The organism is Klebsiella sp. CD33 (assembly GCF_051992865.1).
Classification (GTDB): Bacteria; Pseudomonadota; Gammaproteobacteria; order Enterobacterales; family Enterobacteriaceae; genus Klebsiella; species Klebsiella pneumoniae.
In genome coordinates this window covers 2,502,407-2,557,365 of record NZ_CP197023.1, presented here as the reverse complement: position 1 = coordinate 2,557,365, position 54,959 = coordinate 2,502,407, and the positions used below count along the sequence as shown (strand labels likewise).

General features: G+C 56.3%; 58 protein-coding genes and 1 pseudogene (2 of these 59 running past the window's edge). 24 read left to right on the top strand and 35 right to left on the bottom strand.

The window, feature by feature from the left end; translation table 11 throughout:
* Positions 1 to 130, top strand: the 3' end of a protein-coding gene (locus ACR809_RS12730) for an aldo/keto reductase (protein WP_004176170.1). The gene continues 908 nt to the left of window position 1, outside the view; the window shows 130 of its 1,038 coding nt (coding positions 909–1,038); the start codon falls outside the window, past its left edge; its stop codon occupies positions 128 to 130.
* A 51-nt stretch (positions 131 to 181) separates the two neighbouring features.
* On the opposite strand, the gene ACR809_RS12725 is transcribed toward ACR809_RS12730, so the two are convergent.
* The 3 genes from ACR809_RS12725 to ACR809_RS12715 all read right to left on the bottom strand — a co-directional run bounded on the left by ACR809_RS12725 (position 182) and on the right by ACR809_RS12715 (position 3,405).
* Entirely contained in the window at positions 182 to 1,126 is a 945-nt protein-coding gene (locus tag ACR809_RS12725) for an SMP-30/gluconolactonase/LRE family protein (protein ID WP_064155908.1), read from the bottom strand.
* A gap of 65 nt (positions 1,127 to 1,191) precedes the next feature.
* The gene (locus ACR809_RS12720) at positions 1,192 to 2,373 is read right to left on the bottom strand and encodes an aldo/keto reductase (protein WP_004891956.1); all 1,182 of its coding nucleotides are present in this window, start codon (positions 2,371 to 2,373) and stop codon (positions 1,192 to 1,194) included.
* A 45-nt stretch (positions 2,374 to 2,418) separates the two neighbouring features.
* Positions 2,419 to 3,405, bottom strand: a complete 987-nt coding sequence (locus ACR809_RS12715) for an aldo/keto reductase (protein WP_009307857.1) — start codon at positions 3,403 to 3,405, stop codon at positions 2,419 to 2,421.
* A 216-nt stretch (positions 3,406 to 3,621) separates the two neighbouring features.
* On the opposite strand from ACR809_RS12715, the gene ACR809_RS12710 reads away from it, so the two are divergent.
* Positions 3,622 to 4,530, top strand: coding sequence for a LysR family transcriptional regulator (locus ACR809_RS12710; protein ID WP_122051308.1), 909 nt, complete (start codon positions 3,622 to 3,624; stop codon positions 4,528 to 4,530).
* Positions 4,531 to 4,711: 181 nt separating this feature from the next.
* On the opposite strand, the gene ACR809_RS12705 is transcribed toward ACR809_RS12710, so the two are convergent.
* From ACR809_RS12705 to pgtC, 4 genes are all read right to left on the bottom strand, one after another.
* A complete protein-coding gene (locus ACR809_RS12705) occupies positions 4,712 to 5,230 on the bottom strand; it encodes a GrpB family protein (RefSeq protein WP_004199889.1) in 519 nt (172 codons plus the stop codon).
* Between the two features lie 127 nt (positions 5,231 to 5,357).
* Positions 5,358 to 6,608 (bottom strand): two-component system response regulator PgtA, encoded by a 1,251-nt coding sequence (gene pgtA, locus ACR809_RS12700; protein WP_122051653.1) that lies wholly within the window; start codon positions 6,606 to 6,608, stop codon positions 5,358 to 5,360.
* Complete coding sequence (pgtB, locus tag ACR809_RS12695; RefSeq protein WP_162992581.1) at positions 6,598 to 8,592, bottom strand: two-component system sensor histidine kinase PgtB; 1,995 nt, start codon at positions 8,590 to 8,592, stop codon at positions 6,598 to 6,600. Before pgtB ends, pgtA begins: the two co-directional genes overlap by 11 nt.
* Positions 8,593 to 8,603: 11 nt before the next feature.
* Positions 8,604 to 9,824, bottom strand: a complete 1,221-nt coding sequence (pgtC, locus tag ACR809_RS12690) for a phosphoglycerate transport regulator PgtC (RefSeq protein WP_122051306.1) — start codon at positions 9,822 to 9,824, stop codon at positions 8,604 to 8,606.
* A 405-nt stretch (positions 9,825 to 10,229) separates the two neighbouring features.
* On the opposite strand from pgtC, the gene pgtP reads away from it, so the two are divergent.
* Positions 10,230 to 11,621, top strand: coding sequence for a phosphoglycerate transporter PgtP (gene pgtP / locus ACR809_RS12685; protein WP_004184088.1), 1,392 nt, complete (start codon positions 10,230 to 10,232; stop codon positions 11,619 to 11,621).
* Positions 11,622 to 11,757: 136 nt separating this feature from the next.
* Here the strand turns inward: pgtP and lysM are convergent, their stop codons facing one another.
* From lysM to ACR809_RS12640, 9 genes are all read right to left on the bottom strand, one after another.
* Complete coding sequence (gene lysM, locus ACR809_RS12680) at positions 11,758 to 12,207, bottom strand: peptidoglycan-binding protein LysM (RefSeq protein WP_004184091.1); 450 nt, start codon at positions 12,205 to 12,207, stop codon at positions 11,758 to 11,760.
* Positions 12,208 to 12,455: 248 nt separating this feature from the next.
* A complete protein-coding gene (locus tag ACR809_RS12675; RefSeq protein ID WP_004190051.1) occupies positions 12,456 to 13,076 on the bottom strand; it encodes a LysE family translocator in 621 nt (206 codons plus the stop codon).
* Between the two features lie 205 nt (positions 13,077 to 13,281).
* Entirely contained in the window at positions 13,282 to 14,388 is a 1,107-nt protein-coding gene (locus ACR809_RS12670) for a PTS fructose transporter subunit IIC (RefSeq protein ID WP_117119741.1), read from the bottom strand.
* Positions 14,389 to 14,430: 42 nt separating this feature from the next.
* Entirely contained in the window at positions 14,431 to 14,742 is a 312-nt protein-coding gene (locus ACR809_RS12665; RefSeq protein WP_020316888.1) for a PTS fructose transporter subunit IIB, read from the bottom strand.
* A 56-nt stretch (positions 14,743 to 14,798) separates the two neighbouring features.
* Positions 14,799 to 15,269, bottom strand: a complete 471-nt coding sequence (locus ACR809_RS12660) for a PTS sugar transporter subunit IIA (RefSeq protein WP_122051305.1) — start codon at positions 15,267 to 15,269, stop codon at positions 14,799 to 14,801.
* 116 nt (positions 15,270 to 15,385) lie between these two features.
* On the bottom strand, positions 15,386 to 16,066 hold the full coding sequence (gene alsE, locus ACR809_RS12655; RefSeq protein WP_042937443.1) for a D-allulose 6-phosphate 3-epimerase: 681 nt from the start codon (positions 16,064 to 16,066) through the stop codon (positions 15,386 to 15,388).
* Between the two features lie 20 nt (positions 16,067 to 16,086).
* On the bottom strand, positions 16,087 to 17,349 hold the full coding sequence (locus ACR809_RS12650) for a PTS ascorbate transporter subunit IIC (protein ID WP_009307844.1): 1,263 nt from the start codon (positions 17,347 to 17,349) through the stop codon (positions 16,087 to 16,089).
* Positions 17,350 to 17,379: 30 nt separating this feature from the next.
* Positions 17,380 to 17,646, bottom strand: a complete 267-nt coding sequence (locus tag ACR809_RS12645; protein ID WP_065901196.1) for a PTS sugar transporter subunit IIB — start codon at positions 17,644 to 17,646, stop codon at positions 17,380 to 17,382.
* Between the two features lie 11 nt (positions 17,647 to 17,657).
* Entirely contained in the window at positions 17,658 to 18,095 is a 438-nt protein-coding gene (locus ACR809_RS12640) for a PTS sugar transporter subunit IIA (RefSeq protein ID WP_004143637.1), read from the bottom strand.
* 217 nt (positions 18,096 to 18,312) lie between these two features.
* Between ACR809_RS12640 and ACR809_RS12635 the strand changes: the two genes are divergently transcribed.
* Positions 18,313 to 19,365 (top strand): LacI family DNA-binding transcriptional regulator, encoded by a 1,053-nt coding sequence (locus ACR809_RS12635; RefSeq protein ID WP_004151868.1) that lies wholly within the window; start codon positions 18,313 to 18,315, stop codon positions 19,363 to 19,365.
* A gap of 110 nt (positions 19,366 to 19,475) precedes the next feature.
* Here the strand turns inward: ACR809_RS12635 and ACR809_RS12630 are convergent, their stop codons facing one another.
* Positions 19,476 to 19,694, bottom strand: a complete 219-nt coding sequence (locus tag ACR809_RS12630; RefSeq protein WP_074442078.1) for a hypothetical protein — start codon at positions 19,692 to 19,694, stop codon at positions 19,476 to 19,478.
* A 216-nt stretch (positions 19,695 to 19,910) separates the two neighbouring features.
* On the opposite strand from ACR809_RS12630, the gene oxlT reads away from it, so the two are divergent.
* Complete coding sequence (oxlT, locus tag ACR809_RS12625) at positions 19,911 to 21,209, top strand: oxalate/formate MFS antiporter (protein ID WP_004176133.1); 1,299 nt, start codon at positions 19,911 to 19,913, stop codon at positions 21,207 to 21,209.
* Positions 21,210 to 21,246: 37 nt separating this feature from the next.
* Here oxlT and ACR809_RS12620 read toward each other — a convergent pair whose 3' ends face one another.
* Positions 21,247 to 21,825 carry a GNAT family N-acetyltransferase gene (locus tag ACR809_RS12620; protein ID WP_014907574.1) on the bottom strand — a complete coding sequence of 193 codons (579 nt, stop codon included), beginning with the start codon at positions 21,823 to 21,825 and terminating at the stop codon, positions 21,247 to 21,249.
* 70 nt (positions 21,826 to 21,895) lie between these two features.
* Positions 21,896 to 22,084 carry a hypothetical protein gene (locus ACR809_RS12615; protein WP_032415986.1) on the bottom strand — a complete coding sequence of 63 codons (189 nt, stop codon included), beginning with the start codon at positions 22,082 to 22,084 and terminating at the stop codon, positions 21,896 to 21,898.
* A 338-nt stretch (positions 22,085 to 22,422) separates the two neighbouring features.
* Here ACR809_RS12615 and ACR809_RS12610 point away from each other — a divergent pair, with 338 nt between their 5' ends.
* A complete protein-coding gene (locus ACR809_RS12610; RefSeq protein WP_122051304.1) occupies positions 22,423 to 23,001 on the top strand; it encodes a TetR/AcrR family transcriptional regulator in 579 nt (192 codons plus the stop codon).
* Here ACR809_RS12610 and ACR809_RS12605 read toward each other — a convergent pair.
* The gene (locus ACR809_RS12605; protein WP_004148409.1) at positions 22,977 to 24,077 is read right to left on the bottom strand and encodes an iron-containing redox enzyme family protein; all 1,101 of its coding nucleotides are present in this window, start codon (positions 24,075 to 24,077) and stop codon (positions 22,977 to 22,979) included. The two genes, ACR809_RS12610 and ACR809_RS12605, sit on opposite strands and share 25 nt — an antisense overlap.
* Before the next feature lie 201 nt (positions 24,078 to 24,278).
* Here ACR809_RS12605 and ACR809_RS12600 point away from each other — a divergent pair, with 201 nt between their 5' ends.
* Complete coding sequence (locus tag ACR809_RS12600) at positions 24,279 to 25,193, top strand: DMT family transporter (RefSeq protein ID WP_122051303.1); 915 nt, start codon at positions 24,279 to 24,281, stop codon at positions 25,191 to 25,193.
* Positions 25,194 to 25,233: 40 nt separating this feature from the next.
* Here ACR809_RS12600 and ACR809_RS12595 read toward each other — a convergent pair whose 3' ends face one another.
* Positions 25,234 to 26,466, bottom strand: a complete 1,233-nt coding sequence (locus ACR809_RS12595; RefSeq protein ID WP_122051302.1) for an MFS transporter — start codon at positions 26,464 to 26,466, stop codon at positions 25,234 to 25,236.
* Between the two features lie 275 nt (positions 26,467 to 26,741).
* Here ACR809_RS12595 and ACR809_RS12590 point away from each other — a divergent pair, with 275 nt between their 5' ends.
* Complete coding sequence (locus tag ACR809_RS12590) at positions 26,742 to 28,349, top strand: FAD-NAD(P)-binding protein (RefSeq protein ID WP_117103884.1); 1,608 nt, start codon at positions 26,742 to 26,744, stop codon at positions 28,347 to 28,349.
* A 107-nt stretch (positions 28,350 to 28,456) separates the two neighbouring features.
* Positions 28,457 to 29,557: an NADH:flavin oxidoreductase/NADH oxidase gene (locus ACR809_RS12585; RefSeq protein ID WP_117103885.1), complete on the top strand. Its 1,101-nt coding sequence runs from the start codon at positions 28,457 to 28,459 to the stop codon at positions 29,555 to 29,557.
* A 232-nt stretch (positions 29,558 to 29,789) separates the two neighbouring features.
* Here the strand turns inward: ACR809_RS12585 and ACR809_RS12580 are convergent, their stop codons facing one another.
* Together ACR809_RS12580 and ACR809_RS12575 are read right to left on the bottom strand one after the other, a co-directional pair.
* Positions 29,790 to 30,323, bottom strand: a complete 534-nt coding sequence (locus ACR809_RS12580; protein ID WP_162992540.1) for an E3 ubiquitin--protein ligase — start codon at positions 30,321 to 30,323, stop codon at positions 29,790 to 29,792.
* Positions 30,324 to 30,387: 64 nt separating this feature from the next.
* Entirely contained in the window at positions 30,388 to 31,278 is an 891-nt protein-coding gene (locus ACR809_RS12575; protein ID WP_004218747.1) for a LysR family transcriptional regulator, read from the bottom strand.
* Positions 31,279 to 31,452: 174 nt separating this feature from the next.
* Between ACR809_RS12575 and ACR809_RS12570 the strand changes: the two genes are divergently transcribed.
* A complete protein-coding gene (locus ACR809_RS12570) occupies positions 31,453 to 32,430 on the top strand; it encodes an NAD(P)H-dependent flavin oxidoreductase (protein WP_117103886.1) in 978 nt (325 codons plus the stop codon).
* A 32-nt stretch (positions 32,431 to 32,462) separates the two neighbouring features.
* Here the strand turns inward: ACR809_RS12570 and hpxK are convergent, their stop codons facing one another.
* From hpxK to hpxU, 7 genes are all read right to left on the bottom strand, one after another.
* Entirely contained in the window at positions 32,463 to 33,722 is a 1,260-nt protein-coding gene (hpxK, locus tag ACR809_RS12565) for an allantoate amidohydrolase (protein ID WP_122051300.1), read from the bottom strand.
* Positions 33,719 to 34,960, bottom strand: a complete 1,242-nt coding sequence (locus ACR809_RS12560) for a pyridoxal-phosphate-dependent aminotransferase family protein (protein WP_019705120.1) — start codon at positions 34,958 to 34,960, stop codon at positions 33,719 to 33,721. The genes hpxK and ACR809_RS12560 overlap by 4 nt, the downstream gene beginning before the upstream one ends.
* Positions 34,961 to 34,975: 15 nt before the next feature.
* Entirely contained in the window at positions 34,976 to 35,713 is a 738-nt protein-coding gene (locus ACR809_RS12555; protein WP_004179947.1) for an amino acid ABC transporter ATP-binding protein, read from the bottom strand.
* The gene (locus ACR809_RS12550; RefSeq protein ID WP_004176118.1) at positions 35,694 to 36,350 is read right to left on the bottom strand and encodes an amino acid ABC transporter permease; all 657 of its coding nucleotides are present in this window, start codon (positions 36,348 to 36,350) and stop codon (positions 35,694 to 35,696) included. The genes ACR809_RS12555 and ACR809_RS12550 overlap by 20 nt, the downstream gene beginning before the upstream one ends.
* Positions 36,350 to 37,015 (bottom strand): amino acid ABC transporter permease, encoded by a 666-nt coding sequence (locus ACR809_RS12545; RefSeq protein WP_004891845.1) that lies wholly within the window; start codon positions 37,013 to 37,015, stop codon positions 36,350 to 36,352. Before ACR809_RS12545 ends, ACR809_RS12550 begins: the two co-directional genes overlap by 1 nt.
* Positions 37,016 to 37,024: 9 nt before the next feature.
* Positions 37,025 to 37,810 carry a transporter substrate-binding domain-containing protein gene (locus ACR809_RS12540; protein ID WP_004143665.1) on the bottom strand — a complete coding sequence of 262 codons (786 nt, stop codon included), beginning with the start codon at positions 37,808 to 37,810 and terminating at the stop codon, positions 37,025 to 37,027.
* A 214-nt stretch (positions 37,811 to 38,024) separates the two neighbouring features.
* Positions 38,025 to 38,864: a MurR/RpiR family transcriptional regulator HpxU gene (gene hpxU / locus ACR809_RS12535; protein WP_004176115.1), complete on the bottom strand. Its 840-nt coding sequence runs from the start codon at positions 38,862 to 38,864 to the stop codon at positions 38,025 to 38,027.
* 179 nt (positions 38,865 to 39,043) lie between these two features.
* Between hpxU and hpxW the strand changes: the two genes are divergently transcribed.
* The 5 genes from hpxW to ACR809_RS12510 all read left to right on the top strand — a co-directional run bounded on the left by hpxW (position 39,044) and on the right by ACR809_RS12510 (position 43,111).
* Positions 39,044 to 40,630, top strand: coding sequence for an oxamate amidohydrolase (gene hpxW, locus ACR809_RS12530; protein WP_122051299.1), 1,587 nt, complete (start codon positions 39,044 to 39,046; stop codon positions 40,628 to 40,630).
* Positions 40,631 to 40,640: 10 nt separating this feature from the next.
* The gene (hpxX, locus tag ACR809_RS12525) at positions 40,641 to 40,826 is read left to right on the top strand and encodes an oxalurate catabolism protein HpxX (RefSeq protein ID WP_004179955.1); all 186 of its coding nucleotides are present in this window, start codon (positions 40,641 to 40,643) and stop codon (positions 40,824 to 40,826) included.
* Entirely contained in the window at positions 40,823 to 42,220 is a 1,398-nt protein-coding gene (locus ACR809_RS12520; RefSeq protein WP_122051298.1) for an AtzE family amidohydrolase, read from the top strand. Before hpxX ends, ACR809_RS12520 begins: the two co-directional genes overlap by 4 nt.
* The gene (gene hpxZ, locus ACR809_RS12515) at positions 42,217 to 42,603 is read left to right on the top strand and encodes an oxalurate catabolism protein HpxZ (protein ID WP_002905421.1); all 387 of its coding nucleotides are present in this window, start codon (positions 42,217 to 42,219) and stop codon (positions 42,601 to 42,603) included. Before ACR809_RS12520 ends, hpxZ begins: the two co-directional genes overlap by 4 nt.
* An 85-nt stretch (positions 42,604 to 42,688) precedes the next feature.
* Positions 42,689 to 43,111, top strand: a complete 423-nt coding sequence (locus tag ACR809_RS12510) for a GNAT family N-acetyltransferase (RefSeq protein WP_004891829.1) — start codon at positions 42,689 to 42,691, stop codon at positions 43,109 to 43,111.
* Between the two features lie 37 nt (positions 43,112 to 43,148).
* Here the strand turns inward: ACR809_RS12510 and asd are convergent, their stop codons facing one another.
* A complete protein-coding gene (gene asd, locus ACR809_RS12505) occupies positions 43,149 to 44,267 on the bottom strand; it encodes an aspartate-semialdehyde dehydrogenase (protein ID WP_122051297.1) in 1,119 nt (372 codons plus the stop codon).
* Positions 44,268 to 44,468: 201 nt separating this feature from the next.
* Between asd and ACR809_RS12500 the strand changes: the two genes are divergently transcribed.
* The 5 genes from ACR809_RS12500 to fabF are packed head-to-tail and all read left to right on the top strand — an operon-like array spanning position 44,469 to position 49,025.
* Complete coding sequence (locus tag ACR809_RS12500) at positions 44,469 to 44,591, top strand: hypothetical protein (protein WP_032435291.1); 123 nt, start codon at positions 44,469 to 44,471, stop codon at positions 44,589 to 44,591.
* Entirely contained in the window at positions 44,588 to 45,145 is a 558-nt protein-coding gene (locus ACR809_RS12495; protein WP_004176109.1) for a winged helix-turn-helix transcriptional regulator, read from the top strand. Before ACR809_RS12500 ends, ACR809_RS12495 begins: the two co-directional genes overlap by 4 nt.
* Positions 45,129 to 46,172 carry an HlyD family secretion protein gene (locus ACR809_RS12490; protein ID WP_122051296.1) on the top strand — a complete coding sequence of 348 codons (1,044 nt, stop codon included), beginning with the start codon at positions 45,129 to 45,131 and terminating at the stop codon, positions 46,170 to 46,172. Before ACR809_RS12495 ends, ACR809_RS12490 begins: the two co-directional genes overlap by 17 nt.
* A complete protein-coding gene (locus ACR809_RS12485) occupies positions 46,169 to 47,731 on the top strand; it encodes a DHA2 family efflux MFS transporter permease subunit (RefSeq protein ID WP_122051295.1) in 1,563 nt (520 codons plus the stop codon). Before ACR809_RS12490 ends, ACR809_RS12485 begins: the two co-directional genes overlap by 4 nt.
* A 19-nt stretch (positions 47,732 to 47,750) precedes the next feature.
* Positions 47,751 to 49,025 (top strand): beta-ketoacyl-ACP synthase II, encoded by a 1,275-nt coding sequence (fabF, locus tag ACR809_RS12480; protein WP_122051294.1) that lies wholly within the window; start codon positions 47,751 to 47,753, stop codon positions 49,023 to 49,025.
* Between the two features lie 3 nt (positions 49,026 to 49,028).
* On the opposite strand, the pseudogene ACR809_RS12475 reads toward fabF, so the two are convergent.
* Positions 49,029 to 49,196 (bottom strand): annotated as a pseudogene (locus tag ACR809_RS12475) (DMT family transporter); the annotation flags it as partial.
* Between the two features lie 177 nt (positions 49,197 to 49,373).
* Between ACR809_RS12475 and ACR809_RS12470 the strand changes: the two are divergent.
* A complete protein-coding gene (locus ACR809_RS12470; protein WP_074184380.1) occupies positions 49,374 to 49,730 on the top strand; it encodes an ASCH domain-containing protein in 357 nt (118 codons plus the stop codon).
* A 202-nt stretch (positions 49,731 to 49,932) separates the two neighbouring features.
* Entirely contained in the window at positions 49,933 to 50,832 is a 900-nt protein-coding gene (locus ACR809_RS12465) for a hypothetical protein (protein ID WP_122051293.1), read from the top strand.
* 445 nt (positions 50,833 to 51,277) lie between these two features.
* Here the strand turns inward: ACR809_RS12465 and ACR809_RS12460 are convergent, their stop codons facing one another.
* Complete coding sequence (locus ACR809_RS12460; RefSeq protein WP_171991887.1) at positions 51,278 to 52,078, bottom strand: AraC family transcriptional regulator; 801 nt, start codon at positions 52,076 to 52,078, stop codon at positions 51,278 to 51,280.
* Positions 52,079 to 52,170: 92 nt separating this feature from the next.
* Between ACR809_RS12460 and ACR809_RS12455 the strand changes: the two genes are divergently transcribed.
* Positions 52,171 to 52,911, top strand: a complete 741-nt coding sequence (locus tag ACR809_RS12455; RefSeq protein WP_122051292.1) for a type 1 glutamine amidotransferase — start codon at positions 52,171 to 52,173, stop codon at positions 52,909 to 52,911.
* 316 nt (positions 52,912 to 53,227) lie between these two features.
* Complete coding sequence (locus ACR809_RS12450; RefSeq protein ID WP_122051291.1) at positions 53,228 to 53,923, top strand: alpha/beta fold hydrolase; 696 nt, start codon at positions 53,228 to 53,230, stop codon at positions 53,921 to 53,923.
* A 162-nt stretch (positions 53,924 to 54,085) separates the two neighbouring features.
* On the opposite strand, the gene ACR809_RS12445 is transcribed toward ACR809_RS12450, so the two are convergent.
* Positions 54,086 to 54,310, bottom strand: coding sequence for a hypothetical protein (locus tag ACR809_RS12445; RefSeq protein WP_029602117.1), 225 nt, complete (start codon positions 54,308 to 54,310; stop codon positions 54,086 to 54,088).
* A 202-nt stretch (positions 54,311 to 54,512) separates the two neighbouring features.
* On the bottom strand, positions 54,513 to 54,959 hold the 3' portion of the coding sequence (locus tag ACR809_RS12440) for an AraC family transcriptional regulator (RefSeq protein ID WP_004189983.1). Its footprint extends 321 nt past the window's final position; 447 of the gene's 768 nt are visible here — the last part of the coding sequence; its start codon lies off the right edge, out of view; the stop codon is at positions 54,513 to 54,515.

Sequence of the window (54,959 nt, the reverse complement as noted above, 5' to 3'; positions counted from 1 at the left end):
TTCACTTAGCGATGCCGAAATCACGGAACTGGAAGCTCGCTATCTGCCACACCCCGTTGACGGGATCATTCCCCCGCTTCCGGATACGCCGCCTTCCCTCACGCCACCTTCAGCGATCCAGAACTATTAACACCCTGCCCTGGCCCGGCGTTGCCGGGTCTCCCAGACCACTCATTCCCGGTCACTGATGTGAAAAGGGAAACGGTGCCGGCGCGAATGCGCCCGATCGAAAAATCATCGCTCCACCAGGTTCGGTCCCGCTGTTGGCGACAATAAACAACTCGCGATGCCCGGGGCGGATCGCCAGGCTTGTCGATTTAAGGTTACGGCCTTTGTCGCGGTCAGGCAGCACAATTTGCCCAATAGGCAGTCCGTTGCGGTTGAAGACCATGACGCGGCCCTGGCCTGAGATGGCCACATATACATTGCCTTCGCTGTCGACACGGGCCCCGTCTGGCGCCGGCCCGGTGAACTGATAGGTAACAACTGAACCAAACGGGGCGACCGTGGTGGCGTCTGACAGTCTTACGCGATGAAGCCTGTTTTTAGCGTGTTCTGTGGCCCATATCTGAGAGCCGGCGGGGTCAATCGCTATGCCGTTCCCGACCGCGAGTCCAGGCAGGATGGCATGAATTGACCCGACATTGGGACTAACGTAGAACACCCCACCCTGTGGATCGGCTGAATTTCCCCGGCTGTCAGTGAAATAAAATCCGCCCTGATTATCAAAGACCAGATCGTTGACAAGAAATCCAGTATCAGGGGCAACAATCATCTGCTCACGGGTGCCGTCGGGTTCGATAGCCCGGACAGAACCTCGCTGCATATCGCCCACCGAGGCGATAAAGATCCGTCCATCTTTGTGTACCGCCAGGCCGGAAGCACCGAATGAATTCTCCTTAAGGACAATGGAAAGCTGCCGCTCCGGGGTTAGCTTAAACACGCGCCCCGTCGCCACATCAACAAACAGTAGGTTATTGTTCCGATCGAACACGATCCCTTCGAGCACGAGCGACGCCTGTGAAACGTTGAAGTACGGCTGGGCCTCCACGGTCTGAAGAGAACGCTCCCAGGGCGGTATGGGGACGGCACTGCATGTAAGCGCGTTATGATTTAGTCCATTCATGTGGTTTATCCCCGGCAATAATACAGAGGGAGACTTCACCTGCAGTCTCCCTGTGACAGCAGGTATTAACTTTTATCAAACTGACTTTCGGTAAACGGATCGGCGCGACCGCCCTGCAATGGGATTTTGGCAAGCGCCGCATCGATTTCGCGTAGCTCGCTGTCCGTCAACCGGACTTGCGGTGCACCGCTGTTTTCTATCAGGTGCGGATATTGCGTCGTACCCGGGATAGGGACAATCCAGGGCCGCTGCGCCATCACCCAGGCCAGCGCGAACTGAACCGGAGTGGTGTTTTTGCGACGGGCCCACGACTGCGCAAATTCAAGCAGCACCATGTTTTTGGCCAGGGCATCGGGCTGGAAGCGTGGCAGGTTATGCCGCCGATCGGTGCTGTCGAACCGCTGGCTTGGATTGACTGCTCCGGCGAGGAAGCTGCGGGCAGTCGGGCAGTAAGGTACGAAACCGATACCCAGCTCTTCGAGCGTTGGAAATATCCGCGTCTCCGGTTCCCGCCACCACATGGCATACTCACTCTGCACCGCAGTCACAGGGAGTACCGCATGTGCGCGGCGAATTGTCCTGGCACTCGCTTCCGACAGTCCCCAGTGTTTCACTTTACCCTCCTGGATCAACGCCTTCACGGTTTCCGCCACATCCTCGATCGGCACATTCGGATCGGGGCGATGCTGATAGAGAAGATCGATGTGGTCCGTTTTCAGACGCTTTAGCGAGCCTTCTACGGCGCGGCGGATATGGTCAGGATGGCTGTTAAGGGAAGTGGGCTTCCCCTCCTCCACGCCGAAGCCGAACTTGGTGGCAATCACCACACGATCGCGAACAGGGGCCAGTGCTTCCCCGACAAATTCTTCACTGAGATGGGGGCCGTAGACCTCGGCAGTATCAAAGAACGTGATACCTTGTTCGAAGGCTGCCCGGATAAGCGAAACCATGGCTTTACGATCGCGCGGACCTCCGCCGTAATAACCCACCATCGGCAGGCACCCGAGTCCCATGCTGGACACCTCCAGCGAGCCGAGTTTACGCGTGGTTAAGGTTTCCTTCCGGACGGGAGCAGCATCCGAAGGGGCGTTCGGCGTGTCCTGACCAGCCGGTTTCGCCATCACGGCGCCGCTCCTGCCAAGGGTGGTTGCGGCCAACGCCAGACCGGCGCCGGCGATCAGAAAATTGCGCCGGTCCCGGGAAGCGGGTACGGCAGCAGAAGGCTGGTCATGCATCATCTTGCTCATAAACTGGAACTCCCTATAACGAAGAAAGGATTCATTAATTGGTCATTACCAGGCATAAGCCTGGGGCGCTTCTCCCCCGGGGCCGGGCCAGATTTCGTCGAGACAGCTCATGGTGTCGTCTGATAGCGTGACTGTCGTTGCGTGAAGCGCCTGCTGGAGTTGTTCGACCGTACGAGGCCCAATCAGTGGAGCGGTAACGACAGGATTCTGCAGGAGCCACGCCAGGGCCACATCGGAGGGGGTTTCGCCGAGGTCCTCACATAATCCTTCATAGGCTTCCAGCTGCGGACGATACTGTTCGATTAGACGGGCAAACGCGGGCCTGGCACGGCGCCCGCTTGCCATCTTTTTCAGTACGCCGCCAAGCAGCCCTCCGGCAAGCGGGCTCCAGGGGATCAACCCCAGGCCAAAATGGCGGCATGCGGGAATGACCTCCAGCTCAATGGTGCGGGCTGTCAGATTATAAAGACTTTGCTCGGCGACCAGGCCCAGGAAATGACGGGCCGTGGCAACTGACTGCGCAGTCGCAATGTCCCAGCCCGCGAAATTGCTGCTACCGATATAAAGAACCTTTCCCTGCTGAACAAGCAGTTCCATGGCCTGCCAGATCTCTTCCCACGGCGTATGACGATCGATGTGATGCATCTGATAGACGTCAATATGGTCGGTCTTAAGCCGTCGCAAACTGTCCTCGCAGGCTTTGCGAATATGGTAAGCAGAAAGCCGGCGATCGTTCGGGCCCGGTCCCATAGGCTGATAGACTTTTGTCGCCAGAACGATGCGTTCACGGCGGCCACCCTGCTGAAGCCAGCGACCAATAATTTCCTCGGACAGCCCCGAGCCTTGCTGGATATCGGGAGATTGTTCAGTGCCATACACGTCTGCTGTATCAATGAAATTGATACCCGCCTCAAGCGCCTCATCCAGAATGCGGGCGCTGGTCTTCTCGTCGGTGACGTCACCAAAATTCATGGTTCCGAGACAAAGGCGGCTGACTTTCAGGCCGGTGCGGCCAAGATGCGTATAGTTCATAAACGGCTCCGTTAGGTGAGTGTTCCGCCCTGGCCTACCAGCCAGAGCGCATGATTTTCAAGAATAACGAAGCACAACGTGTACAGTGAGTGGACGTGCATGAATGGACTTGTGAAAAAAATTCAGCAATGGATTAGCCCTAATCGGTCTAAGGTGTATATCATTTCTTCATCAACGCATTCGGGTTTTAACGCCGCATAAGGAAAACTATTCTGTATGCAAATAAGCAGAGCTGATGTTGCCGATCTTATTTATTTCATGGCGATTGCACGTCATCGCAGCTTCAGCCGTGCGGCAATTGAACTAGGCGTCAGTGCATCAGCGCTGAGTCATGCCCTGAAGGGGCTGGAAACCCGGCTTGGGGTTCGCCTGCTTAATCGCACGACCAAGAGCGTCACCCCTACGGCAGCAGGTGAGGAACTGGTTCAGTCTGTTCTTCAGCCTTTCGACGCCATAGAAGGCGCGCTTGAATCGCTTAACCGGTATCGCAATACCCCTACCGGTCGTATCCGCATCAATGCAGCCGTTGAAGCGGCAAATCTTTTGCTTGCGCCGATCATGCCCGCTTTTATGGATCGCTATCCCGATATTGAAATCGATATTGTGGCCAGCAACCGTATGGTTGACGTGACTGATGCGGGCTTCGATGCCGGCATCCGCTACGGTGGCACCGTCCCGGAGGACATGGTTGCCCGGCGTTTATCTGCCGATATTCGCTGGGTTATCGCGGCCTCCCCTGATTATCTGGAACGCTACGGAACGCCTGAACATCCGGATGATTTATTACACCATCGCTGCATCAGCAATCGTCTCGGTGACGATCGGGTTTATCGCTGGGAACTTGCGCGAGACGGCGAAACATACCAAATGACGGTGCCAGGCTCAGTGACGGTCAATCATGCCGAAACGGGTCTGGTGGCCGTATTGGGCGGGGCTGGCCTGATGTATTTTCCGGAGCCTCTTGTTGCACCCTATGTCAAGGATGGACGGCTCCGTCTGGTGCTTACGGAATGGTCCCCACTGGAGGAAGGTTTTCATATCTATTATTCAAGCCGCCGGCAATTGCCGACCGGGCTTCGCCTTCTGATTGAGTTCATACAGGAGGCCAAGCCGCTGGGGTTGTGAAATAGTGTCTCCATACTGAACGATGCGTTATCGGCTTTATCGCCCCGTCGCTTATTCAGAATGCTCAGTTGCAGGAAGCCGCAGGGAGTCTGCAAGGCGTGCTGTTTGCTAATAATGGAGAAACAAGAGGTAACGCTGTGAAAAATTACAAAAAAAACATGGGCTGTAGTTTATTTGAAGGCTAGCCCAGGTGACCCGCATCAATAAGCGCCATACGAAGATGTTTCTGAATGAAATCCGCTTTATAAATGCTGTATCGGTGGCTGTCATTTTCACATAATAACATCGCGCTTTTTTTCATTAAAGCGTACTGAATGGCTACGTCATTGTGTTTAATAAGGTAATCACGGAATGCCAGGTGTTTTATGATTTGAGCATCCCCGGTGGCAAACGCATGGATATGATGACTACGCTGATTTCCACCTTTTGTAAAGTACCTACGATTTAAAATGCCGTTTTCACCACGCACAGTATATCCTACACCCTCCATTGCCTGATTCAAACTGTCCAGTTCTTCAAGATTAGCAACTTCGATTAATATATCTATTACTGGCTTAGCTGATAATCCAGGCACCGAGGTGCTACCAATATGATGAATCCGGGATATCACTTTACCAAGCGTCATCTGCAACAGAGTACGTTCGTTCTCAAATAAAGCCGGCCACATCTCATCATAATCAACTACAGTCAATATTCGCATGTTCAACAGTCACACCTTTTAAGGAAATTTAAGCAGTCACAATAACATAAATCGCCTCTGCTGACTTGAAGGCATTTATAATCTGTATCTGTCCTCATAATTTTCAACCATCGTCTGACAAGATGCCCTAAACCCCTTTGTAGTGCTCTTTATTCAGACCATACTTCTTCATTCTGAGATAAAGTTTTTTACGCGGTATCAGCAGATACTCCGCCACCTCATTAATACGTCCCTGGTGGATATTCAGCGCTTCGGTGATGATCTGCCGTTCGACGTCCTCAACCCGCTGATCCAGCGGCGTCGGCTCGCCAATGTGCATCAGCGGATTAACCGTTTCTGCGAGTGGTAATACCCCTACTGCAAACAGCTCGGCGGCGTTCGCCAGTTCGCGAACGTTATTTGGCCACACCCGGCGCATCATCCCCTTCAACAGACCAGCATCCACCTCCGGGACGGGATGATTCAGCCGTTGACAGGTTTTTTGCAAATAGTGATGAAACAGCGGCTCGATATCATCAGGTCGCTTTGACAGAGGCTGGCAGCCAATTTGCGTCATCGCGAAGCAGTAATAGAGTTCCGCCACTATCTGGCTGCTGGCGGCCAACTCCACCAGCGAAGCGCTACCAATACCAATCAGGCGAAAAGGCCGCTTCTCATGACTCTGCAGCTGTACCAACTGATGCTGTTGCTCGTGAGTCAGATGCTCGGGGTGACTTAAGACCAGCGTTCCGCCCTGGGCCTGGGCGATCAGTTCATTAAGCGTATGGGCGTTAGCCGGAGTCAGCTCGCAGGCGATAAACGGACCTTCAGCGTGCCGTCCTAACTGGTGCAGGTAACGCGCGCCGGTCATGCGGCCGGTTCCCGGCTCGCCGTAAAGCCATACCGCAATATCCGTTTCTGCCAGCTGCTGAAGGCGCTGGCGATACCGAACCGTCCATTGGCTGCGGCCAATAAGCTCAACCTGTAATTTTTGCTGACAATACTGGCGACGGGCGATAACCGATTGCCTCTGACGCAGCGCGGCGTCCACCAGCGTGAGCAGTTTGCCCGGATCGATCGGCTTTTGCAGGAAATCCCAGGCCCCTTTTTTCACCGCCTCCACCGCCATCGGCACATCGCCGTGACCGGTGATAAGCAGAATCGGCAGCAGATCGTCATCCTGATGAAACAACGTCATTAAATCGATACCGGAGCAGCCGGGCATGCAGACATCGCTTAAAACGATGCCGGGCCAGTCCTTCGGCACCTGCTCCCGCGCATCAACCGGATTATTACAGGCACTGACATGATACCCCGCTTGCTCAAGCAGCTGCGTATAGGCATCCAGCACATCGGCATCATCGTCAATCAGCAGAATCGAACAGTTATTACTCAACATCTTTTACATCCGTCAAATTGAATTCCAGCACCACGCAGGCACTGCGTGTAAACGTCGACGCCAGGCGCAACGCCCCTTCCATTTGCGTCATCAGCGAAACACATATCGAAAGCCCTATTCCGAGCCCCACGGTTTTACTGGTAGTGAACGGCTTTAACAGCGAAGGGAGTAAGGCCGCAGGCCAGCCAGGGCCGTTATCGGCAATCAACACGCACAGCCTTCCGCCCTGGATTTGCCAGCTCACGGTGATTTGCGCGGCGTGCGGGCAGGCGTCGAGGGCATTGGACAGCACGTTCACCAGCACCTGATGGACGCGCACTTCGTCCCCCTGGATCCAGACAGTGTCATCCGGTATCACCAGCGTCCCTTGCTGAGGCTTATGACGCATCGCCAGCAGTTCCCACGCCACGGTAAACGTCTGACGCAAATCGACCGGATGCAGCGGCGTTTCCAGTTCTGCGCGGCGGGTAAACTGGCGCAGGGAGCGGATAATCGCGTCAATGCGGTTGATCAGCCCTTCTGCTTTGCTTAACGTCGTCCGCGCCTGCTCCGCCTGTCCCTGTTCGATCGCCCTTCCCGCCGTAAAAAGATACATCGACAGCGCGTTCAGCGGCTGATTAATCTCATGCGCCAGGGTGGTCATCGTCTGTCCCACCACCGCCAGTTTAGCGGTCTGGATCAGCTCGTCCTGCGTGGCGCGCAGATCGGTCTCAATCGCTTTTCGCTCGCCAATCTCCTGTTCCAGCTGCTGTTTTTGCGCATTAAGCTGACCCAGGGTATGACGAAGCAAACCGGCAATACGTCCCAGCTCGTCGCGCCCGTAAACCGGAATGGTCGCCTCGGTCCGGCCCAGACCAATCTGCACCACCGCCTGATTCAGCGCGGTAAAGCGTTTCACCAGCCGCGAGCGAATAAAATAATGGTTTAGCCCCCATGCCAGCAGCAGCGCCAGCAAGGTCGCCACCAGGATTAACCCGCCGCTGACCCGGACAATCTGCGCCATACGCTGATTAAACATCTGCATCTGCTGGTGACTGCTGCCAAGCTGGGCTTCCAGCAGCGTTCTGAAGCGCCCCAGCGTCGTTTCTCTGGACCGGCTGGCTTCCACGAGCGCTTTTTGCGCGCTAACATAGTCGCGCATGGTATCCGGCATATTATTTTTCACCATGCCAATTTCCAGCAGCTCATCAATCGTTTGTCGCAGGGTAATGGTGCTCGGCCAGTCATCCAGCGCACGGATATTTTCATCCGCCGTTTTTTTCAGGTTTTCAAGATAGCGGATATGCGTCTCCACCAGCATGCCGTCATCATTCCCGGATTTCAGTTCATTGAGCCTGTCGCGCAGGTCGTCAACGATCTGATTTTCAATACGAGCCAGGGTATAGACCTGCTGCTGTTCATTCTGCACTTCCCGGGCGCGTTTCAGATACTGCCTCGCATCCCCCTGTCGGGCTTCAATCTGATCGAGCAGCGTTCCCTGTTGCCAGGTAAAATCCTGCACCAGCGAATTCAGCTCGGTAGTGAAATCATCGTGCAGCCAGTCGATCCGCGCCGCAAGCTCTCCCACCTTTTCACGAACCAGAAACATGTTGTAGAGCACGCGATCCAGTTCCGCCAGCAGCGCGCGGCTGTCCTGCAATATCACCCCCAACTGCTGGCGTTCTGCCGGCGACAACCCCTGACTTAGCCGTTCTATTTTGTCCAGATGCTGGATAATCTGGTTGCGCAGCTGCAGTCGTACCGTGGTATTTGGTGCCAGCAGAAATTCATTGAGCTGATCGACCACCAGGTTGAGATTCCCTTCAATCAGAAAAGCCGCATGGATGCGCGGAAAATACTCATCCAGCGAATAGCGGATCTGCGAACTTTGTTCATGCCAGGAATAGAGGCTTACGCTGCTGACAATCAGCGTAAGCAGCGCCCCCGTCAGAAATGCCCCGCGCAGACTGCTACTGATACTGATTTGCCGCAGGCGTTGCAGCATGGACCTGTCCGTCATTTCAGTTCTTCCAGTTTAGTAATCGCCTGCCGCTGGTTGTTGAGAAACCAGAGCTGCCACTCCATCATCTGCTGTTCCGCAAAACTTTTGTTGTCGAACTGAGCCAGCCAGGTTTCATCCTCGCTGCTGGCCGGATCCACCGGGACACGGGTGAGCAGCGCCCGTATCTCGGGCAGCGGACGCTTAAGACGGACCTCCGCGCTATGCAGCGCTCGCCAGGCGTCTTTGAGCTGAGCAAGACGAAAGCTAATCGCCGTATCAAACATCCGCTGAACCAAACGCTGACGTTTGAGGATCAATCGATAGTTTAATGGCGGTTGATTCATCAGCATCGCCTGCTGCGCCGCCCGTGGATTGCCTGGCGCCAGCGGTGTTACCGGATACTTCCCGGTATTAGCGTCGGCGAGGATCGTCTGGCCCTCCGGACTTAACAGATAGCGAATAAACCGCCGCGCTTCGCTGGCGTGCTGGCTGTTTTTAAGCACTGCGACATAGGTCGGCGAAACCGCCGACTGGGGGAAATAGGTAAAAGCCAGGTGCGGATCGTTCAGTAGCAGATTGGCGTAATTATCAATCACCGGACCAGCCACGCCCAGGCCGCTTTTAATCTTATCTGCCACCCCAAAGCTACGGGATGAAATGGTCACGAGGTTTCCCGCCGTCGTCAACAGCGTTTCCCATCCTTTAATCCAGCCTTTTTGTTGCAGCAGCGACTCCACCATCAGATGGTTGGTATCCGAACGCGACGGACTGCTCATCAGCAGCGCCCCCTGATAACGGGGATCGGTCAGGTCATCCCAGTCCGCTGGCGCAGGCAGATGCCGGGTCATCAGCGCTGAGCGATTCATCAGCAAACCGAACCCGGAGATCGCCACGGCCACGGAGGTGGAGCGAATGGATTCCGGCACCAGATGTTGGCTGACTGCCGGCGCACCGCTGAACGGCGCCAGTTTTTGATGCTCCTGAAGATGCTGCAGCAGCATCGGCGACGAAGTCAGGATCAGATCGACATTTTCGGCATTTGCCGTATCAAGCAACTGTTCCAGCGAGGCGCTGGTGCGGTTGAGCGTCCTTATCATCACCGACCCCGGCTCTTTCTGCCAGCGATCGATAATCCACACGGTGGCGCTGGGAGAAAATGTCGTCGCCATCACCAGCTCATTGCTTTGCGCCGCACAGGGTCTCAGCCATGCGGTCAGCAGCAGCAGCGCGAGCATTTTGCTCACTATCCTGACCCCACGAAGAAATATGTTTGTGATCCCGTTCATAAATATTGAAATACCGTAAAAACCGCGTTGAGACAAAACTTACCCGTTTATGACATCTGGTGAATTAATCGCCGCGAGCGGAAAAATAGTCAAACGGGCGTCCGGGAATATCGGGAAAGATTACCAGATAATGATTAGGCAATTTGTTAGTGTCCGCACAAGCCGGACATAAAACCAGCGCAAAATTAATTGCGCAAAATCTCGCTCATGCCAGATGGGTCAAAAACAACCCGTCCCTGCATTATTTTGAGTCAATTTTGACTCATTTCGACGATTTGAATTTTTTAGCCGCTTATTTCACCCTTCGGGGTAATTACTCCTGATGTTCATATCAATATAAATACAGGTGACGACATGTTATCATTATTAAAAAAAGGCCCGTCGGCGAATAAAGTTCCTGCTGAGAAAATTCAGGCAACCTATGGTCGATACCGTATGCAGGCGCTGCTAAGCGTATTTCTGGGATACCTGGCGTACTATATCGTGCGCAATAACTTCACCTTATCCACGCCCTATCTGAAAGAACAGTTAGACCTCAGCGCCACGCAGATCGGTTTGCTCAGCAGCTGTATGCTCATCGCCTACGGGATCAGTAAAGGCGTAATGAGCAGCCTCGCGGATAAAGCCAGCCCGAAAGTCTTTATGGCCTGTGGCCTGGTGCTGTGCGCTATCGTCAACGTCGGGTTAGGATTCAGTACCGCATTCTGGGTCTTCGCTGCGCTGGTTGTCCTGAACGGCCTGTTTCAGGGTATGGGGGTCGGCCCCTCTTTTATTACTATTGCGAACTGGTTCCCGCGCCGTGAGCGTGGCCGCGTAGGGGCGTTCTGGAACATTTCCCATAACGTCGGCGGCGGAATTGTCGCCCCGATCGTCGGCGCCGCATTCGCCATTCTCGGCACCGAGCACTGGCAGAGCGCCAGCTACATTGTACCGGCCTGCGTGGCGGTGGTATTCGCCATTAGCGTACTGGTGCTGGGTAAGGGTTCGCCGCGCGAGGAAGGTCTGCCTTCGCTGGCAGAGATGATGCCGGAAGAGAAAGTGGTGCTGAAGACCAAACACGGCCAGAAAGCGCCGGAGAACATGAGCGCATTTCAGATCTTCTGTACCTACGTACTGCGTAACAAAAACGCCTGGTATGTCTCCTTTGTGGATGTGTTTGTCTATATGGTGCGTTTCGGCATGATCAGCTGGCTGCCAATTTACCTGCTGACGGTGAAACATTTTTCCAAAGAACAAATGAGCGTCGCATTCCTGTTTTTTGAGTGGGCGGCGATTCCGTCTACTCTGCTGGCCGGCTGGCTCTCCGACAAGCTGTTTAAAGGGCGCCGGATGCCGTTAGCCATAATCTGTATGACGCTAATCTTCATCTGTCTGATTGGCTACTGGAAAAGCGAATCTCTGCTGATGGTCACGGTATTCGCGGCGATTGTGGGCTGCCTTATTTATGTCCCGCAGTTTCTGGCCTCGGTCCAGACCATGGAAATCGTCCCCAGCTTTGCCGTCGGTTCAGCCGTGGGTCTGCGCGGATTTATGAGCTATATCTTTGGCGCATCGTTAGGCACCAGCCTGTTCGGCGTAATGGTCGATAAAATGGGCTGGCACGGCGGGTTCTATCTGCTGATGGGCGGGATCGTCTGCTGCATACTCTTCTGCTACCTCTCTCATCGCGGCGCGCTGGAACTTGAGCAACAGCGTAAAATCACCGAGCAGGAAGAGGCCCGACTGGCACTGGCTGACGCACAGTAAGCGCCTGAACCCGGGGGAACAAAGAGCCAGCTTGCTGGCTCTTTTGCCGTTGAGAGAGGAATAGATGTCCGCGGCGGCTTCCGACAGCGGTATAAAGCAAGTATTCCTGCCATCGCTGATGTTGCTGCTGAGTGGCCTACTTCGCCGGGATAATCAGCACCTGACCCGGATAGATTTTGTCGGGATGGGTCAGCATCGGTTTATTGGCTTCAAAAATGCGTTGATACTCATTGGCCGAGCCATACATCGCTTTTGAGATTGCGCTCAGAGTGTCACCGGATTTGACCGTGTAAAAACGACTTTCCGCCCCGCTTTGCGTCACCTTAACGCCGTCACTGACCTGGCCTACGCCAGTGACATTCCCGACCGCAACCAGAATTTTTTCCTTATCCTCCTGCGAAGCGACATCACCAGTGACCGTTGCGGTGCCATCTTCCGCAACATCAATATTGACCTTTTCGGCGCCAGGCAGATTAAGTCCATCGATATGTTTTTTCAGCTTATCGGCCCGATCTTCTTTACTGTCGCCGGAGACGGCATCCCATATTTTCTCGCCCGCTTCTTTCACAAAATTTAATAATCCCATCTTTCCATACCTCCACGACTGTTACATGAACACATGTTCCTCGGCCCCGTTGACCCAATGTTCGGGATATTGGTTTTGATATCCACCATCGCGACAACTGCTTGAGGCAGCACAAGCTGCCATCAAAGTATAATCAATGAGCGTCAAAGTGCAGGAAATTTGCCATGGTATGGCAGGAAAGTCTGTATTCCGGCAAGGCGACACCGGATGAAAGCGGGCATTGCCCCCCGGGCGGACGAAACCGGAGACTACCGCCGACTCATGGCCAGCTTCGCGGCGAATAACAGAAACAGGCAGCCGGTCGTCCGATCCATCCATTTCACTACGGCTGGTTTTTTCAGGATGCCTGCGGCATAGCGAGTGGCGGTAATCAGCGTTAACGACCACAGCGTACCAATCAATACATGGATAGCGACCAGGAGAAAAGTCCAGCTCACGGGTGAATGCCCGGCGGGGATAAACTGAGGTAAAAACGAAACGTAGAAAACACCCATTTTGGGATTAAGCACATTCCCCAGCATCCCACGCAGAAACCAGTTACTGGTGGTAGTGGATTCTGCCGGAGTGGTGTTAAATTGCTGGCGCGGGCGCAGAAGCAACTGGATGCCCAGCCAGCAAAGGTAGCCCGCTCCGCACCATTTCAACAAGGTATAAGCCAACTCAGAAACCGCCAGCAGCGCCCCTAAGCCAAAGGCCACCACGGCGCCCCAAATAAAGCATCCGAGATCAATGCCTAACGCGGCATGCAAGGCTTTGCGTCCACCTTCAGCGGTCGCCGTGCGCAGGATGAGCGCGGTATCGAGACCTGGTGTAAGAGTAAGCAGTGTGGCAGCGAGGGTGTATGCAAGAAGTGAATCAGTGACGAGCATTTCCTGTCTCCGAAAGAGACAAGGCTACTGAAGGGTTCACATTTTTGCAACAAAATTATTTCCCCTGATCTTCTGCTTACCCTGCTCCATTTTTCTTCGGGGATGACAGATGCAAAGAGTAGCCCATGACTAAGTAATGCTTAGTCATGGGCTGATGTTCTTACAGGAAGAGCTTAATGTTGATTTAAAATAACCCTGGGATACGTTAGCTCACTTTAATATCATCCAGGTCGATATCCTCTTCTTCGTAATCATTATCAACAATCACGTCGCGAGGGATATCTTTTTTGATGACAGCATAGACCGTGGCGGTAACAACGATATTCACCAGCAGGGCCATGATGCCTGCCATCGGATGTGACATTGTGGGGATCATCAGTACTCCGCCAAAAGGAACCGTCGCATCCGCACGATAGACCATGGTGACCGCCCCGCCGCACGCGCCGCCGATAGCCGCCGCCGCGATACCGCGCACAATATCATTCATGACGATCGGGATAGAACCCTCAACGATATTCACAATCCCCATCGGAACCGCTGATTTTAAGGTTTCCACTTCTTCACGGTTATAGATATTTTTACGCAGCAGTTTGGCAATAAAGAAAGCCAGGCCAAATCCGATAGGCGTAGCGGTGTTAACTAACTGAAGTGCGGTAATGGGTTCATTTATCCCCTGCGCCTGCAGGGTCAGCACGAAAGCAAAGCATGTCTTATTCAGCGGGCCGCCAAAATCAACAATACACAATGCGCCTATGACTGCGCCTAACACCAAATTCGACGACGTGCCCATGCTTCTCAGGAAAGACGTAAGCGCTTCCGTAAAGATACCGATAGGCGTACCGATGATATAGACCATAATCAGGCAGCTGATAATGGAGGCAAAAAAGGGAACGATCAGCGTCGGCATCAACCCGCGGGCCCAGTCAGGCACCTTGACGTTTTTAATGATCGCCAGCGCAATATACCCCGCAATATAGCCACCAATCATCCCACCGATAAAGCCTGCGCTTATGGTATTCGCCGCCAGCCCGACGACAAATCCTGGCGCGATGCCTGGTTTGCCGGCGATCGAGCCAGATATTCCCACGGCAATCACCACCGGCAACAGCCCAAGCGCCTTGGCGCCCAGGGTGGCCATCGCCTGCCATACATCAAATTGTCCCGGAGTTAACGTGTCCTGCACCGTTCCGCCAAGCCCCATGCCGATGGCGATAATAAACCCAGAGCCACAGACAATGGGGATCAGAAACGAGATAGCGGTCAGCAGATGTCCTTTAGGGTTTGCTGCTTGCCATATTTGTTTTAGAGACATAAGTCACGCCCTTTAATGTAGAGTCGCCAGGCCGAAATAAAATTATGAATTGACTAGTTCACTGAGTTTTTCAATCAACTTATTGGGGGATTTGACTGCCGTTTCCGTCGCGACTTTAACGACTTTCTTGCCGGCAAATCTCTCCTCGCCCGTTACTTTGACATCGGCAGCAAGCAGGACAATATCTGCTGCGGCAATCTCATCAGCGGTTAACGGGTTCTCAATGCCGATGGTTCCTTGCGTCTCGATTTTAACGTTATGTCCGGCTTTTTTAGCCGCAGTTTCAATTTTCTTTTGCGCAATATAGGTATGTGCAATCCCCACCGTGCAGGCGGTAACGCCGACAATATTCATAATGTTTCTCCGTTAATTAATTTAATAAATTACCAATCGATATTAGCAAGTTGGTATTAAGCATCGGCGTTTTCTGTTTCTGAATTGAAAAGCGCAATGATTTTATGTGGATCAGATTCAACAAGTAATTTAGCGATAATGTCTTCATCCGCCAGTGACCCAGACACTTGTGCCAACAGGCGAATATGGGTGGCATTTTGATCCACCAGGCAAACCGCAAATAAAATAACACAGCGGACATCGCTGCCATCCATGGTCTCCCAGGGAATGGCATGTTGCGTGCGTCCGATGGCTAATGCGGTACGGGAAACACCGGAAGATTTACCATGCGGGATCGCAATATGATTTTCAAAACCGGTAGAGCCTTGCTCCTCACGTAACCAGACATCACGAATAAAGTCTTCCTTATTGGTGACGGCGCCATCCTGGATAAGTAAATCGGTGAGTTCTTCTATCACCTCTTCTTTGGTTCTGGCGGTCATATTTAACTTGATGTTTTTAACATTAAGCACTGTCGAAATATCCATGATTCACCCGCATTCATATAGAGTGGTCGTTAAATAACAAACCAGCATCGCTGGCGTGATGCAGATCTTTTAAGGCTTATTCAAATACACACTGTGGTTCGAAGAGAGATAACCCGTTATGCAGCGACAGTTTCCCGCTGGAAGATCTCGATCATTCTGTCCCACGCCTGGCTGACATCCTCATGGAGCGAAAACAGACCCGATGTGCCGACGATAAAGACATCTACCCCGGATTCAGCAATCTGACCGAAGGTTTTCTCATTGCAAGAGCCATCAATTTCCGTCAGAAAGTGATAACCATTATTTTTGCGCATGTTGATGAGCTTTCTAATCTTGTTCAGCGACTCAGGAATAAACTTTTGTCCGGCATAGCCAGGGTCAACCGACATGACCGTCACTTTATCCAGCAGATGCGCATATTCGGCAATGCTTTCTGCCGGTGTCGCCGGGTTCAGCACCACCCCGCACTTTTTGCCTGCATCCTTGATCTGATTCAGCAGGCGGAATATTTTGTTATTCGCCGTCTCGGGATGAAAGCTGATGATATCGGCGCCGGCCTCGAGACACATGGGAATGATATCTTCCGGATGATTCACCATCAGATGAACATCAATGGGCACAGTAGTAATTTTTTTCAGATTCTCAATAAAAAAGGGAGACAGTGTGATATTGCGGACGTAATTGCCATCCATTATATCAACATGGTAAAAATCCGCTTTTTTATTCATTGCCGTGATCTGCTCTTTGAACTGCGTTAAATCCATGCACATCAGTGACGGTGAAAATTTAGCGCTCATAAACCACCTCCGATAAATAGTTAGTTAAACATTGCGATGATATGACCCAGCACGATGCCGACAACGCCAAAGTCTGCGTCTCCAAAGGTTGTGGAGCCCAGTCCCATATCCCCCATCATGGGCAAGAGAATGGCAGGCAGGAACGAAATGAGCAGACCGTGAGCAAAAGCCCCTACCACCGCCCCGCGACGTCCGCCGGTAATGTTGCCGTAAACCCCCGCCGTGGCCCCGCAGAAAAAGTGGGGAACCAGGCCCGGGACGATGACGCTCAAGCCGAACAGCGGGCAGAGGAACATACTGACCAGCCCTGCGACAAAGCTTGCGAGGAAGCCGACGATGACGGCATTCGGAGCGAAGGGAAACACCGTCGGACAGTCCAGCGCCGGCTTCGCGTCTTTAACCAGTTTGTCTGCAATCCCTTTAAACGCCGGGACGATCTCGGCAATCACCATCCGAACCCCGGCGAGGATGATATAAACTCCTGCAGCAAACGTGAGGGACTGAATAATGGCGAAGATAATAAAGTTCTGACCAGCGCTCAGGGTCTCCTCGACAAAGGATTTGCCCGCAACGAGCACCAGCACCAGAAACAGAATCATCATAGTGAGAGAGATGGCCACCGACGAGTCGCGAAGAAAATTGAGTGACTTAGGCACTTTAATTTCTTCAATCGAGGGGCTACCTTTCCCGACGACTTTGCCCACCAGCGCGGAAAGCAGATAACCAATAGAGCCAAAATGGCCGAGAGCCAGATCGTCGGTATTGGTAATTTTACGGGTAAACGGCTGCAAGATAGCCGGGGAGATGACCATCATCGCACCGAGAATAACCGCCCCGATGGCCACCACCCATCCCCCTGACAAGCCCCCTACAGACAGGATAACCGCCAGCATCGCAGCCATATAAAGCGTATGATGTCCGGTCAGAAAGATGTACTTTAATGGCGTTAGACGCGCCAGGGCGATATTGATCAGCATGCCCAATACCATAATGGTGGCGGTTTCCGTGCCGTAATTCTTCTGCGCCAGAGCGGCCATGGCATCAGTGTTGGGCACCACGCCCTGAATATGGAAAGAATGTTCAAATAACTGGCTAAAGATGGTTAACGTATAGGCTATAATACCGGCGCCGGCGGTCAATATGACAAAACCCATGATGGTTTTCAGCGTGCCTGAAATAACGTCTGAAATTCCTTTTTTTTGCAACAGCAGACCGATCAGTGAAAATAAACCAACCAGTATCGCCGGTGTTCCTAGCACATCATAAATAAGAAAATGAAGCATGTTTAACTCCACGAATCAGATAGCCGTTGCTTAAATGTTTTCTGCTAAAATTTCTTTAATTTTATTGTTATCAAGTAAATTACTTAATCCAACGACCTTTGCAGAGTGACTGCTAAGATGTTCTGCAATGTCTTTGGCGCTGAGAATAAGATCGGCAGTTTCGCTTTTTGCCGACGTCAGATCGGTATGTGCGACTTCAGCTTCTTTATTCATTTCGGCAAGGATCTTTTTGACATTCATTTCAATGATGAAGCTGCTGCCTAAACCATTACCGCACACGATAAGTACTTTTTTCATTCTGTTTTCCTTCAGTCAATAACGGCCTGAATCGCCTTGCTATCATCGGCATTTAACAATCGGTGTAACTTTTGCTGATCGCTAAAGATTTCAGCCAGTTCACCAATCATCGTGATATGTTCATTTCCGGAACGAGCGCATAGTATGATTACCACGTATACCGGATCGTTCTCTGTCGAGCCGAACGACACCCCTTCTTTAATATGAAGAAGCGATAATCCATTTCTTAATACCCCCTGTTCAGGACGGGCATGAGGCATCGCCAAGCCGGGAGCTAATACGTAATAAGGCCCAAGTTCTTTATGGCTTTGCAAAATCGCCTCAATATACGACCCGGCTATATACCCTTGCATCAGCAAGGGTTCTGCTGCAAGTCGAACGGCATTTTCCCAGCTATCTATTGAGTTAATGACTTTAATTTTATCCGGGGTTAACCAGTCTCTGATCATATGCTCTCCCGAGGGGGTCTATGTGCTGCACTATAAACAGCTAAATAAAATGCAACTGTGATACACCTCCCAAAGTTAGCGCTAACAAAGAAAAATGTTAAAAAGTGCGTTACCGCTAACACTGGCTATAATGTGCTTTCCCCCTCGCTGTGGTAAGTTATAATGCGATTCGCAGATATACTTTCGTTATATTTTATTTTTCAAACGGTTGGTGATTTTGGTGAAGAGTTTAGACGCGGACGGTAGCCCGAAAGAAAAACGACGTAAAGGAACGGGTAAGATAACCCTGACCGAGGTGGCTGAGTTTGTCGGTGTGAGCGCCATGACCGTCTCGCGAGCGCTGAGAATGCCTGAAAAAGTGAATCCTGAGCTTCGCGATCGCATCGATGCGGCCGTCAGTCAACTCGGCTATGTCCCTAATCTGCAGGCACGTAATCTGGCGTCGGTCCATTCCGATCTTATTCTCGCCGTCGTTCCCACCTTCTCTTCGCCGGGTTTTTTGCCGGTCTCTGAAGCGCTGCAAAAAGTGCTGACCGAACGCGGATATACCATGATGTTTATGGAATCCGGGCATGACGGTCAAAGTGAACAGAAGACGTTTGAAAAAATGCTCGCCTATAACCCGGCGGCCATTATTCAGTTCAATATCGATACCATTGAGAGCTGCACCCAGTTGCTGGCCAACGTGGATGTTCCTATTCTGGAAATTGGCGCGCTAAATACCCACCCTGTGGGTATGTGCATCGGCGTGGATTACGGTAAGGCCGTAAAACAGATCGTGACTCATCTGGCCGACGCCTCATTAAAAAACATCGCACTGCTCTGTACCCCGGCTAATAACACAATGTTTCGCCAGTTGCTGAGCGGTTGGAATACGGCGATGCTCGCTCTGAACCGCTCCCCGCACCGGGTGGTAACCACGCATTTGCCATCCACCATCGCCACAGGCGTCAATATATTCAAGGATATGATGATTACCTGGGGCGATCTGGATGCGTTAATTTGCACGTCGGATGAAATGGCCTGTGGATGTATGATGGCCTGCCACAGTGCCGGCATCAAGGTACCCAATACCGTAGCCATTGCGAGTTTAGGCGGAGGAGTGTTATCGACAGTCTGTTCCCCTGCCCTGACAACCGTTGAGTTTCCCTGGCATGACATTGGGGTGAAAGCCGGTAAAGCCCTTCTCGAACTGCTTAACGATAAGCCTGGTGAAAAGTTCATTGAAATTCCGTCAGTGCTCAAAGTCCGGGCCAGTACCGCGGCATGAACTTAGTATAGGGCGGTAAGGCTTCCCCTATCTAGTATCTGTGTGTGGTAGCCAGGCTTTCTACCAGGAAGAATGTCTCTCTGCGAGAGTCCATACAATAAATGCCCAGCTCATAAAACAAAAAATAGTCGGGACAGTAGCGTTTTTTCGCTACTAAGCGGGTAAACCGCCAGCCTCATTTCCCGTTTATCTTGCCAGCCGCCCCAGGCGGTGATTTCGTAGCCTCGACCCGCCTGGGCGGCTTTGCACTGAAGTCCGTCTAGCGCCAGTCCAGGATATACGATGTCTCCTACGCCAGTTAGCAGGCAAAGCGCACCGCGATAATTCATTTGCACCGCCCTGGTGCCGCACATTCACCATGCCGCCCCCCGTCAGACATGCCCTCATTACATTAACTAATTGAATATAAAAAATTATTTTATATGGCACGTTTAATGCTCTTCGCTTGTATACCGCAATGTGGACAAGAACGTATGCCATATGGCCACAACAGGTCGCCAGTCTGCGGTCGCAACCTTCCCCTTTCTGTGAGGCATCCAGGGTGGATGCGTTTCACGGAAGCCTGCTTACTGAAAACGGAGAACAACATGACGACACTCAGCGAACCGTTGGTTACCCCGAAATATGGCAAATGGCGCCAGCTGGTGCTGGGCCTGATCTGTATGGCCGCCATCTCCAGTCCGCAATATGTCTGGACGCTGTTGACAAAACCCCTGGCCGCCAAACTTGGCGTCGGTCTGCCAGAATTGCAGGTCACCTTCTCGCTGCTGATCATCCTGCAGACCTTCTTTTCCCCTTTTCAGGGGCGGTTAGTGGAAAAATTTGGCCCACGGCGGCTGATCGCTATTGGCACGGTGATGGCGGGAATGAGCTGGGTGCTTTCTGCGCAGGTGAATGGCCTGGCAACGCTCTGGCTGGTTTATGGCTGCATGGGCGGCCTCGGGACCGGGATCGTCTACATCGGCGTTGTCGGCCTGATGGTCAAATGGTTCCCACAGCAGCGGGGATTTGCCGCCGGCGCGGTGGCGGCGGGCTACGGGATGGGGGCCATCATAACCACCTTCCCCATCTCCCTGTCGCTGACCACTAACGGCCTTGAACACACGATGACGACTTTCGGGATCCTTTTCGCCCTCGTCGGCTTCCTCGCCAGTCAGGGGCTGAAGCTGCCGCCGCCCGCTGTCTCCCAGCCCGTCAGTCAGACGGTGGTGCAGAGCAGCAGATCGTTTACTTCCCGGGAAATGCTGCGCCAGCCGCTGTTCTGGCTGATGTTCGCCATGATGGCGATGATGTCGACTTCCGGGCTGATGGTCACTTCGCAGATGGCGGTGTTCGCCGAGGATTTCGGCATTAGCCAGGCGGTGGTGTTTGGCATGGCGGCGCTGCCGCTGGCGTTAACGATAGACCGCTTTACCAACGGCTTAACCCGGCCGCTGTTTGGGTTTATTTCCGACCGCTTCGGCCGCGAGCAAACCATGTTTATCGCCTTTGCGCTGGAGGGGGTAGCGATGATGCTCTGGCTGGCGTGCCGGGAAGATCCGCTGCTGTTTGTCCTGCTCTCCGGGGTGGTGTTCTTTGGCTGGGGGGAGATCTTCTCGCTCTTCCCGTCGACGCTCACCGATACGTTCGGCAGCGAGCATGCCGCCAGCAACTATGGCTGGCTGTATATTTCGCAGGGCATCGGGTCAATCTTTGGCGGTCCGCTGGCGGCACTGCTCTATCAGCACACTCACGGCTGGCATGTGGTCTTCAGCTGCGCGATTGGCCTTGATTTTGTCACCGCCGCCCTCGCGCTGTGGGTGCTAAAACCGTGGCGCGCGCGCTTTATCCGCCAGCATAGCTAATCGTCCGCCGGGCAGAAGTGACGGCTCGCCCGTCACTTCACTGATATTCGCTACGCAACAGCGCGTACAGGTACTCATCGCCCCACTCGCCTTTAAAAAAGATATTCTGCCGGTAATGCGCCTCGCGACGAAAGCCCAGCCCTTCCAGGAGTTTGATCGCGCCGGTATTGCGGGTGTCTACCACCGCTGTCAGCCGGTGGTGGGCTAACTGTTCAAAGAGTAAGGCCATCACCGCCCGCATGGCTTCCCGGGCATACCCCTGATGCTGATACGCAGGGGAAAAGGTCATCCCCAGCTCGGCTTGTCTGCCGTGATCTAAGAAGTGGATCCCCACATCTCCCGCCAGCGCACCGTTGGCCTGGATCTCTACGGCAAGCTGGAACCAGCTCTCATCCTCAGCAAAGGCCTGCGAACGCTGTTGTTCATAGAAGGCTGTCGCCTCTGTCATGCCGTAGTGGGTCCAGCTCTGAAAGCGGGCCACCTCCGGCAGATTGCGATAATGGCTGAAAGACGGCAGATCTTCCGTTCTGAACCGGCGCAGCAGCAGCCGGGGCGTGGTCAGGGGTAATTTCATCTCTTCTCTTCTTCTCAATGAGACGGGCAATGGCGGGGCCATCTTAACCTGCGCAGCCTCAACCCAGCCATCGCACTTCCTTGTCAATTTAATATAAAGTTAAATTTCGATATTAAAATTTCACAAACCGATAATACATTACAATAACAAATACGAAAAACAGGGGAACAAGCCAGAGAGGCGTCTCTGGAAAAAAGAGCCCTTGCGCCACGGCGAAGAGGATGGTCAGTACAGCTGGGCCATAAGATGAAATTAACGACCTGAATATTCTTCGCAGCAATCTTTTAATAAGATTCATCATAGTTATCGGATCATCCTGGTAATGATGTCTGTAATACCCTCATTCGATGCCTGTCCTGCTGTAACCGTCTCAGACTTCAGAAATAATGCCTATCAGAAAGTACATCATTCACAGCTTATGTGTATAAAGGTCCGAATAATACGCCGGTTCAGAAACATAAGGACATGACTTGTGTATGTCTACGCAATCTTGTTTTTATTGAGGGAACCGACTCCGCATAAACCGCGGCTGATTTACTTTTTGCCCGTCTGGCGGCAAGATCCGGCATAATGCACCGCTGTCGCAGGACGGCCGTGTCACCGGCAATCGTGACAGCGAACCATTCGACAGGAAAACGCATGAAGCCAAAACAAGCGGACATTCTCCGCCACGCCAGCGCGCTGTTTAATCGCGAAGGATATCAGTCGCCCAGCATCGAGCGGATTGCTGAACATGCTGGCATCTCCAAAATGACCTTCTACCGCTATTACGCCGATAAAGAGGCGCTCATTCTGGCTATCCTCAAGCAGAAAGAGAGCGAATTTATGCAGGATTTGGCGCAGATCACCGCGGATAAACCCAGCGCGCGGGAAAAGCTGTTCGCCGTGTTCGACTACTACCATCGCTGGTTTACCTGCGAAACGTTCCACGGCTGCATGTTTACCCGCGCGCTGTTTGAATATGGCGCGTCATCGCCGGCGATCCGGGAGCAATGCTCCCGATTTAAGTCGCTCCTCTGGCAGTTCTTCCGCGATATCCTCCTGCAGGTGTTAAAACCGGAACCTGCCGAGCGGGTGGCCATGATGATGGTGATGCTCATCGATGGCGCCATCGCCGCCCAGCAGGCCGAGTCCGCCGAATGCCGGGAGATCCCGCCAGGGGTGACCGCCTGGAGCGCGGCCAAAGCGCTTATTTACTCAGAAGGCGGTACGCTGTGAGATGATAAACTGCCGCCCAGCGACTGCAGGGCCGCCAGCAGACCATCATAGTAATCGTTGCAGGTTTGCAGACGCAGCGCGGCGCCAAAGAAGACCTCCTCCATCGCCGCCGGATGTTTTTTGCCAATCGGCACAATCACATTGTTCAGCCAGCCATCCGCATGACCGATGTCGACCGTGATATGTTCGGCATAGTAATGCACGTCGCGCTCGGAAAGCCCAATCCGCCGACAGCCCGCCACCAGTTTTTCATACTGCGGCGGGTCGAGCAGCTCGGTCATCGCCATGACCCCCAGCGATTTGTAATAATGCTGACGGTTTACGCCGCCCAGCATAAAGGCGTTATACCCGGCCAGCCCCTGCCACTCGTACAAATGGGCAAAATGATTGTCCGGCAACGCGATATTCCGCCGCTTCAGTAAATCCTTATACAGATTAACGTGGGTGATCTCGGTGCTGCCCTGGCCTATCTCATCCCACAGATTTTGCGCAATCTCAGCGCGGGTTTCCGGCAGCGAGCCCACCAGCCCCATCGCCACCAGATCGAAGAAAAGCAGATTGAGGGCGCTGTCGCTTTTGAAGAAATAGTCGATTTGCGCCGCAGAGGCCTCGCTGGCAAGGAAATCGAACAGCGGATGATGAGACGCCGGGTGCTGCTGGCATAAGGCGCGCAGTTCGTCGACGATATTGCCGGCGTTAAGCATTGGTCTCTGGTGGTGGAAGCGTTTGCTTTCCGCCCGCAGCCACTCAGACTCGATGTAATTTCTGATCCCGGAAAGCAGCGGATGAAACTGATTGGCAGCCGCTGGCGAGAGCGGGTCGGCAAGCCAGGACTGATAAAGAATGAACAGCGCGTGGTGCGCACGCTTTTTGGCCTGTGGATCGTCAGCGGAGAAGGCGCGGATGCAGGTATTCTCAGTGAGATGCCAGGCTCTGTCGGCCACCAGCGGGTTGGCCGTCAGCTTCAGCGACAGCGCGTTGCTGTGCAGAAGCTGGTCAATTAACTCATCCAGCGCCAGCCTGGCCATCACCGCGGTCTGGTCGCTTCCAATCACCCCATTATCTGTGTTACGCATGATTTATCCCTGTGAAATACATGGCTACTATACGGTATAGTACCGTCCATAATGCGGCAACGTAAATTTCACACGCGTTGTCAATTTACTGTTTATTAAAGAATTTAAATTAATACAATAAAAACCACTAAAATATTATTGATATTATAAAAACAATAACATTACCATTCAGTACAGTGACAAACGACACAAGGAATCATCATGCCCTATCTGTTACTGACGCTGGCGGCTCTGTTCTGGGGCGGGAATTATGTTGTCGGGCACGTGCTGGTGCAGGGCGTGGATCCGATCCTGATGACCGAAGCGCGCTGGGCGCTGACGGCGCTGCTGCTGGGCCTGCTCTACCGACAGCAAATCGCCGGCAGTCGCCGCCTGCTGCGGGCAAACGCCCCGGCGGTGGTGGTGCTAACCCTCTGCGGCCAGGTCAGCTTCCCGCTCACGCTCTATATTGGCCTGCAAACCACCTCCGCGCTCAACGCCGCCATCTATATGTCCGCCACGCCGAGCATGGTACTGTTGATTAACCGGCTGATTTTCCGCGACCCGGTATCGGCGCGTAACTGGCTGGGGGTCATCTTCAGCACCCTCGGCGTAATGATCCTGTTATTCCAGGGAAACCCACTGCACGCCGCCTCGCTGCATAGCTTTGCCGTCGGCGATCTGTGGGCGATGGGATCGGCGCTGAGCTGGGCGCTCTACTGTTCGCTGTTACGTCTGAAGGACCGCCGAATCCCGGCGAATGGCTTTGTCGCCGTCAGCTCGCTGCTTGGCGCGCTGATCCTGCTGCCCATCGTCGCCTTCTGGCTGATGCGCCACCCGGCGCAGGACTGGGCAGCCTGGCGCGAGCCGTTTTTCCTCAGCGGCCTGGCGTATCTGGTAATTTTCCCATCGTGGCTGGCCTATCTGTTCTGGAACAAAGGTATCGCCACCATTGGCGCCACGCGGGGCGAAATTTACACCCACATCATCCCTCTCTCCGGTGGGGTGTTGAGCATCCTCTTCCTGCATACTCAACCGCAGGCCTGGCATCTGTTTAGCGCGCTGTTCATCATGGTGGGGATTGGGATCTGCTCGCTGGAGAAACGCCAGGCGGCGTCTATTCGTCTGCGTGACTAATGTATGCGACCGGGCGCCTGGCCACGCCCGGTCACAAAAGTTAACGGCTGGTGGAGAGCGGCTGGTGATGTCCCGCTCCTTCGGATTGGATCGCCCGGCCTTCGCGACCAAAAAAGGTCAGGACGGTAATGACAATCGCCACCGTCCCGGCCACCAGGGCCATTGCCAGGCCGTAGTTATGCCCATGATGCTGGGCGATTGATGCCTGGAGAGTGGCATTCACCGAAGCCAGCAAATTACCCAGCTGGTAGACGAAGCCGGGCAGCACCGCCCGGGTGTTGGCCGGGACCAGTTCATTGAGCCAGGTGGGGATCACCCCCCAGGCCCCCTGGACCATAAACTGCATCAGGAACGCCCCCGCCCCCAGCGCCAGCGAGCCGCTGGCGAAGGCCCACAGCGGGATAACCGGCAGCGCCAGCAGAGCGGCAATCATAATCGCTTTGCGCCGGCCAATTTTCTCCGACAGCGAACCGAAGAACACTCCACCAATGATCGAGGCGATGTTATAGCAGACCGCGATGATGCTGACCGTTTTAGGCTCGAAGCCGTGCTGAACTTTCAAAAAGACCGGGTAAAGATCCTGCGTCCCGTGGGAGAAGAAGTTGAAAGCCGCCATCAGCACCACCAGGTACAGGCACAGCTTCCAGTGGCTACGCAGTACCGGCAGCAGGGCCGTACTCTCTTTATTCTGCCTGGCCGCCTGCCAAACCGGAGACTCCTCGACGCAGAAATAGATAAACGGCAGCAGCAGCACCGGCGCGGCGCCAATGACAAACATCCCGCGCCAGCCGAGTTGTTCAAACAGCAGCCCGTAGGCGACGGCCGCCAGCAAATAGCCGAAGGGGTATCCCGCCTGGAACAGGCCGGACATCAGGCCGCGCGAGCGGTCGGGGATCGTCTCCATCGCCAGCGAAGAGGCCACGCCCCAGATCCCGCCCATCGCCACGCCGTACAGCACCCGCAGCAGGAAAAACAGCATCAACGACGGCGCGGCGGCGGAGAGCAGCTCAAAAGCCGAGAAGAACACAATGTTGAGCATCAGGATTGGTTTGCGACCAAACTTCTCCGCCGCCCTGCCGAAAATTAGCGCGCCGACGGGCCGCACGGCCAGAGTCAGCAGAATCGCCAGGGTGACCTCCTCAAGGTCGACATGAAACGAGTGGGCGATATCGCTCAGTAAAAAAACTAACAGGAAAAAGTCGAAAGCATCGAGCGTCCAGCTTAAAAAACTGGCTATCGCCGCATTACGCTGTCGTGAGGTCCAGCCGTGCATCTTGTCATCCCTATCCCGACGGCATTGCCGGGAGTGTGCGCGGCGTCCAGCAGAGCGAGCTGGGGTCACCGCTTGTGTAAATTGTTTGTATAGAAAGTTGCTCTTTTGTTAATTACACCCCTTTTACGACAATCGGCAAGTTTATTAGCATGCTAATTTGTTTCAAATTGCGTGTTCCCCTCACCGGTTCGGCAATTTTCGACCAGAATTAAAACCAGGTTCGCTTAAGCGAAGCGTCATCAATGCCGCATCTGCCCACAGGAAGGGAGAGAATCATGAAGAGAATTGCCATCGTCGGCGTGGGGCCGACGGGGATTTACACCTTTTATGAACTGGTGAAGCGCGGTGAGCCGCTGGCCATCACCCTGTTTGAAAAAGAGGCGCAGGCCGGGGTGGGTATGCCCTACAGTGACGATAATACCGCGGCGCAAATGCTGGCCAATATTGCCAGCATTGAGATCCCCCCCATCGACCTGACCTACCTGCAATGGCTGCAGCAGCAAAGCGATGACTGGCTGGCGGCGCGCGGGCTTGAACGGCACGCCCTGCATGAGCGCCAGTTTCTGCCGCGGGTTATCCTCGGCGAATACTATCGCGACCGTTTTCTGTACCTCGTTGAGCGGGCCCGGGACGTCGGCTTTGTGATTAGCGTTTGTGAATCCTGTGAAGTCACGGATATTGCGGTTCAGCCCACCGGGATCGCCATCCACACCGATAGTGCAGCAGACCCGGTAATTGTCGACCTGGTGGCGATTGCCACCGGCCATCTGTGGCCTGAAGAAGAGCGCGCCAGCCGACAGTACTTCCCCAGCCCGTGGACCGGCCTGATGGAGGCCCGCATTGCCCCCTGCCGGGTGGGGATCCTTGGGACTTCATTAAGCGCGATTGATGCCGCCGTGGCGGTAGTGGCCCGCCACGGCGTTTTCCATACCGAGGACGACAAAACGACCCATTTTTCCCTCCATCCAGGCAGCGAAGCGCTGGAGATCACCCTGATGTCACGCCACGGCGTGCTGCCGGAGGCCGATTTTTACTGCCCGATCCCGTGGGAGCCGCTGGAGATTGCCACTCCCGCCGCCCTCGAAGCGGCCATTGCGGAGGGTAGCGACGCTCTGTTAGATCGGATTTTTGAGCTGATCGTTAAAGAGCTGGAATATGCTGCCCCCGACTGGAGCGAGGCGATCGGGCTTCGTCAGCTGACGCCTGACAGTATCGCCGACGCCTGGTTTGCCGACCGCCTCACCCATGACCCCTTTCAGTGGGCGCAGCGCAATCTGCAGGAGGTGGAGCGCAATAAGCGCGAACACCACACGGTGCCCTGGCGCTATGCCATTCTGCGCCTGCATGAGGCGATTGAAACCGTGGTGCCGCAGTTCAACGACGCGGACAGCCGTCGCTTCCGCCAGGGCCTCGCCCGGGTATTTATCGATAACTACGCCGCCATTCCGCCAGAGTCCATACGTCGGCTGCTGGCCCTGCACCGGGCTGGCATTCTGCGGATCCTGACGCTGGGCGAAGATTATGAGCTGCAGCGGGAGCCTGACCGGACGCTGATTGTTCATCATCGTCAGCGCTGCGAATTCGATGTCTTTATCGATGCCCGCGGACAAAAAGCGCTGAAAACCCGGGATCTGCCCTTCCCTTCACTGCGCCAGCAGCTGCTGGCCTGCGGCGACGACATTCCGGACGTCGGTGATGACTACACGCTGCAGGCGCCGGAGACAGTGCGCGGCCGGGTCGCCTTCGGCGCCCTTCCCTGGCTGATGCACGATCGCCCCTTTGTGCAGGGGCTGACGGCCAGCGCCGAGATTGCCAGCGCTATGGCCCGCGCCGTGTCGCAGCAGGCCGCCGGCCGACGGCGCCGTCTCTGGTATATCGAATAGCGGAGCGCTTAAGCGCAATATCCGAATACTGGGGGGGTGAACAGGCGTGCTATAAACAGCAACTGTCCGTCCCCTGCACGACCACGTTTAACATTTACGAGGTATTCATGAGTCATCTTTTTAGCGCGACGCGAATTGGTCAACTCACCCTTGATAACCGTATCGTTATCGCCCCGATGTGTCAGTACTCCGCCGACGAGGGTAAGGCGACCTCCTGGCACCGGATCCATCTTGGCCAACTGGCTTTCTCCGGCGCCGGCCTGTTAATTCTGGAAGCCACGGCGGTAGAGCCTGCGGGGCGTATTTCCCCGGGGGATCTGGGGCTGTGGGATGATGAAACCGAAAACGCCCTGCGCGGCGTAGTCGAAGATATTCGGGCCTGGTCGCCGATCCGTCTGGGGATCCAGCTGGGTCATGCCGGACGCAAGGCATCCTGCGCCGCCCCGTGGCTGGGAGGCCATCAGCTGGCGCTCAACGATGGTGGCTGGCAGACCGTCGCCCCTTCCGCCGTGGCGTTTCACGATGGCGATCGCGCCCCCGCTGAACTGAGCCATGCCGATATGGCGCGCATCAAAGCGGCCTTCGTCGCCAGCGCGCTGCGCGCCCAGCGGCTGGGCTTTGAGCTGATTGAACTGCACGCCGCCCACGGCTATCTGCTGCACCAGTTTCTCTCGCCGCTCAGCAACCAGCGCCGCGACGAGTACGGCGGTTCGCTGGAGAACCGAATGCGCTATCCGCTGGAAGTCTTTAAGGCGATCCGCGAGGCAGTGGGCAACACCATGGCGGTGGGCGTCAGGCTGTCGGCTACCGACTGGGTCGAAGGCGGCTGGGACTGCGAGCAGTCCATTAAGTTTAGCCAGCAGCTGGAAACGCTGGGCAGTGACTATATTCACGTCTCCAGCGGCGGTTTGTCGCCGCAGCAGGCGATCAACGTTGGGCCGGGATACCAGTTGCCTTTCGCCCGCGACATTCGCCAGCAGGTAGCCATCCCGGTGATTGGCGTGGGGCTGATCACCGACCCGCAGCAGGCGGAAGCGGCGCTGGAGAATGGCGATGCCGACCTGATCGCCCTCGCCCGCGCGGTACTCTACGATCCGCACTGGCCGTGGCACGCAGCGGCCAGCCTTGGCGCCCAGGTCCGTGTGCCGTCGCAGTATTTGCGCTCGGAGCCGCACGGCCTGAAAGGCACCCTGCTGCCAAACCGTTGAACCCACGGCGGGCATAAAAAAGGGGTATCGTAAGATACCCCTGAGCAGGATGTTATTGCGGTCCATGTGCCGGGCGGCGGCGACGCCTTGCCCGGCCTACAAAAGGGTGATACCCGGTCATTGCGCAGCCAACCCGCCCCCTGCGTAGGCCCGCGCAAGCGCAGCGCCGCCGGGCAATCTATCAGGCTCCGCTCCCTATATTTCCGGGCGCGGGTCAGGCAAACACCGCGAGTTACTGCTGTGCGGCAGGCGGCGCGGCGTTCTGTTTATCCTTCGCGATACTGTCCTGGATGGCTTTGGTTTTGCTCGCCGCTTCAGCCGAGAGCTGATTGGCGTCACCGATGGCGTTGTCTTTGATCTGACCCGCCTCTTTGACTATGCGGTCACTTTCCTGTTTTGCGTTCTGCTTCACCGCATCGGCCTGGGCTTTCGCCTGCTGGGCGATGGCGTCCGCCTTCTTGTCCGCCTCGGCCTTGATGGCGCTGGCCTGATCCTTCAGGCGATCGGCCTCGGCGTCAGCCTGGCTTTTCAGCGTATCGATTTGCTTATCCGCATCCTGTTTAATTGCCTGCGCTTTATCCGCCGCGGCATCCTTCATCTGCTCCGCATTATCTTTAGCCTTATCCAGTCTGTTATCAACTTTCGACGCATCGTCGCAGCCAAACAGGGTAAGGCACAGGGCGGAAGCGAGTAGTGTTTTATTCCAGAGTTTCATCAGCATTCCCTTACAGGTTAAGTCGTTATCCAGCTTTGTGATTCGTTGCATTAATAGCATTCACATTTTATATATAAACGCTCAGCCGATAGAGTCAAGGCGACAGCGCCGATTGTCAGTCCAGGGTCGCCACCAGCCCCTGCAGCCAGTCGGCAAAGACCCGAACCTTATGCGAGAGATGCCGGTGCGGATAGAGCAGCGACAACGGTCGACGCGGCGCCGGAAAGTCCGGCAAAACTTCCACCAGTTGCCCGCTGTCGATATAAGGTTGCAAAAAGAAACGCATCCCCTGCAGCATCCCCAGCCCCGCCAGCCCGGCAGCAGTAAAGACTTCAGAGTTGTCCAGCACCAGTTTACCGGGAATGGCGATCTGCCTGATGCCCTCCGGGGTCTGGAATCGCCAGGGCATAATCTGCCGGCTGCTGCTGTTCACCCAGTTCACCGCCAGATGCGACTGCAGGTCCTCCAGCGTCGCGGGCGCCCCATAGCGCGCCAGATAGCCCGGACTGGCGCAGGTGGTTAACGCCACCTCCCCCAGTGAACGCGCCACATAGTCGCCATCCTCAAGATCCCCCACCCGCAGCAGGCAATCCAGACCATCGCGCAGCATATCCCGGCGTACGTCGGAGCTGCTGAGGACAATCTCCACCTCCGGATGGGCCTGATAAAAATCCGGCAGATGCGGGATCACCAGCAGCCGGGCAAAGGCGATCGGCATATCAACGCGCAGCTGACCGCGGATCGGCCGGTCCGGCGCGAACGACTCCAGCAGATCGTCGGCCTGGGAGAGCAACGGTTTGCTGCGACGATAAAACTCTTCCCCCTCCGGCGTAAGATACAGACGCCGGGTGGTGCGCTGCAGCAGCCGGACCCCGCTCTCCTGCTCCAGTTGCTGCAGTGCTTTGGTCACCGCCGGTCGGTGGATCTGCAAATTTTCCGCCGCCTGGGCAAAGCTGCCGGCATCGACGATTTCAATAAAAATTTTAATATTTTCAAAAAGATTCATTTGCATGATGGCCCGCCCCCCACCTCTTCATCAGTTCACATTATTACTAATTTAATAATAGTGATGAAAGTTTTTGCTCATTTTTTAAAACAATAAAGACGCCTACACTGCCCTCATTGCCGCATCGCTGGGGCGAACAAATTTATAACTTATTAACATACAAGGAAAAATAGCATGCAACCTAACCGCGTCGCCCGCATTCTGGGTATTGAAAAACCGGTGGTCCAGGGGCCCCTCTCCTGGCTAACCGATGCTCGTCTGGTGGCGGCCGTCGGCAACGCCGGTGGGCTTGGCGTGCTGGGCCCGAACGCCGGACTGACGGCGGCAACCGCCGTCTCCACCCCGGAGGCCACCGCCGAGAAAATGCGCGAAGAGATCCGCAAAACCAAACAGCTGACGGAGAAACCCTTTGGCGTCAACCTGATCCCGACGGCGGAAAATGACATCTGGACGCCGGCGATCCTCCCGATGATCAAAGAGGAAGGGGTTAAGGTGGTGGTCTACACCGGCTACGGCGACGGTTCGTTAAAACCGGCGCTGTTCGACGAACTGAAAGCCGCCGGGATCACCATTATCTATCGTGACATCAATCCGACGCCGGAGAATAGCCGCCGCGCGGAGCAGGCCGGAGCGGATATTATTGTCGCCACCGGCTTTGACGAAGGCGGCACGCTGCCGGGTACCGCCCTCGGGACCTTCACCATCGTCCCGCTGATCGTTGACGCGGTACAGCGGGTTCCGGTGATGGCCGCCGGAGGGATCACCGACGCCCGGGGCGCGCGCGCCGTTCATGCCCTGGGGGCGGAGGGCGTCTTCGCCGGTTCGGTATTTATCAGCACCATCGAAAGCCGGGTTCCCGACTCGGTGAAAGCGAAAATTGTGGCCGCCAACGGTCTGGATCTGCGCCTGTTCCGTACCCTGCCGGACTACTACCGCGCGCTGCCCGGCAAACTGAGCGACACACTGGTGGCCATGGACCGGGCCGGCGCCTCCAGGACCGAGCTGGCCCAGGCGATGGGTGGTCTGCGCGGGATGCGGCTGGGCATGCTGGAGGGGAATACCGATGAGGGATATATCTCGGTGGGCGCGGGGATCGGCAACATCCATGCCATCACCTCCGTCGCCGAGGTGGTCAACCAGCTGGCGGTGTAAAGCCGCCAGCCGGGGCACGGTGACCGGCGCGATCAGGCGTCGGCCACCTTCTCTACCGCCCTGGAGAAAGCGTCGATAGCCAGCCCGACGTCGGCGGCGGTCACCGACTCCGCCGGGTGATGGCTGACGCCCCCCAGGCAACGCACAAACAGCATGGCCGATGGCCAGCGCTCGGCGATGGCGATAGCATCATGCCCTGCGCCGCTCGGCAGCGTCAGGGAACGCCCCTGCACCGCCGCCACCGCCTCGCTCAGCACCGCCTGCAGGTGACTGTCGCAGGCGGTGGCGGCGATGCGATAATACTCCTCGGCGGCGAAACTCAGCTGGCGGCGCCCGGCAATGGCCTGCGCCTGCCCCAGCAGTTCCTCCAGCAGCGCCGTCAGCGGCGCATCCTGCGGGCCGCGAATATCCAGCGTCAACTGCACCTCGCCCGGTATCACGTTCACCGCGCCCGGCGCACAGCGCAGGGTGCCGACCGTCGCCACCAGGTTACCGCCGCGCTGCCGGGTCAGGTTTTCCACCTGCACCATCCATTCCGCCGCCGCGGCGAGGGCGTCCTTGCGATGGAGCATCGGCACCGTGCCGGCATGGCCAGCTTCGCCGGTAAAACGGCAGTTCAGCCGTCTGGCGCCGTTAATCGCTTCCACCACGCCGAGCGCCAGCCCCGCCTGCTCCAGGCACGGCCCCTGCTCGATATGCAGTTCCAGATAGGCGGCGATATCCCGCGGGTGACGGGCCGCGTGGGCGATCCGCGCCGGATCGAGTCCGGCATTCACCAGCGCCTGGGCGACGCTCACCCCGTCGGTATCGCACTGTGACAGCCAGCTTTCAGGCCAGGTGCCGGTGACGCCGCGACTGCCGAGCAGGGTAATGCCAAAGCGGGTGCCCTCTTCATCGCCAAAGCCGACGATCTCGATTGCCTTCGCCAGCCGTCGCCCCTGCTGGTGCAGACGCTGGACCACCTCAATCGCCGCCAGCACGCCGAGCATGCCGTCGTAGCGTCCGGCGTTGCGCACGGTGTCAAGATGAGAGCCCAGCAGCACCGCCGGCGCCCCCTCCTGTTGTCCTTCATAACGTCCGCAGATGTTGCCGACGCTGTCCTGCCATACCATCATGCCGGCGGCCTGCATCCACTGCCCCACCAGCTGGTTGGCCTGCAGATGTTCCGGCGACAGATAGACCCGGGTCAGGGCGTCGGCGGTTTCGCTGAGGGCGGCCAGCTGGTCGGCGCGCGCCATCACCCGGCTGGCCGCCGCCTCTCTCTCCGCCAGCTGGCGGACGGTATCACTCATAGGATGGCCTCGGTGCGATAGTGATCCCAGGCCGCCTGCATTGCCGCGCCCTGGGTGGTGGTGAACCTGAGGTAGTTCAGGACCGCTTCCAGCGCGCTGAGCGTCTGCATCACGCAGTCTTTACGCGCGTTATAGCCCATGGTGCCAATGCGCCAGACTTTACCGTGCAGCGGACCAAACGAGGTGCCAATTTCAATGCCGAAATCTTCCAGCATCAGTTTGCGTACCTGATCGCCGTTGACCCCGTTGGGGATCACCACCCCCAGCACGTTATTCATTTTGTGCCGCAGATCGCCAAAGGTCTCGAGCCCCATCGCCTGGATGCCCTTCAGCAGCGCATCGCCGTGCAGTTTGTGGCGGGCGATGCCGTTGTCGAGTCCCTCCTGGAGGATCAGGCGCGCGCACTCCCGGGCGGCGAACAGCGCCGAGGTCGCTTCGGTATGGTGGTTAAGGCGCTCCGGCCCCCAGTAATCCATTACCATGCCGAGATCGAAATAGTTGGAGTAGATCATCTCGTCGACGCCATCGTGATGGGCATCGGTGCGGATCCCCTGCTCAATGCAGCGGCGGCGGCGGATGACCTCTTCCATCCGCGGGCTGAGGGTGATGGGCGACGTGCCGGAAGGACCGCCCAGGCACTTCTGCATCCCGGCGGACACGGCGTCCAGCTGCCAGGCGTCGGTTTCCAGCGGGTTACCGCCGAGCGACGCGGTGGCGTCGGTGTAGAACAGCACATCGTGACGACGGCAAATCTCCCCCAGCTCCGCCAGCGGCTGCAGCATGGTGGTGGAGGTATCGCCCTGCACGGTGAGCAGCAGGCGCGGCCGCACGCGCTTGATCGCATCCTCAACCTGATCCGGCGTAAAGACCTCACCCCACGGCACCTCGATGGTGTGCACCTCTGCCCGGCAGCGACGCGCGATCTCGCACAGCAGATGACCAAACCGGCCGAACACCGGCACCAGCACCTTGTCACCGGGACGGATCGCCGACAGCAGAATCGCTTCGATCCCGGCGCGCGAGGTGCCGTCGACCAACATCGTCCAGCGATTTTCGGTGCGAAACACGCCGCGGTAGAGCGCCATGACTTCATTCATGTAGTGGGTCATCGCCGGATCGTACTGGCCAACCAGCTGGCTCGACATGGCGCGCAGCACGCGCGGGTCGGCATTGATCGGCCCCGGCCCCATCAGCAGGCGCTGCGGCGGGTTAATTTGCGAAAACTGAGTGATATCCATCTGCCATTCCTTACGTTAGTTAAGACCGCGCACCGAGGAGATAAACTGTTTCAGTTCGCTGGTCTGCGGGCTGGCGAACAGCGTTTTGCTGTCGCCCTGCTCCCAGACGCGTCCCTGATGCATAAACACCACGCGGTCGCCCACTTCGCGGGCAAAATTCATTTCATGGGTGACGAGGATCAGCGTCATACCTTCCGCCGCCAGTTGCTCCAGCACCTTCAGCACTTCACCCACCAGTTCCGGGTCGAGCGCCGAGGTGATTTCGTCACAGAGTAAAACTTTCGGCGACATGGCCAGCGCCCGGGCAATGGCCACGCGCTGCTGTTGGCCGCCGGAGAGGTTGGCCGGGTAGTAATCCAGACGGTCGCCGAGCCCGACCTTCTCCAGCATCCGCTGCGCCAGCTCCCGGCATTCTGCCTGGGACTTCTTCAGCACCCGCCGCGGGGCCAGCATGACGTTCTCCAGCGCCGTCATGTGCGGGAACAGGTTAAAGTTCTGGAACACCATGCCGATGGAGCGGCTGATCTCCCGGGCCTGTGAATCGCGATCGGTGATGGTCATGCCCCCGAGCTTGATACTGCCCTCCTGGTAGCCCTCCAGACCATTGATACAGCGCAGCAAGGTGCTTTTACCCGAGCCGCTGCGGCCGATGATCGAGATCACTTCCCCCATGTCGATATCCAGATCGACGCCCTTCAACACATGGTTGTCGCCGTAGTACTTCTGCATCTGATTAATGGTGATGAGAGGCATTGAATTTGTTCTCCAGATAGCGGCTGTAGCGGGACAGCGGATAGCACAGAATGAAATAGCCCAGCGCCACAAGGGCAAACACTTTAAACGGCTGATAAGTGACGTTGGTCAGCATCGTCCCGGCCTTGGTCAGCTCCACAAAGCCGATAATCGATGCCAGCGCCGTGCCTTTGATCACCTGTACGGCGAACCCGACGGTCGGCGCGATAGCAATGCGCAGCGCCTGCGGCGCCACCACCCGGTACAGGGTCTGGCCGAAGCTCAGCCCGAGACAGCGCGAGGCTTCCCACTGGCCTTTCGGCAGCGCGCGAATGCTGCCGAACCAGATATCCAGCAGAAAGGCGCTGGTGTAGAGCGTCAGGGCGACCGAGGCGGCGGTCCACGCCGAGACGTCAACGCCGAACAGCGCCACGCCAAAGAATGCCAGAAACAGCTGCATCAGCAGCGGCGTGCCCTGGAACAGCTCAATATACCCGCGGATCAGCCGTTTCACCTGGCGTCCGCCGGTGAGACGCAGCAGCAGTAACGGTAAGGTCACCAGCGCCCCGCCGGTGAACGCGACCAGCGACAGCAGCACCGTCCAGCGACCGGCCAGCAGCAGGTTGCGGATAATGTCCCAGTCAGTAAAAGTGGTCATCAGGCCTGTACCCCCAGCCATTTACGCCCCGCCGCCATCAGCAGCTGGCGCATCGCTATCGATAACGCTAAGTAGATCCCGGTGGTCACCAGATAGACCTCAAAGCTCAAAAATGTCCGCGACTGGATCAGGTTGGCGGCGAAGGTCAGCTCCTCATAGGAGACCTGCGACACCACTGACGAGCCGAGCATCACAATGATGCACTGACTGACCAGCGCCTGGTAAATCCGCTGCAGCGCCGGGGGCAATACGACGCGAACGAAGGTTTGCGTCCGGCTAAGCCCGAGCACGCGACCGGCTTCCCACTGGCCCTTCGGCGTCACCTGAATACCGGCGCGGACGATCTCGGTGCTATAGGCGCCGAGGTTGACCACCATCGCCAGCAGCGCCGCTTCACCGGCGGTCATCTTCAGTCCAAGGTTCGGTAAACCAAAGACGATAAAAAAGAGCTGCACCACAAACGGCGTGTTGCGGATGATTTCCACATATCCGCCCCATACCCGGCTGAGCATTCCCGGGCGCCCGCTGCGGATCGCCGCCCCGAGGATGCCGATCGCCAGTCCGCCGATCGTCGCCAGCACCGTCAACTGCACCGTCACCCACAGGCCGGCCAGCAGCTCCGGCCAGTGCGGCCAGAGCTCAGAGAAATGAAGTTGCTCCGTCATCCCCAGACCTTACGCGCCGAGGCTGGCAGGCAGTGGCGCTTTCAGCCACTTCTCAGACAGACCGTTGAGGGTGCCGTCCTTAATGCCCTGCTCGATGAGGGTATCCACTTTCGCCTTCAGCGCCGGTTCGTTCTTTTTCAGACCGATAAAGCACGGCGAGTCCTTCAGCATAAAGCTCGGGACCGGCGCTTTGTCGGCGTTCTGCCGGGAGATAGCCGCCACCACCAGGTTTCCGGTGGCGACATACTGCACCTGACCGGACAGGTAAGCCGACAGCGTAGTGTTATTGTCCTCGTAGCGCTTAATCTGCGCCGCCTGCGGCGCCACGCTGGTCAGCACCATATCTTCCACCGCCCCACGGGTCACGCCGATGCTTTTGCCGCTCAGCGCGGCCGCGTCCTTCAGCTCCGCCCCTTTCGGGCCAAACACCCCGAGGAAGAACGGGGCGTAGGCGCGGCTGAAGTCGATCACCTTCTCGCGCTCGGCGTTCTTGCCGAGGCTGGAGATCACCAGGTCCACCTTATCGGTCTGCAGATACGGCACGCGGTTGGCGCTGGTCACCGGGACCAGCTGCAGCTTGAGCTTCATCGATTTCGCCAGATAGCGCGCCATATCGATGTCATACCCCTGCGGCTGCAGGTCGGTACCCACCGAGCCGAACGGTGGAAAGTCCTGAGGCACGGCAATACGAATGACTCCGCGTTTTTCAATATCCTGGAGCTGGTCAGCCTGCGCGGCAGAAACAGACGATAAGAGACAAGCGGCCCCGGCCAGCGCGATCAACAGTTTCTTCATGATGTTTACCCGTTACGTTAGCATGAAACAAAAGATTCTTTGAATTTGTTTTTGCAACTAATGTGCCAGATACGGACGAGGCGAGGGTTGGCGAGGAATTAAAACAAAAAGTGAGAAAGGACAAGCGCTAACGGAAAAGTCCTCAGAGAGCGGCGGCGCCATGACGTGGTTTTTATTGCACCATAATAATGCACAGCACCACGCTGGCGCCCCATCAGCGTTGTTCCAGCTCGTCCAGCTGCTGGTAAAGCGTGGCGATATCGTGGATGCGCGGACGACCGCTGTCGAGCGTTTCATGGAGAAAGGCATTGGCCAGCAGATTGATCAGGCTGTTGACCGAGGCATAGCTATCGTAGGCGGAGACGCTGTCCAGCGGCGCGCAGAGCTGCCAGCGGGAGAGCGGAAACAGGCTGTGGGCCTGCGGCTCGCACATTAACAGGACCGGCACCCCGTCGCGCTGGAGCTGCTGCAGCAGCGGGCGTACTATTCGCGGCCGGCGGCGAAACGCCATCATTACCACCAGATCATCGGCGGTCAGATCGACCAGCTCTTCGCTGAGACTCTGACCCGGCTGGGGCAGCACCAGCACCTGGCCGCGGGCCTGCAGCAGCTGCTGGCGCAGATGCAGCGCCGCCGGATAGGCGTTGCGCATGCCAATCACCACAATGCGGCGGGCGGCCACCATCGCCGTCAGCGCCTCAGCGAACTGGCGGGCGTCGAGGGCGTTGACCCACTGGGTGAGGTTTGCCATCTCCTGCTTATAATGGCGCGCCAGCAGCGTGTTACCCTGCACCGCGTCGCGCTGGTCGGTGAGCGGCATCCCGCTCTGACGCAGAGTGCGCAGTTCATCGCGCATATCCTTATATTTGTCGTAACCGAGGCGCTTAAACAGCCGGCTGACGGTGGCTTTCGACACGCCGCTCAGCTGCGCCAGCTCGGCGCTGTTGTAGCTTATCAGGTCGTCAAAGTGGTCAAAGATGAAATCCGCCACCCGCTGCTCCTGCGGCGACAGCGAGGCGTATTGCCCTTTCAGTCGTTCATCGAGTTGTTGCATAGCGCCCCTGTAACTTTCGTTTCATCATCTATTCCTCATCATACTGTATCTGCTATGCCTTACACATAGCGTGCCAGTGGGAAAATTCTGGTCATCGTTTTTATCAATGAAACGAAACGTTCAGAGATGGAACAGCTTTTGCAGTGTTCTGCGGGTGATTCGTTCAGAAAGGATAATTTATGCACAGTAGCAACGTTTCGACCCACGGCATGGCGGTGGCTCCCCACCACCTCGCCAGTCAGAGCGCGCTGGCGATCCTGCGCGAGGGCGGCAGCGCCATTGAAGCGATGGTGGCTGCCGCGGCGGCCATCGCCGTCGTCTATCCCCATATGAATGGCCTCGGCGGCGATGGCTTCTGGCTGATCGTGCCGCCTGAGGGAGACCCCATCGCCATTGACGCCAGCGGGGCCGCCGGATCGCTGGCGACCCTCGAGGCCTACGCCGGACAGCAGCATATTCCCCACCGGGGACCGCAGGCCGCGCTGACCGTCGCCGGCACCGTCAGCGGCTGGGACGAGGCGCTGCGTATTTCACGGGACTTAACCGGCCGCGCGCTGCCGGTGGCCCGCCTGCTGGCCGATGCGATCGGCTATGCCGAAGACGGCATTCCGGTCACTGCCTCGCTGGCCCACGCCACCGCCAGCAAACTGGAAGAGCTGCGCCATCAGCCGGGCTTCAGCGAAACCTGGCTGGTCGCGGGCGAGGCCCCGCGGCCCGGCAGCCGCTTTCGCCAGCCCGCCCTCGCCGGTACCCTGCGCATGCTGGCCAGCGACGGTCTCGACAGCTTTTATCGCGGGCCGCTGGCCGAGCGTCTCGCGCAGGGTATGGCCGCGCTGGGGATGCCTGTCACCCTCCGCGACCTGCAGACCCACCGCGCCCGGCGTCCGGCGCCGCTGACGCTCCAGCACCAGCAGGGCACGCTGTGGAATCTTGCCCCACCCACGCAGGGGCTGGTATCGCTGGCGATCCTTGGCATCACCGACCGTCTGAAGATGGCCGATGCCGACGACGCGCAAACGGTGCACCGTATCGTCGAAGCCACCAAGCGGGCGTTTGCCCTGCGCGATGCGCATATCACCGATCCGCGCCATCTGGATGTGGATGTACAGCAGTTGCTCACCCCGGAAGCCCTGCAGCCGCTGGCCGACAGCATCGACGACGCCAGCGCTTCCCCCTGGGGCGGCGGCAAAGGCCCGGGCGATACCGTCTGGATGGGCGTCGTGGATAACAGCGGACTGGCAGTGTCGTTTATTCAGAGTATCTATCACGAGTTCGGCAGCGGCGTGGTACTCCCGGACACCGGGATCGTCTGGCAAAACCGCGGGGCGGCCTTCAGCCTCGACCCGCAGCATCTCCTGGCGCTGGCCCCTGGCAAACAGCCATTCCACACCCTCAACCCTGCCGCCGCGCGCCTGAACGATGGCCGGGTGATGGTCTATGGCTCAATGGGCGGCGACGGTCAGCCGCAAACGCAGGCGGCGCTGTTTACCCGCTATATCCTGCAGGGGGTGCCGTTGCAGGAGAGCATCTCCCGTCCGCGCTGGCTGCTGGGCCGCACCTGGGGCCAGTCCTCCGACTCACTGAAGCTGGAGGGACGCTTTGCCCCCGCCTGTATCGCTCGCCTGCGCGAGCTGGGGCACGACGTAGAAGTGCTGGCCGATTTCAGCGAAGCGATGGGCCACGCCGGGGCCATTGTCCGCCATCCCAACGGTCTGCTTGAAGGGGCGACCGATCCACGCAGCAACGGCGCCGCCGCCGGATACTAAGGAGCAGACCATGACCACACAGCCAGACTGGAGCGAGTATCTGACGCAGATGACTCACCTGTTGGATATGGAGCTGGATGCGCCGCGCCGTGAGGAGCTGGAGCGCCAGTTTGCCCGCATCGCCGCCATGGCGCAGCCGCTGATGGACTATCCCCTCGGGCCGCGCGAGGAGATTGCGGGGGTGTATAAAGCATGACACTTCACCATTTCACCATCGCCGAGATCCAGCGTGCGCTGCACGAAGGCGAACTGAGCGCCCGGGAGATCGCCCGCCAGACGCTGGACGATATCGCCCGCGTGAATCCGCAGATCAACGCCTGGACCGAGGTCACCGCCCAGCGCATGCTGGCGGAGGCCGACAGCATCGACGCTCTGCGCCGGGAAAAGCGCCCCCTGCCGCCGCTGGCAGGCATTCCTTACGCGGTGAAAAATCTGTTTGATGTCGCCGGGCACACCACCCTCGCCGGGGCGGAGCTGCTGAGCGACCGACCCCCGGCAGCCAGCGACAGCTGGGCGGTGCGCCAGCTGCACAGCGCCGGCGCCCTGCTCAGCGGGATGGTCAATATGGACGCCTACGCCTACGGCTTTACCACCGAAAACAGCCACTATGGCGCGACGCGCAACCCGCACGATCTGTCGCGGATCGCCGGCGGTTCTTCCGGCGGTTCGGCCGCGGCGGTGGCGGCCGGGCTGGTCCATTTCAGCCTCGGCAGCGACACCAACGGCTCGATTCGCGTCCCCGCGTCGCTGTGCGGGATCTTTGGCCTGAAACCCACCTTCGGTCGCCTCTCCCGCTCCGGCAGCCATCCGTTTGTCGCCAGTCTGGATCATATTGGTCCTTTTGCCCGCCGGGTGGCCGACCTCGCCGCGGTGTATGACGCCCTGCAGGGGCGCGACCCGGCCGATGACTTTCAGGCTGATAAAGCCAGCGAACGCACCGGCAACCTGCTGGAGCGCGGACTGGAGGGGCTGCGCTGCGCGCGGCTGGGCGGCTATTTCACCACCTGGTGCGATGACGACGCCCGGGAGGCCGTGGATCGGGTCGCCCACGCGCTGGGCGCCGACAGCGAGCTGCAGTTCGCGGATGCCGCCCTGGCCCGCTCGGCGGCCTTTATCATCAGCGCCAGCGAAGGCGGCAATCAGTACCTGGCGGATCTTCGCCATTCGCCCGAGCGTTTTGAACCTCACTCCCGCGAGCGGCTGCTGGCCGGCGCGATGATCCCCTCCGCGTGGTATCTGCAGGCTCAGCGTTTTCGCCGTCATGCTCGCCAGGCAATGAAATCCCTGTTCAGCCAGGCCGACGTGCTGATCGCCCCGGCCACCCCATGCAGCGCCACGCCAATAGGCGCGGAGGAGATGGTGATTAACGGCCAGCCGCTGCCGGTGCGCGCCAGCATGGGAATGCTGACGCAGCCGATCTCCTTCCTCGGTCTGCCGGTGGTGACCGTGCCCCTGCGTACCGCCAGCGGCAAGCCGATTGGCCTGCAGCTGATTGCCGCGCCGTTTAACGAACAAGCCTGTCTTCGCGCCGCGCGGGCGCTGGAAGCGATGGGCATTACCGATGCCCGAGTGGCGGAGAGTGCAGCATGATCAATCTGGATAATGTAGACCGCCCGGCGATCCTCGCCGAGGTGACGGCGGCGTTTTATCAGTATGAAGAGGCGCTGGTCAGCAATAACATCGAGGCGCTGGATGCGCTATTCTGGCACGACCCGCGCACCGTACGGCTGGGAGCCGGCGAAAATCTGTATGGCATCGAGGCGATCCGCGCCTTTCGCGCCGCCCGCCCCGCCGCCGGTCTGGCCCGCGATCTGCGCCATACCACCATTACCACCTTTGGTGCGGATATGGCGGTGTGCAGCACCGAGTTCACCCGCGAGGGCAGCGCCCGCCTGGGCCGCCAGCAGCAGACCTGGGTACGCTTCCCCTACGGCTGGCGGATTGTCGCCGCCCAGGTCAGTCTGATGGACTGAGTGGAGTATACGGGAGCGGACCGGAGACTAAGGTATCCACCGGCCCGCTTCCGGTCCGGTAACATGCTATTTGGAGTCGAAGATCATGGCGTTCATCAGAGCGGCTGAAGCAAAAGATATCCCCTCGCTGCAAACGCTATTTCTGCAGCTGGGCTATCAGACGGAGACGGCGATCTTAGCGCAACGCATCACTGCCCCGCAGAGCATGATGAGTGCGCTGGTGGCGGAAACAGAAAACGCCGTGTGTGGCGTAATCGTTATCAATTTTATTTTACCGGTACATGAGAACCGTTTATGGGCATTAATTTCCGCGCTGGTCATCGAGGAATCGTCACGTGGATCAGGGATAGGCCAGCAGCTTCTCCAGGCCGCAGAGCGCCTCGCCCGTGATAAACAATGCGCTCAGATCGAGCTTTCAAGTAGTGAAAAAAGAATCAGAGCGCATCAATTTTATGAAAATAACGGCTACAAGGAGGTTCGCAAACGCTTCGTTAAACATTTGTCTTAACCGCCTGCGCGCGAGGGCTTTCCCCGGATGACCGTAACTATATTTTGCCCAGCAGGATATTTAACATGCGGCGCAGGGGTTCCGCCGCCCCCCACAATAGCTGATCGCCAACCGTTAACACCGAGTAGACTGGGTCATTATTTAGCGACATTTTCTTGTAGCGGCCAATACCTACCTGCAGCGAACCACTAATAGCAGCCGGGGTCAATTTACTGACACTCTCTTGCTTATTATTGGGGATATAGTTTACCCACGGATGGGAATGGGTGACTAACTCAGCAAATTCTGCTTCGCTGACCTCACGTTTAAGTTTCAGCGTAATCGCCGCGCTGTGACAGCGGATCACCCCGACCCGAATGCATAAACCATTGACCGGGATGGTACCCGACGCAAGGCCAAGAATTTTATTAGTTTCCGCCTCGCCCTTCCATTCTTCGCGGCTGTTTCCATCGCCCAGATCGCTGTCGATCCACGGAATAATGCTGCCCATGAGGGGGACGCCAAAATTCTCCACCGGCATGCCCGCGCTAGTAATCAACTCACTTACTTTATTTACCAATGGCAGCACGGAACCTGATGATGTCAGTTCATCAGCGGATAAATGCTGACTGATATAAGCGCTTTGTGCGATTAATTCCCGCACCTGTTTGGCGCCCGCCCCGGAGGCAGACTGATAGGTCATCACGCTCATCCATTCGATAAGATCCGCTTTTATCAGCCCGGCCAACCCCATCAGGCTCAGCGTAATGGAGCAGTTGCCGCCGACAAACAGTTTAATTCCCGCTTTTACCGCACGATCGATATTTTCGCGGTTGACGGGGTCGAGAATAATGCAGGCTTTTTCATCCATCCGCAGCGCCGAAGCCGCATCAATCCAGTAACCTTGCCAGCCATGGTTAATTAACGCCGGATAGATGGCTTTGGTATAATCCCCGCCCTGACAGGTGATGATGATATCCATTTCGGCGAGTGCGCTAAGGGAATTCGCATCTTTCAGCCTGTCGCTTCTACCATTAATAACCGGGCCCGGGGCACCCGCACTGGAGGTACTAAAAAAATGCGCTGTAATATCGTCGAAATCATTTTCTTCGATCATGCGTTGCAACAATACTGAGCCCACCATCCCTCGCCAACCAACAATACCCACCTGCTTCATTTATTTAACCTTTATAAGTTATGAGAATGTTAATTTGAGTGTCGCCATACCTTATATCGTATCCCCCAATAAAGGTCATTACCCAGCACATCGATTTTTATCATTATTAAAATGTTTCATCTGCCATCAGCGATATTTATCTCTTATTACGGTCAAGCAGATATAAGGCGGCGGCGACTGTCCAGTTTTCGGCATTCAAAGGTGAAACGGCGTAGCGAAACGGCAGCAGCTTCTTCTCTGGGTACCATGAAGAGTAACTTGCATTTTGATAGTGACTATGTCAATTTGCTGGCAAAAGCCACCTGGTTACTGGACAGCCCATGAAAAATGAACCGCTTTGCCACGCTCCCTGCCCCATCGCCCGCAGCCTGGGCCGCATCGGCGACAGCTGGAGCATCATGATCCTGCGCGATGCCTTCGCGGGCTTTACCCGCTTTGACGAGTTCCAGAAAAGCAGCAACGTCGCGCCCAATATTCTGTCGCGCCGCCTGAAGGAACTGGTCGATGACGGACTGCTGGAGAAGGTGTGCTACAGCAGCACCCCGCCGCGCTACGAATACCACCTCACGCCGCGCGGCCGCGATTTCCGCATGGTGCTGCTGGCGCTGGCGGAATGGGGTAATCGCCACTTCGCCCCCGAAGGGCGTCAGATGCAGCTGGTGGAAATGGCAACCCAGCGCCACGTGGAGCCAGTCATGGTGGATAAAGCGACTGGGGAAGAGATTATCCCGGGTAAATACGCCATGGTGCCGGGCCCCGCCGCCTCGCCGCTGATGAAATATCGTCATGAATATCTGCTGCGCAAACGCGAAGGCGATAGCGGACAAAAATTCCAGCCTGAACCTTACAGAGATGCCAGCAATGAATCCGACCAGTAAGAAAAATATTCTTGTCCTGGCGGCCCTGGGCGCTGCCGCCCTGGCGGCAGCGAGCTACGGCGCTTACTGGTGGCATACCGGGCGCTTTATGCAGACCACCGATGATGCCTATGTCGGCGGCGACATTAGCACCATCTCCAGCAAAGTCTCCGGCTATATCCAGCAGCTGGCGGTGCAGGACAATATGGCGGTGAAAAAAGGTGACCTGTTGATCCGCATTGACGACCGCGATTATCGCGCCGCCCTCGCGAAAGCCGCCGGAGAAGTGGCGGCGCAGCAGGCCGCGCTGGCCGATATCCAGGCTACCCGCCAGCTTCAGCAGGCGACCATTGCCGGCTCTGCGGCCTCGTTACTGGCCGCCACGGCGGCAACCGAAAAACTGGCTAACGACAACCGACGCTATAACGCCCTGGCCGCGTCGAGCGCGATTTCCGCACAGATCCGCGATAACGCCTCCGCCGATTATCGCCGGGCGCACGCCGAGCAGGAGAAGGCCAAAGCGGATAAAACCGTGGCCGAACGTCAGCTGGCGGTGCTGGATGCTCGCCAGCAGCAAATCCTGGCTGCCCTGGCGCAGGCCCAGGCTAACCTCGAGATGGCCAGGCTGAACCTCAGCTATACCGACATTCGCGCGCCGTTCGATGGGGTGATTGGCAACCGCCGCGCGTGGTCCGGCTCCTTCGTCAGCAGCGGTACGCAGCTGCTCTCCCTGGTACCCGCGCACGGCCTGTGGATTGACGCTAACTTCAAGGAAAACCAGCTGGCGCATATGCGTGCCGGCCAGCCGGTGACCATCGTCGCCGATGTGCTGCCGAACCATACCTTTAAGGGGCATGTCGCCAGCCTGGCGCCGGCGACCGGCTCACGCTTCAGCATTCTGCCGGCGGAGAACGCGACCGGGAATTTCACTAAAATCGTGCAGCGGGTGCCGGTCCGCATTGCGCTGGAAGGTGACGGGGCAAAGCTTGACGTCCTGCGCCCGGGACTGTCGGTGATCGTCACCGTGAACGAAAAGAGCCCTCGATGAGCACCGTTCAGGCGCTATCCGCCCCGCAGGGTCTGTCGATGCCGACGGCGAAGAAGATCTTCGCCTTCGCCAGCATGTGCGTGGGGATGTTTATTGCCCTTATCGACATCCAGATCGTCTCCGCCTCGCTGCGGGATATTGGCGGCGGCCTGTCGGCGGGCGACGATGAAACCGTCTGGGTACAAACCAGCTACCTGATCGCCGAGATCATTATTATCCCACTTTCCGGCTGGCTGGCCCGGGTCATGTCGACCCGCTGGCTGTTTGCCGCTTCCGCGGCGGGCTTCACGCTGATGAGCCTGCTGTGCGGCTGGGCGTGGAACATCCAGAGTATGATCGCCTTCCGCGCCCTGCAGGGACTGGCGGGCGGGTCGATGATCCCCCTGGTGTTCACCACCGCTTTCGCCTTTTTTCAGGGCAAACAGCGGGTCATCGCCGCGGCGACGATCGGCGGCCTGGCCTCCCTCGCCCCTACGCTGGGTCCAACGGTGGGCGGCTGGATCACCGAAAACTACAACTGGCACTGGCTGTTCTTTATCAACGTTGTTCCGGGGATTTACATCGCGGTGGCAGTGCCGCTGCTGGTAAAAGTAGACAGCGCCGACCCCACTCTGCTGCGCGGCGCCGACTATCTCAGTATTCTGCTGCTGGCCTTGTCCCTCGGCTGCCTGGAATATACCCTCGAAGAAGGTCCGCGCTGGGGCTGGTTTGATGACGCGACCCTGACGACCACCGCCTGGGTCGCCCTGCTCTGCGGCGTGGCCTTTGTTATCCGCACCCTGCGCCATCCGCAGCCGGTGATGGATCTCCGCGCCCTGCAGGATCGAACCTTCAGCCTCGGCTGCTATTTCTCGTTTATGGCCGGCGTCGGCATCTTCGCCACCATCTATTTAACCCCGCTGTATCTGGGGAGTGTGCGCGGTTTCAGTGCGCTGGAGATCGGCCTGGCGGTATTTTCCACCGGTCTGTTCCAGGTCATGTCTATTCCGTTTTATTCGTGGCTCGCCAACCGCGTCGATCTGCGCTGGCTGCTGATGGCCGGGCTGATCGGCTTTGCGGTGTCAATGTACAGCTTTGTTCCGATCACTCACGACTGGGGGGCGGACCAGTTGCTGCTCCCGCAGGCCTTTCGCGGACTGGCGCAGCAGTTTGCCGTCGCGCCAACGGTGACCCTGACGCTGGGCAGCCTGCCGCCCGCGCGCCTGAAGCTGGCCTCCGGGCTGTTTAATCTGATGCGCAACCTCGGGGGCGCCATCGGCATCGCCCTGTGCGGGACGGTGCTTAACGACAGAACCAATCTGCACTATAGCCGCCTGGCGGACCATCTGAATAACGCCAACCTGGCAATGAGCGATTTTGTTCAGCGCAGCGCGGCAAACTTCACCGTCCAGGGGATCTCGCCGGATGCCGCGCAGACGGCGGCGCTGAAAGATCTTTCCGCGCTGGCGCTACGGGAGGCGCGAACCCAGGCATTTTCCGATGCTTTCTACCTCATCATGATGGGTTTTTTACTTGCCGCGCTGCTGGTTCCCTTGATGAAAAAGCCGCCGGCACACTGATACTACAGGAGAGTTAACTATGGGCGTTTCCGTTAAACGCATTGTCGTCACCGGGATGGGGATTGTCAGCCCGCTGGGCTGCGGCGTACAGCACGTCTGGCAGTCGCTGCTGGCAGGAAAGTCAGGGGTCACCCGGCTCAGCGAGCAGCTGGTCGCGGATATTCCCTGCAAAGTGGCCGGCCAGGTACCGTCCATTGACAGCGATCCGCTGCACGGCTTCGACCCGCTGGCGACCATCCCGGCGAAAGAGCGCAAAAAAATGGATCGCTTTATCGAGTTTGCGCTGGTCGCCGCGCGCGAAGCGCTGACCCAGGCCGGTTGGGCGCCGGCATCAGCGGCCGAACAGGAACGTACCGCCACGGTGATCGCCACCGGGATCGGCGGGTTCAGCGAGATCGCCAATGCGGTGCATACCACCGATGAGCGCGGGCCGCGTCGCCTCTCGCCGTTCACTATCCCCTCTTTTCTGGCCAACCTGGCCGCCGGGCATGTGTCTATCGCCCACGGTTTCCGGGGGCCCATCGGCGCGCCGGTCACCGCCTGCGCAGCGGGTGCCCAGGCCATCGGCGATGCAGCGCGGATGATCCGCAGCGGCGAGGCGGATATTGCCCTCTGCGGCGGCGCGGAAGCGGCAATTCATCGCGTTAGCCTGGCCGGGTTTGCCGCGGCAAGGGCGCTGTCCAGCGCCTACAGCGACCAGCCGGAAAGCGCTTCCCGCCCCTTTGACCGTGACCGCGATGGTTTTGTGATGGGAGAAGGGGCCGGGCTTATTGTGATCGAATCTCTGGAGCACGCGCTGGCGCGCGGGGCCACGCCGCTGGCCGAGCTGGTGGGCTACGGCACCAGCGCAGATGCTTATCACCTGACCGCAGGCCCGGAAGACGGGAACGGCGCACGTCGGGCCATGGAGATCGCTATTCGCCAGGCCGGGGTGACCGTCGACGAGATTGACCATATCAATGCCCACGCCACCTCGACGCAGGTCGGTGATAAAGGTGAGCTGGCGGCGATTAAAACGCTGTTTGGCGCGCATCCGGTCGCCATTACCTCGACGAAATCCGCCACCGGCCATCTGTTAGGCGCGGCCGGCGGGATCGAGGCCATCTTCACCATTCAGGCGCTGCGTGACCAGGTGGTGCCGCCGACGCTGAACCTGCATCACCCCGATGAAGACGCGGCAGGCATGAACCTGGTGGCGCTGCAGGCCCGCCCGCAGAAGATGCGTTATGCGCTGTCGAACGGTTTTGGCTTTGGCGGCGTTAACGCCAGCCTGCTGCTGAAACGCTGGCAATAATCGTCAGCTCCCCTGCGGTACTGGCCGACGGGGGATTTCCACCGTTGCGGCTTTTGCCCTGCTGCTGGAGTAAATCAAGTACAGCGCGATACCCAGGGAGACAATGGCGCCTATTCGGCTCATCGAGAATGGAATCGACGCATTGTCCAGCCAGCCGAAGTTATCGATCAAGGTCAGTTTTGAGCGAAGAACGGACCACACTATCTAAAGAATGATATCGCCTATTATGTTGGGACCGCTCATGTTAAAAAAGGGATAGCTTTTCTTTTCATTGACGATAACGAAGGAATTTTCATGGTTGAGGTTGAGGAAATAAAAAAGAAATATCCCGGCGCAGATGCCTGGCAAATGGGTGACAGTCCGCAACTGGCTAACGAGCTGGCTGACCTGATCAAAAAAGGGATCAAAACGGCCTCTTGCGGATCTTTTGCCTCTTACCAGCAGGAAGAATCCGCCCCGAGAATCGGGAGTTATAACATTATTCTTGATGGTCAGAATGTTCCAGTCTGCGTGATCAGACTGATTTCGATGCAGCTGGTTCGTTTTTGTGATGTCACTGAAGCGTTCGCCCGCAAAGAAGGTGAAGGCGATTTAAGCCTTGAATACTGGAAGAAAGAGCATCAGAGATTTTTCAGCTCTGAAGGTCATTTTTCTGAAGATATGGAGTTGATCGCAGAAGAATTTGTAGTGGTTGAGGTGCTGTGAGACAAGGTCTACGGGCTGACGTTTTATCACTGACCACTCATAACAATGTTCGCTTCTGGCGCGGAGCGGACAAGCTATCGAGCTAAAGGTCCGCATTGAGCAAGGAGCTGACGTGCCAGCTATAATTGGTAATAAAATGAGAGTAGAACTATTCTGATTTGTTTAAAAAAACATTTTTACATCCAAGGGAAAAATATTTTTTATGCTATCTTACATGCTATCTCAATATGCCAGGCTACCTGTGCCTGAAGTTACTCTACGTTCATGGTTAAAACAATGGTTGTCAGAGCAGGAATCGAGGTGTACAGACAGAAGTTTCTCGGCGCGATTTCCCTGGAGAGAAACTGGATTATGTCAGGAATATTTTTTACAACGAAAACTCAAAATTGATGGAAAGCAATTTCTTACTGGCCCCCGTTATCAGGGCGGAAATATTAACAAACCTTTTATTGATATTGTAGGTATGGATTCTGACCTAAATCATACTGCATTAGAACTCATTAGTAAGGAATGGTCACAACTCAGAGCTCAGTATGTCCGCATTCTTGTGCCAGGCAAGTCCTTCCCGCAGGGTATTCCCGACCAGTATATATATGCCACTTCTTTTTCTGAACCCCCTGAATTCAATGATAAATCTCTTACTTTGCAAGTGGCGACATACGAAGATTTTGACTGGTGTTGTCAGGCCCTGGGTGATGCCTATAAGCATACATGGCAGACAGTTCGCGAACTATCTGCAAGCAATTTGGTAGCAGTTGATGACGAAGAGTTGTGTGACCATATTTCTGAGAAAGAAGTATATATTATCTATGAAAACGATGTTCGCGCCGGGTTGCTAATATGCCAGAAAGGAAACCTCGCTTTTCTGAGAGGATATCGTATTACTGACAAAGTAATACTTCCTGCTTTTCGTGGTCGATCATTGTCGGCCCGAGCGCAACGCCTGCTGTACCGATTATTAACTCATTCCGATTCGGAACTATCTATGTATATGGGCACAATTATTCCGGAGAATATCCCCTCGATGAAAACTGCAGAAAGAGCGGGACGAACTTGCATCCTAAGTTATCAATTTCTACCCATCTGCAGAACCCACGACTAACAGCAATGCTAATTTATCTTCAGCCTACACAGGGGACGTCCAGGGCCCGGGAGTACTCCCCTGGACGCATTAATGGGCAGGATGTGATTGTTGCGCAGGCTATCATATGGCGTGAGGTACAGCAGAATCAGGCTTCGTAGCAATGAGGGGCTCACAGCGTCCGGAATCCACCCGGTGCCGTAAATCACCGTAAGGTCTGTCATAAGGTAATTTCATCACGCATCGCGACACCTTTTTTCTTCATGCAGGCCTTCTCTTTCACGGTTTGTCAGAACTGTGGACCGCAGTAATCTCCACTCCGTGCTTTAATCAATGAGAGTGTGTCGGGTGCAAATTAAACTACCTTTCTCAACAGCAAAGGCGGGATACCCCTACCCTCGCAGGGTTTCTGCGTCTGGTAATATGCCCATGACAGTCTCAAAGACCGCTTTGAGGGTTTCCCGGTTTAAGGCACAAAATCGCGTGGCGTTGCCCCCAAAATGCAGCGAAAAGCAGCGGTAAAGGCCGCCGGGCATGAGAAACCAAGCTGGTAAGCGACCTGTTTGATTGGAACACCGTTCGCGAGAAGATCCAACGAAGCGCAAATTCTGGCTCTCTGCTTCCATGTTCTAAAACTAAAGCCTGTATCCTTCATAAACAATCGGGAAAAGGTCCGTTCCGACATGGCCGACATAAAAGCCAGCTCGCTCAGCGATGCTTCCCAGCGCTGATTGACCAGTAGCGATCTGGCCGCGCTAAATAATCGCTCATCATTCGGCATGGGTAGCGCCATCGTTAAAGGTGGAGCCTCGCTGAGAATTTCCAGAAGCAACAAAGCTATCTTCCGTTGACTCGGTCTGGCGTAGTCCTCACTGAACAGCCCTGCGATAAGCTCTTTGACTAAGGGCGTAGCCGTGATCACATGCACCTGTTGACTCTTCGTAAAGCTCGTACATTCTGCGATAAGGCTACTGCTGAAATAGATCGCCCTGAGATCGGTTTGTGAAAGCAGATGGTAACTATGGATATGCAAAGGCGGTAGCCATAATGCCCGCTGAGGAGGGATCACCCAACGGTCGCTCTCTGTTTGCACCAGCATAACCCCTCTGGTGGCGAAGAGTAGCTGCCCCTCAACATGATGATGGGGAGGATCTACCTCGCCGCGTTGATAGCTTATCGCAGTACTGGACCAGCCTGTGGCTTCATCATGTCTTGGCGCTTTATCTATACTACCTGGCATTTCAGATTTAGCCCCTGCCATTATCATATCGAAACTGGAACCACCCGGAGTAGAGCCTTAGGCAATGGGTGCGTGACTTATCATTCTGATCATCAAAGATATTACAGGAGCTTAACCTCATGCGTGTACACTTTATCGTACATGAAAGTTTTGAAGCCCCGGGCGCATATGAAACCTGGGCAATAAACCAGGGTCATGATGTAACTTACTCACGCGTCTATGCAGGCGATCGGCTACCTGATGACGCCGTAGGCATCGATTTTCTAGTCGTTATGGGCGGTCCGCAAGATCCGGACACCACGCTTGAAGCGTGCCCGCACTTTAATGCTAAAGCGGAACAGGCGCTGATTGCTTCCGCGGTTAAAACCGGTAAGGCGGTGATCGGTATCTGCCTGGGTTCACAGCTAATCGGTGAAGCGCTGGGCGCGCCGTTCTCTCATAGCCCGGAAAAAGAGATTGGTAAATTCCCGATCACATTGACCGAAGACGGCAGTAAGGATGAGATGTTCTCTCACTTTGGGAAAACACTTGAAGTGGGTCACTGGCATAACGATATGCCAGGTTTGACGCCAGAGGCCAAAATTATTGCTTACAGCGAAGGCTGTCCGCGGCAGATCGTTGCCTATTCAGACCGCGTCTTTGGTTTCCAGTGCCACATGGAGCTCACATTGGACGTTGTAGAACGGCTGATCGCTCATTCTGAGAAAGACCTGAGCCGTGCAGCAGAATATCGTTTCGTTGACACGCCTGAAGCGCTTCGGGCGCACGATTACAGTGAAATGAATCAATTACTTTTTGGCTTTTTGGATAAGCTGGAAGCACGTTACAAAGCAGCGCAAGCATATTGTCATGCTCGGTGAGCTTGCCATCGGTTTTGATTTTAATGTCCGCTCCTGGCACAGAGCGGACAAGCTACCTGATTTGAAGGTCCGCTATGAGCGAGAAGCGGAAAAGTGCTCTGGTAGGTTGTACACGGACCTGGGCATTAGAGCTTGCTCAATTCGGGATCAGCCTGTTGATGGTGGAGGAAGCCAGGGAGAACGTTAGAAACGTTCAGAAACTCTGTGGAAATAGACAAACGCCTATCCAGGGCTGCAATTTGATATTGTCGCTGTTAGTAAGATATTTTTAACCTGTCTTATCCAATAAATACACTGATGCATTTAAGCGAGAATTATGAGTTTAAAGCCGCGTAGAATCGTTTTAATTCCTGGGTTTATGCGGAATGAAATGCTTTGGCATGAATTTGAAACATATCTCCCGTCAAACTGTATTGTTCATCATGCAGCTGTAACTGAAGGACGAACCATTCATGATGTAGTGCAGCATTTGATTACTCTTTTGCCTGAGAAGTTTTCTTTGATAGGTTTTTCGATGGGAGGATATATTGCCCGACAACTGGCAGCAGAATTCCCTGAACGTGTAGAGTCCTTAGTGCTTATTGCCAGTTCCTTACGGGAAGATACGCCGTTAGAAGCTGAAGCAAAGCGGAAAAGCGTGCAGTCATTGTCCCCCACAACCTTTAAGGGGCTGAGCAGACATGCTATTGCCCGGTCACTCCACCCTCTAAACACATCAAATCAGGATATGATTTCAGCTATCCAGAAAATGGGATGCTCTCTGGGATTTGAAGCCTTCATCACGCAATCATCCTTATCCAGGCAAGGTATACCTTCTGCAACGATACGTTGTCCAACGCTGGTTATCGCCAGTGAAGATGATGCCATCCGTTCGATGAAGGAGGCAGAAGAATTGGTCGAAGCCATACCTTATGCGTCGTTAAGAATCATTCTGGATTGCGGCCATATGATTCCGCTCGAACAGCCCAGGGAGTTGGCAAGAATTATTGTTGAATGGATCCCTGCTACGTAAATTATTGGGGGTTTATCCGGCAAAAATCCGGATTTACTTCATCGGGGTAAGTTCCGCTCCTGGCTCAGAGCGGACATTCCCCTTTGCCGACGTGAAAACCGCTATTGCCTGACCTCATTCTGGTCAGCCAGATGTTCTGTCCCGCCGCCCTGCCGGCGGCCTCTATCTCAGTAATACCTGTATCAGTTGAACGACGATATACACTCCCGCTACCACCTGTATGATTCGAAACCCCCATCTCAGATAGCGCCATTGATGGCGTTCGCTGGCATCAGCCGCTTCAATCGCGGGATCATAGCGTTTTCTTTTCCTGGTTCTGAAGGTATCGAATCCCCACAGGACGAGAAGAATGATGATGATGATTTTTTCAACAATAAGATGGTTCACAAAGAGAGACTCCGGTCTTCTCACGGTTACAGGCAGAATAGATAAACCGCCTGGATGTAGCCACCACTAAATGTAGGGGTACCTGAATACGAAGCCAGGCCTTCCCGAATTATCTGTCTTATGTCAGCGTAAACGCATAGCAACGCCATAAAAGCGACATTCATTTCCGACACATGCTGCCGGAGTCCCCTTCTCCGACGCATCAGGCTGGGTGATAAAACGACGGCGGCTGCCCGGTCACGCGGCGGAACATGGTGGCGAAAGAGGACGCATTGTCGTATCCAAGGGATAATGCCACTTCGTTCACCGGTTTGCCTGCTATCAACCATGCCAGGGCGCTCACCACGCAGGCTCGCTGTCGCCAGGCGGAAAACGACAGGCCCAGCTGCTTCAGGAAATGGCGGCGAAAGGTACTAGGACTCATAAACAGCGCCCTGGCCCAGCGCGCCGCAGGATCATGGATAGAGGGGTTAAGCAAAAAAGCCTGACAAAGCGCCAGCAGCGCCGGATGCTGCGGCAACGGAATGTCAAATTCGCGGACCGGCATGGCGGCCAGTTCCAGCAACATCAACTGTATCAGCGTGCGATCGCGTGGGCTGTCGTACAACGGTGGTAAATCCACAGCCTCAAGCAGTAGCTGGCGCAACAG

Excerpts from the sequence above, each read along its gene's own strand:
- ACR809_RS12605 (WP_004148409.1), bottom strand. The coding sequence starts at position 24,077 with ATGCGTAACACAGATAATGGGGTGATTGGAAGCGACCAGACCGCGGTG.
- ACR809_RS12705 (WP_004199889.1), bottom strand. The coding sequence starts at position 5,230 with ATGCGAATATTGACTGTAGTTGATTATGATGAGATGTGGCCGGCTTTA.
- ACR809_RS12570 (WP_117103886.1), top strand. The coding sequence starts at position 31,453 with ATGCAACCTAACCGCGTCGCCCGCATTCTGGGTATTGAAAAACCGGTG.
- ACR809_RS12620 (WP_014907574.1), bottom strand. The coding sequence starts at position 21,825 with ATGGCCCCGCCATTGCCCGTCTCATTGAGAAGAAGAGAAGAGATGAAA.
- ACR809_RS12555 (WP_004179947.1), bottom strand. The coding sequence starts at position 35,713 with ATGCCTCTCATCACCATTAATCAGATGCAGAAGTACTACGGCGACAAC.
- ACR809_RS12495 (WP_004176109.1), top strand. The coding sequence starts at position 44,588 with ATGAAAAATGAACCGCTTTGCCACGCTCCCTGCCCCATCGCCCGCAGC.
- ACR809_RS12670 (WP_117119741.1), bottom strand. The coding sequence starts at position 14,388 with ATGTCTCTAAAACAAATATGGCAAGCAGCAAACCCTAAAGGACATCTG.
- ACR809_RS12595 (WP_122051302.1), bottom strand. The coding sequence starts at position 26,466 with ATGCACGGCTGGACCTCACGACAGCGTAATGCGGCGATAGCCAGTTTT.
- ACR809_RS12665 (WP_020316888.1), bottom strand. The coding sequence starts at position 14,742 with ATGAATATTGTCGGCGTTACCGCCTGCACGGTGGGGATTGCACATACC.
- ACR809_RS12560 (WP_019705120.1), bottom strand. The coding sequence starts at position 34,960 with ATGGATATCACTCAGTTTTCGCAAATTAACCCGCCGCAGCGCCTGCTG.
- ACR809_RS12675 (WP_004190051.1), bottom strand. The coding sequence starts at position 13,076 with ATGCTCGTCACTGATTCACTTCTTGCATACACCCTCGCTGCCACACTG.
- asd (WP_122051297.1), bottom strand. The coding sequence starts at position 44,267 with ATGAAGCAGGTGGGTATTGTTGGTTGGCGAGGGATGGTGGGCTCAGTA.
- ACR809_RS12640 (WP_004143637.1), bottom strand. The coding sequence starts at position 18,095 with ATGATCAGAGACTGGTTAACCCCGGATAAAATTAAAGTCATTAACTCA.
- ACR809_RS12510 (WP_004891829.1), top strand. The coding sequence starts at position 42,689 with ATGGCGTTCATCAGAGCGGCTGAAGCAAAAGATATCCCCTCGCTGCAA.
- oxlT (WP_004176133.1), top strand. The coding sequence starts at position 19,911 with ATGCGTTTCACGGAAGCCTGCTTACTGAAAACGGAGAACAACATGACG.
- ACR809_RS12460 (WP_171991887.1), bottom strand. The coding sequence starts at position 52,078 with ATGATAATGGCAGGGGCTAAATCTGAAATGCCAGGTAGTATAGATAAA.
- pgtC (WP_122051306.1), bottom strand. The coding sequence starts at position 9,824 with ATGCTCGCGCTGCTGCTGCTGACCGCATGGCTGAGACCCTGTGCGGCG.
- ACR809_RS12550 (WP_004176118.1), bottom strand. The coding sequence starts at position 36,350 with ATGACCACTTTTACTGACTGGGACATTATCCGCAACCTGCTGCTGGCC.
- ACR809_RS12575 (WP_004218747.1), bottom strand. The coding sequence starts at position 31,278 with ATGAATCTTTTTGAAAATATTAAAATTTTTATTGAAATCGTCGATGCC.
- pgtB (WP_162992581.1), bottom strand. The coding sequence starts at position 8,592 with ATGCTGCAACGCCTGCGGCAAATCAGTATCAGTAGCAGTCTGCGCGGG.
- hpxX (WP_004179955.1), top strand. The coding sequence starts at position 40,641 with ATGACCACACAGCCAGACTGGAGCGAGTATCTGACGCAGATGACTCAC.
- ACR809_RS12485 (WP_122051295.1), top strand. The coding sequence starts at position 46,169 with ATGAGCACCGTTCAGGCGCTATCCGCCCCGCAGGGTCTGTCGATGCCG.
- ACR809_RS12600 (WP_122051303.1), top strand. The coding sequence starts at position 24,279 with ATGCCCTATCTGTTACTGACGCTGGCGGCTCTGTTCTGGGGCGGGAAT.
- ACR809_RS12710 (WP_122051308.1), top strand. The coding sequence starts at position 3,622 with ATGCAAATAAGCAGAGCTGATGTTGCCGATCTTATTTATTTCATGGCG.
- ACR809_RS12715 (WP_009307857.1), bottom strand. The coding sequence starts at position 3,405 with ATGAACTATACGCATCTTGGCCGCACCGGCCTGAAAGTCAGCCGCCTT.
- pgtP (WP_004184088.1), top strand. The coding sequence starts at position 10,230 with ATGTTATCATTATTAAAAAAAGGCCCGTCGGCGAATAAAGTTCCTGCT.
- ACR809_RS12450 (WP_122051291.1), top strand. The coding sequence starts at position 53,228 with ATGAGTTTAAAGCCGCGTAGAATCGTTTTAATTCCTGGGTTTATGCGG.
- fabF (WP_122051294.1), top strand. The coding sequence starts at position 47,751 with ATGGGCGTTTCCGTTAAACGCATTGTCGTCACCGGGATGGGGATTGTC.
- alsE (WP_042937443.1), bottom strand. The coding sequence starts at position 16,066 with ATGAGCGCTAAATTTTCACCGTCACTGATGTGCATGGATTTAACGCAG.
- ACR809_RS12610 (WP_122051304.1), top strand. The coding sequence starts at position 22,423 with ATGAAGCCAAAACAAGCGGACATTCTCCGCCACGCCAGCGCGCTGTTT.
- ACR809_RS12720 (WP_004891956.1), bottom strand. The coding sequence starts at position 2,373 with ATGAGCAAGATGATGCATGACCAGCCTTCTGCTGCCGTACCCGCTTCC.
- ACR809_RS12540 (WP_004143665.1), bottom strand. The coding sequence starts at position 37,810 with ATGAAGAAACTGTTGATCGCGCTGGCCGGGGCCGCTTGTCTCTTATCG.
- hpxK (WP_122051300.1), bottom strand. The coding sequence starts at position 33,722 with ATGAGTGATACCGTCCGCCAGCTGGCGGAGAGAGAGGCGGCGGCCAGC.
- ACR809_RS12615 (WP_032415986.1), bottom strand. The coding sequence starts at position 22,084 with ATGATGAATCTTATTAAAAGATTGCTGCGAAGAATATTCAGGTCGTTA.
- ACR809_RS12585 (WP_117103885.1), top strand. The coding sequence starts at position 28,457 with ATGAGTCATCTTTTTAGCGCGACGCGAATTGGTCAACTCACCCTTGAT.
- ACR809_RS12545 (WP_004891845.1), bottom strand. The coding sequence starts at position 37,015 with ATGACGGAGCAACTTCATTTCTCTGAGCTCTGGCCGCACTGGCCGGAG.
- ACR809_RS12490 (WP_122051296.1), top strand. The coding sequence starts at position 45,129 with ATGAATCCGACCAGTAAGAAAAATATTCTTGTCCTGGCGGCCCTGGGC.
- lysM (WP_004184091.1), bottom strand. The coding sequence starts at position 12,207 with ATGGGATTATTAAATTTTGTGAAAGAAGCGGGCGAGAAAATATGGGAT.
- ACR809_RS12590 (WP_117103884.1), top strand. The coding sequence starts at position 26,742 with ATGAAGAGAATTGCCATCGTCGGCGTGGGGCCGACGGGGATTTACACC.
- ACR809_RS12465 (WP_122051293.1), top strand. The coding sequence starts at position 49,933 with ATGCTATCTTACATGCTATCTCAATATGCCAGGCTACCTGTGCCTGAA.
- hpxZ (WP_002905421.1), top strand. The coding sequence starts at position 42,217 with ATGATCAATCTGGATAATGTAGACCGCCCGGCGATCCTCGCCGAGGTG.
- ACR809_RS12470 (WP_074184380.1), top strand. The coding sequence starts at position 49,374 with ATGGGTGACAGTCCGCAACTGGCTAACGAGCTGGCTGACCTGATCAAA.
- ACR809_RS12645 (WP_065901196.1), bottom strand. The coding sequence starts at position 17,646 with ATGAAAAAAGTACTTATCGTGTGCGGTAATGGTTTAGGCAGCAGCTTC.
- hpxU (WP_004176115.1), bottom strand. The coding sequence starts at position 38,864 with ATGCAACAACTCGATGAACGACTGAAAGGGCAATACGCCTCGCTGTCG.
- ACR809_RS12455 (WP_122051292.1), top strand. The coding sequence starts at position 52,171 with ATGCGTGTACACTTTATCGTACATGAAAGTTTTGAAGCCCCGGGCGCA.
- ACR809_RS12660 (WP_122051305.1), bottom strand. The coding sequence starts at position 15,269 with ATGGATATTTCGACAGTGCTTAATGTTAAAAACATCAAGTTAAATATG.
- ACR809_RS12630 (WP_074442078.1), bottom strand. The coding sequence starts at position 19,694 with ATGAATTATCGCGGTGCGCTTTGCCTGCTAACTGGCGTAGGAGACATC.
- ACR809_RS12580 (WP_162992540.1), bottom strand. The coding sequence starts at position 30,323 with ATGCAACGAATCACAAAGCTGGATAACGACTTAACCTGTAAGGGAATG.
- ACR809_RS12650 (WP_009307844.1), bottom strand. The coding sequence starts at position 17,349 with ATGCTTCATTTTCTTATTTATGATGTGCTAGGAACACCGGCGATACTG.
- ACR809_RS12725 (WP_064155908.1), bottom strand. The coding sequence starts at position 1,126 with ATGAATGGACTAAATCATAACGCGCTTACATGCAGTGCCGTCCCCATA.
- ACR809_RS12520 (WP_122051298.1), top strand. The coding sequence starts at position 40,823 with ATGACACTTCACCATTTCACCATCGCCGAGATCCAGCGTGCGCTGCAC.
- hpxW (WP_122051299.1), top strand. The coding sequence starts at position 39,044 with ATGCACAGTAGCAACGTTTCGACCCACGGCATGGCGGTGGCTCCCCAC.
- pgtA (WP_122051653.1), bottom strand. The coding sequence starts at position 6,608 with ATGTTGAGTAATAACTGTTCGATTCTGCTGATTGACGATGATGCCGAT.